At 36.6% G+C, this 57,488-nt stretch carries 59 protein-coding genes and 1 other RNA gene (2 of these 60 running past the window's edge); 24 read left to right on the top strand and 36 right to left on the bottom strand.

All coding sequences use genetic code 11. The features are described from left to right. On the bottom strand, positions 1-391 hold the start of the coding sequence (locus ACZZZW_RS16650; RefSeq protein ID WP_463495081.1) for a transglycosylase domain-containing protein. Its footprint begins 2,060 nt before the window's first position; only the first 391 of its 2,451 coding nucleotides appear in the window; its start codon is at positions 389-391; its stop codon lies off the left edge, out of view. A gap of 143 nt (positions 392-534) precedes the next feature. On the opposite strand from ACZZZW_RS16650, the gene ACZZZW_RS16645 reads away from it, so the two are divergent. After that, positions 535-1,413, top strand: coding sequence for a polyphosphate kinase 2 family protein (locus tag ACZZZW_RS16645; protein ID WP_463495079.1), 879 nt, complete (start codon positions 535-537; stop codon positions 1,411-1,413). Here the strand turns inward: ACZZZW_RS16645 and rnpB are convergent. The 11 genes from rnpB to ACZZZW_RS16590 all read right to left on the bottom strand — a co-directional run bounded on the left by rnpB (position 1,413) and on the right by ACZZZW_RS16590 (position 8,006). Beyond that, positions 1,413-1,810: RNase P RNA component class A (gene rnpB / locus ACZZZW_RS16640), an RNA gene on the bottom strand. The two genes, ACZZZW_RS16645 and rnpB, sit on opposite strands and share 1 nt — an antisense overlap. 48 nt (positions 1,811-1,858) lie before the next feature. Continuing rightward, entirely contained in the window at positions 1,859-2,317 is a 459-nt protein-coding gene (locus ACZZZW_RS16635; RefSeq protein ID WP_463495077.1) for a PIN domain-containing protein, read from the bottom strand. After that, a complete protein-coding gene (locus ACZZZW_RS16630; protein ID WP_055913522.1) occupies positions 2,301-2,528 on the bottom strand; it encodes a UPF0175 family protein in 228 nt (75 codons plus the stop codon). Before ACZZZW_RS16630 ends, ACZZZW_RS16635 begins: the two co-directional genes overlap by 17 nt. Before the next feature lie 23 nt (positions 2,529-2,551). Next, positions 2,552-2,974: a c-type cytochrome gene (locus ACZZZW_RS16625; protein WP_463495075.1), complete on the bottom strand. Its 423-nt coding sequence runs from the start codon at positions 2,972-2,974 to the stop codon at positions 2,552-2,554. Positions 2,975-3,150: 176 nt separating this feature from the next. Further along, positions 3,151-3,801 (bottom strand): SCO family protein, encoded by a 651-nt coding sequence (locus ACZZZW_RS16620; RefSeq protein WP_463495073.1) that lies wholly within the window; start codon positions 3,799-3,801, stop codon positions 3,151-3,153. A 142-nt stretch (positions 3,802-3,943) separates the two neighbouring features. Continuing rightward, the gene (locus ACZZZW_RS16615; RefSeq protein ID WP_463495071.1) at positions 3,944-4,207 is read right to left on the bottom strand and encodes a YHS domain-containing protein; all 264 of its coding nucleotides are present in this window, start codon (positions 4,205-4,207) and stop codon (positions 3,944-3,946) included. Positions 4,208-4,320: 113 nt separating this feature from the next. After that, complete coding sequence (locus ACZZZW_RS16610) at positions 4,321-4,752, bottom strand: hypothetical protein (protein WP_463495069.1); 432 nt, start codon at positions 4,750-4,752, stop codon at positions 4,321-4,323. 10 nt (positions 4,753-4,762) lie between these two features. Further along, positions 4,763-5,740: a transporter gene (locus ACZZZW_RS16605; RefSeq protein WP_463495067.1), complete on the bottom strand. Its 978-nt coding sequence runs from the start codon at positions 5,738-5,740 to the stop codon at positions 4,763-4,765. Next, complete coding sequence (locus tag ACZZZW_RS16600) at positions 5,703-6,713, bottom strand: cytochrome-c peroxidase (protein ID WP_463495066.1); 1,011 nt, start codon at positions 6,711-6,713, stop codon at positions 5,703-5,705. The genes ACZZZW_RS16605 and ACZZZW_RS16600 overlap by 38 nt, the downstream gene beginning before the upstream one ends. A gap of 26 nt (positions 6,714-6,739) precedes the next feature. Next, positions 6,740-7,510 carry an MbnP family protein gene (locus ACZZZW_RS16595; RefSeq protein ID WP_463495064.1) on the bottom strand — a complete coding sequence of 257 codons (771 nt, stop codon included), beginning with the start codon at positions 7,508-7,510 and terminating at the stop codon, positions 6,740-6,742. Positions 7,511-7,721: 211 nt separating this feature from the next. After that, positions 7,722-8,006 (bottom strand): hypothetical protein, encoded by a 285-nt coding sequence (locus ACZZZW_RS16590; RefSeq protein WP_157255496.1) that lies wholly within the window; start codon positions 8,004-8,006, stop codon positions 7,722-7,724. Positions 8,007-8,298: 292 nt separating this feature from the next. Between ACZZZW_RS16590 and ACZZZW_RS16585 the strand changes: the two genes are divergently transcribed. Continuing rightward, positions 8,299-9,030 carry a hypothetical protein gene (locus ACZZZW_RS16585; protein WP_463495062.1) on the top strand — a complete coding sequence of 244 codons (732 nt, stop codon included), beginning with the start codon at positions 8,299-8,301 and terminating at the stop codon, positions 9,028-9,030. Positions 9,031-9,173: 143 nt separating this feature from the next. Here the strand turns inward: ACZZZW_RS16585 and ACZZZW_RS16580 are convergent, their stop codons facing one another. Beyond that, on the bottom strand, positions 9,174-10,910 hold the full coding sequence (locus ACZZZW_RS16580) for a phospho-sugar mutase (protein ID WP_463495060.1): 1,737 nt from the start codon (positions 10,908-10,910) through the stop codon (positions 9,174-9,176). 264 nt (positions 10,911-11,174) lie between these two features. Between ACZZZW_RS16580 and ACZZZW_RS16575 the strand changes: the two genes are divergently transcribed. Then, positions 11,175-12,488 carry an aspartate kinase gene (locus tag ACZZZW_RS16575; protein ID WP_463495058.1) on the top strand — a complete coding sequence of 438 codons (1,314 nt, stop codon included), beginning with the start codon at positions 11,175-11,177 and terminating at the stop codon, positions 12,486-12,488. 318 nt (positions 12,489-12,806) lie between these two features. After that, positions 12,807-13,976: a diaminopimelate decarboxylase gene (gene lysA, locus ACZZZW_RS16570; protein ID WP_463495056.1), complete on the top strand. Its 1,170-nt coding sequence runs from the start codon at positions 12,807-12,809 to the stop codon at positions 13,974-13,976. A gap of 705 nt (positions 13,977-14,681) precedes the next feature. Here lysA and ACZZZW_RS16565 read toward each other — a convergent pair. The 4 genes from ACZZZW_RS16565 to ACZZZW_RS16550 form a co-directional block, all read right to left on the bottom strand. Next, a complete protein-coding gene (locus ACZZZW_RS16565) occupies positions 14,682-15,497 on the bottom strand; it encodes a hypothetical protein (RefSeq protein WP_463495054.1) in 816 nt (271 codons plus the stop codon). 13 nt (positions 15,498-15,510) lie between these two features. After that, on the bottom strand, positions 15,511-15,888 hold the full coding sequence (locus tag ACZZZW_RS16560) for an SRPBCC domain-containing protein (protein WP_463495053.1): 378 nt from the start codon (positions 15,886-15,888) through the stop codon (positions 15,511-15,513). Positions 15,889-15,990: 102 nt separating this feature from the next. Next, positions 15,991-16,392 (bottom strand): GxxExxY protein, encoded by a 402-nt coding sequence (locus ACZZZW_RS16555; RefSeq protein ID WP_463495051.1) that lies wholly within the window; start codon positions 16,390-16,392, stop codon positions 15,991-15,993. Positions 16,393-16,520: 128 nt separating this feature from the next. Continuing rightward, complete coding sequence (locus ACZZZW_RS16550; RefSeq protein WP_463495049.1) at positions 16,521-17,711, bottom strand: acyl-CoA dehydrogenase family protein; 1,191 nt, start codon at positions 17,709-17,711, stop codon at positions 16,521-16,523. Between the two features lie 113 nt (positions 17,712-17,824). On the opposite strand from ACZZZW_RS16550, the gene folB reads away from it, so the two are divergent. Next, entirely contained in the window at positions 17,825-18,193 is a 369-nt protein-coding gene (folB, locus tag ACZZZW_RS16545) for a dihydroneopterin aldolase (RefSeq protein WP_463495047.1), read from the top strand. Between the two features lie 3 nt (positions 18,194-18,196). Continuing rightward, complete coding sequence (locus tag ACZZZW_RS16540; RefSeq protein ID WP_463495045.1) at positions 18,197-19,621, top strand: FAD-binding oxidoreductase; 1,425 nt, start codon at positions 18,197-18,199, stop codon at positions 19,619-19,621. A gap of 11 nt (positions 19,622-19,632) precedes the next feature. Here the strand turns inward: ACZZZW_RS16540 and ACZZZW_RS16535 are convergent, their stop codons facing one another. Then, on the bottom strand, positions 19,633-20,118 hold the full coding sequence (locus ACZZZW_RS16535) for an acyl-CoA thioesterase (protein ID WP_463495043.1): 486 nt from the start codon (positions 20,116-20,118) through the stop codon (positions 19,633-19,635). A 67-nt stretch (positions 20,119-20,185) separates the two neighbouring features. On the opposite strand from ACZZZW_RS16535, the gene ACZZZW_RS16530 reads away from it, so the two are divergent. After that, positions 20,186-20,620, top strand: a complete 435-nt coding sequence (locus tag ACZZZW_RS16530; protein ID WP_463495041.1) for an Hsp20/alpha crystallin family protein — start codon at positions 20,186-20,188, stop codon at positions 20,618-20,620. Positions 20,621-20,963: 343 nt separating this feature from the next. Continuing rightward, the gene (locus ACZZZW_RS16525) at positions 20,964-22,280 is read left to right on the top strand and encodes a hypothetical protein (protein WP_055913593.1); all 1,317 of its coding nucleotides are present in this window, start codon (positions 20,964-20,966) and stop codon (positions 22,278-22,280) included. Position 22,281: 1 nt separating this feature from the next. Here ACZZZW_RS16525 and ACZZZW_RS16520 read toward each other — a convergent pair whose 3' ends face one another. The 4 genes from ACZZZW_RS16520 to ACZZZW_RS16505 form a co-directional block, all read right to left on the bottom strand. Further along, positions 22,282-22,563, bottom strand: a complete 282-nt coding sequence (locus ACZZZW_RS16520; protein ID WP_463495039.1) for a Txe/YoeB family addiction module toxin — start codon at positions 22,561-22,563, stop codon at positions 22,282-22,284. Further along, positions 22,545-22,754, bottom strand: coding sequence for a DUF2683 family protein (locus ACZZZW_RS16515; protein ID WP_463495037.1), 210 nt, complete (start codon positions 22,752-22,754; stop codon positions 22,545-22,547). Before ACZZZW_RS16515 ends, ACZZZW_RS16520 begins: the two co-directional genes overlap by 19 nt. A gap of 133 nt (positions 22,755-22,887) precedes the next feature. Then, a complete protein-coding gene (locus ACZZZW_RS16510) occupies positions 22,888-23,910 on the bottom strand; it encodes a S66 peptidase family protein (protein WP_463495035.1) in 1,023 nt (340 codons plus the stop codon). 507 nt (positions 23,911-24,417) lie between these two features. Then, positions 24,418-24,579 carry a hypothetical protein gene (locus ACZZZW_RS16505; protein WP_157255497.1) on the bottom strand — a complete coding sequence of 54 codons (162 nt, stop codon included), beginning with the start codon at positions 24,577-24,579 and terminating at the stop codon, positions 24,418-24,420. 346 nt (positions 24,580-24,925) lie between these two features. On the opposite strand from ACZZZW_RS16505, the gene ACZZZW_RS16500 reads away from it, so the two are divergent. Next, positions 24,926-26,224, top strand: coding sequence for a DEAD/DEAH box helicase (locus ACZZZW_RS16500; protein ID WP_463495033.1), 1,299 nt, complete (start codon positions 24,926-24,928; stop codon positions 26,222-26,224). Positions 26,225-26,416: 192 nt separating this feature from the next. Here ACZZZW_RS16500 and ACZZZW_RS16495 read toward each other — a convergent pair whose 3' ends face one another. From ACZZZW_RS16495 to ACZZZW_RS16480, 4 genes are all read right to left on the bottom strand, one after another. After that, positions 26,417-27,700 (bottom strand): OmpA family protein, encoded by a 1,284-nt coding sequence (locus ACZZZW_RS16495; RefSeq protein ID WP_463495031.1) that lies wholly within the window; start codon positions 27,698-27,700, stop codon positions 26,417-26,419. Positions 27,701-27,935: 235 nt separating this feature from the next. Continuing rightward, positions 27,936-28,592, bottom strand: a complete 657-nt coding sequence (locus ACZZZW_RS16490; protein ID WP_463495029.1) for a YdeI/OmpD-associated family protein — start codon at positions 28,590-28,592, stop codon at positions 27,936-27,938. Positions 28,593-28,672: 80 nt separating this feature from the next. Beyond that, positions 28,673-29,203, bottom strand: coding sequence for an RNA methyltransferase (locus ACZZZW_RS16485; protein ID WP_463495027.1), 531 nt, complete (start codon positions 29,201-29,203; stop codon positions 28,673-28,675). Positions 29,204-29,269: 66 nt separating this feature from the next. Further along, entirely contained in the window at positions 29,270-30,436 is a 1,167-nt protein-coding gene (locus tag ACZZZW_RS16480) for a galactokinase (protein WP_463495025.1), read from the bottom strand. 76 nt (positions 30,437-30,512) lie between these two features. On the opposite strand from ACZZZW_RS16480, the gene ACZZZW_RS16475 reads away from it, so the two are divergent. Together ACZZZW_RS16475 and ACZZZW_RS16470 are read left to right on the top strand one after the other, a co-directional pair. After that, complete coding sequence (locus tag ACZZZW_RS16475) at positions 30,513-31,562, top strand: aldose epimerase family protein (RefSeq protein WP_463495023.1); 1,050 nt, start codon at positions 30,513-30,515, stop codon at positions 31,560-31,562. Positions 31,563-31,565: 3 nt separating this feature from the next. Continuing rightward, positions 31,566-31,961: a DUF1398 domain-containing protein gene (locus tag ACZZZW_RS16470; RefSeq protein WP_463495021.1), complete on the top strand. Its 396-nt coding sequence runs from the start codon at positions 31,566-31,568 to the stop codon at positions 31,959-31,961. Between the two features lie 156 nt (positions 31,962-32,117). Here ACZZZW_RS16470 and ACZZZW_RS16465 read toward each other — a convergent pair whose 3' ends face one another. The 4 genes from ACZZZW_RS16465 to ribD are packed head-to-tail and all read right to left on the bottom strand — an operon-like array spanning position 32,118 to position 35,539. Then, on the bottom strand, positions 32,118-32,978 hold the full coding sequence (locus tag ACZZZW_RS16465) for a nucleoside phosphorylase (protein ID WP_463495019.1): 861 nt from the start codon (positions 32,976-32,978) through the stop codon (positions 32,118-32,120). Between the two features lie 37 nt (positions 32,979-33,015). Then, positions 33,016-33,630: an IMPACT family protein gene (locus tag ACZZZW_RS16460; RefSeq protein WP_463495017.1), complete on the bottom strand. Its 615-nt coding sequence runs from the start codon at positions 33,628-33,630 to the stop codon at positions 33,016-33,018. Further along, positions 33,617-34,486: an EamA family transporter gene (locus tag ACZZZW_RS16455; protein ID WP_463495015.1), complete on the bottom strand. Its 870-nt coding sequence runs from the start codon at positions 34,484-34,486 to the stop codon at positions 33,617-33,619. The genes ACZZZW_RS16460 and ACZZZW_RS16455 overlap by 14 nt, the downstream gene beginning before the upstream one ends. Further along, on the bottom strand, positions 34,487-35,539 hold the full coding sequence (ribD, locus tag ACZZZW_RS16450; protein WP_463495013.1) for a bifunctional diaminohydroxyphosphoribosylaminopyrimidine deaminase/5-amino-6-(5-phosphoribosylamino)uracil reductase RibD: 1,053 nt from the start codon (positions 35,537-35,539) through the stop codon (positions 34,487-34,489). A gap of 80 nt (positions 35,540-35,619) precedes the next feature. Between ribD and prmC the strand changes: the two genes are divergently transcribed. Then, positions 35,620-36,507 carry a peptide chain release factor N(5)-glutamine methyltransferase gene (prmC, locus tag ACZZZW_RS16445; RefSeq protein WP_463495011.1) on the top strand — a complete coding sequence of 296 codons (888 nt, stop codon included), beginning with the start codon at positions 35,620-35,622 and terminating at the stop codon, positions 36,505-36,507. Between the two features lie 168 nt (positions 36,508-36,675). Here prmC and xerD read toward each other — a convergent pair whose 3' ends face one another. Next, positions 36,676-37,575, bottom strand: coding sequence for a site-specific tyrosine recombinase XerD (gene xerD / locus ACZZZW_RS16440; RefSeq protein WP_463495009.1), 900 nt, complete (start codon positions 37,573-37,575; stop codon positions 36,676-36,678). Positions 37,576-37,624: 49 nt separating this feature from the next. On the opposite strand from xerD, the gene aroQ reads away from it, so the two are divergent. Next, positions 37,625-38,041, top strand: a complete 417-nt coding sequence (aroQ, locus tag ACZZZW_RS16435) for a type II 3-dehydroquinate dehydratase (protein ID WP_200912341.1) — start codon at positions 37,625-37,627, stop codon at positions 38,039-38,041. A gap of 387 nt (positions 38,042-38,428) precedes the next feature. Here the strand turns inward: aroQ and ACZZZW_RS16430 are convergent, their stop codons facing one another. After that, positions 38,429-39,442, bottom strand: a complete 1,014-nt coding sequence (locus tag ACZZZW_RS16430) for a glycosyltransferase family 2 protein (RefSeq protein WP_463495007.1) — start codon at positions 39,440-39,442, stop codon at positions 38,429-38,431. A 6-nt stretch (positions 39,443-39,448) separates the two neighbouring features. Next, a complete protein-coding gene (locus ACZZZW_RS16425) occupies positions 39,449-40,321 on the bottom strand; it encodes a lysophospholipid acyltransferase family protein (protein ID WP_463495005.1) in 873 nt (290 codons plus the stop codon). 39 nt (positions 40,322-40,360) lie between these two features. Here ACZZZW_RS16425 and ACZZZW_RS16420 point away from each other — a divergent pair, with 39 nt between their 5' ends. The 6 genes from ACZZZW_RS16420 (at position 40,361) to bioB (ending at position 45,235) form a co-directional block, all read left to right on the top strand. Continuing rightward, on the top strand, positions 40,361-40,972 hold the full coding sequence (locus ACZZZW_RS16420) for a WbqC family protein (protein ID WP_055913652.1): 612 nt from the start codon (positions 40,361-40,363) through the stop codon (positions 40,970-40,972). Between the two features lie 3 nt (positions 40,973-40,975). Next, positions 40,976-42,097: a magnesium/cobalt transporter CorA gene (gene corA, locus ACZZZW_RS16415; RefSeq protein WP_463495002.1), complete on the top strand. Its 1,122-nt coding sequence runs from the start codon at positions 40,976-40,978 to the stop codon at positions 42,095-42,097. A gap of 58 nt (positions 42,098-42,155) precedes the next feature. After that, entirely contained in the window at positions 42,156-42,407 is a 252-nt protein-coding gene (locus ACZZZW_RS16410) for a type II toxin-antitoxin system ParD family antitoxin (RefSeq protein ID WP_463495000.1), read from the top strand. Next, a complete protein-coding gene (locus ACZZZW_RS16405; RefSeq protein ID WP_463494998.1) occupies positions 42,400-42,702 on the top strand; it encodes a type II toxin-antitoxin system RelE/ParE family toxin in 303 nt (100 codons plus the stop codon). Before ACZZZW_RS16410 ends, ACZZZW_RS16405 begins: the two co-directional genes overlap by 8 nt. Positions 42,703-42,776: 74 nt before the next feature. Then, positions 42,777-44,126 carry a magnesium transporter gene (gene mgtE / locus ACZZZW_RS16400; RefSeq protein ID WP_055913663.1) on the top strand — a complete coding sequence of 450 codons (1,350 nt, stop codon included), beginning with the start codon at positions 42,777-42,779 and terminating at the stop codon, positions 44,124-44,126. 107 nt (positions 44,127-44,233) lie between these two features. Then, positions 44,234-45,235, top strand: coding sequence for a biotin synthase BioB (bioB, locus tag ACZZZW_RS16395; protein WP_463494995.1), 1,002 nt, complete (start codon positions 44,234-44,236; stop codon positions 45,233-45,235). A 111-nt stretch (positions 45,236-45,346) separates the two neighbouring features. On the opposite strand, the gene ACZZZW_RS16390 is transcribed toward bioB, so the two are convergent. Both ACZZZW_RS16390 and ACZZZW_RS16385 read right to left on the bottom strand, forming a co-directional pair. Continuing rightward, positions 45,347-45,757 carry an organic hydroperoxide resistance protein gene (locus ACZZZW_RS16390; RefSeq protein WP_055913669.1) on the bottom strand — a complete coding sequence of 137 codons (411 nt, stop codon included), beginning with the start codon at positions 45,755-45,757 and terminating at the stop codon, positions 45,347-45,349. Between the two features lie 128 nt (positions 45,758-45,885). Then, complete coding sequence (locus tag ACZZZW_RS16385; protein WP_463494993.1) at positions 45,886-48,060, bottom strand: FUSC family protein; 2,175 nt, start codon at positions 48,058-48,060, stop codon at positions 45,886-45,888. A gap of 735 nt (positions 48,061-48,795) precedes the next feature. Here ACZZZW_RS16385 and ACZZZW_RS16380 point away from each other — a divergent pair. Continuing rightward, positions 48,796-50,148: a PhoH family protein gene (locus ACZZZW_RS16380; RefSeq protein WP_463494991.1), complete on the top strand. Its 1,353-nt coding sequence runs from the start codon at positions 48,796-48,798 to the stop codon at positions 50,146-50,148. Between the two features lie 107 nt (positions 50,149-50,255). Here ACZZZW_RS16380 and ACZZZW_RS16375 read toward each other — a convergent pair whose 3' ends face one another. Further along, the gene (locus ACZZZW_RS16375) at positions 50,256-51,467 is read right to left on the bottom strand and encodes a TCR/Tet family MFS transporter (RefSeq protein ID WP_463494989.1); all 1,212 of its coding nucleotides are present in this window, start codon (positions 51,465-51,467) and stop codon (positions 50,256-50,258) included. 448 nt (positions 51,468-51,915) lie between these two features. Between ACZZZW_RS16375 and gyrA the strand changes: the two genes are divergently transcribed. The 4 genes from gyrA to ACZZZW_RS16355 form a co-directional block, all read left to right on the top strand. Continuing rightward, on the top strand, positions 51,916-54,510 hold the full coding sequence (gyrA, locus tag ACZZZW_RS16370; RefSeq protein WP_055913681.1) for a DNA gyrase subunit A: 2,595 nt from the start codon (positions 51,916-51,918) through the stop codon (positions 54,508-54,510). A 26-nt stretch (positions 54,511-54,536) separates the two neighbouring features. After that, entirely contained in the window at positions 54,537-55,625 is a 1,089-nt protein-coding gene (locus tag ACZZZW_RS16365) for a tetratricopeptide repeat protein (RefSeq protein ID WP_055913684.1), read from the top strand. Between the two features lie 158 nt (positions 55,626-55,783). After that, positions 55,784-56,872 carry a tetratricopeptide repeat protein gene (locus ACZZZW_RS16360; RefSeq protein WP_463494986.1) on the top strand — a complete coding sequence of 363 codons (1,089 nt, stop codon included), beginning with the start codon at positions 55,784-55,786 and terminating at the stop codon, positions 56,870-56,872. A gap of 145 nt (positions 56,873-57,017) precedes the next feature. Next, positions 57,018-57,488: the 5' portion of a hypothetical protein gene (locus ACZZZW_RS16355; protein ID WP_463494984.1), read on the top strand. The gene runs 138 nt beyond the window's last position; 471 of the gene's 609 nt are visible here — the first part of the coding sequence; its start codon is at positions 57,018-57,020; its stop codon lies beyond the right edge, outside the window.

Genomic DNA, 57,488 nt, shown 5'->3' with positions numbered 1-57,488 from the left:
AAAGATTTTTTGCCAATTGTTGTGTAATGGTACTGGCCCCACCATCTTTTCCAAAACCTACAACTGCACGGCCTACAGCTTGTACATCAATACCCCAATGTTTATAAAAACGAACATCTTCTGTTGCTACCAAAGCCTGTATTACACTAGGCGCAATTTCTTCATAATTGATAGGTGTTCTGTTCTCTTTGAAGTACCTGCCGATCAGTTTTCCATCTGCAGTGTAGAGCTCAGAGCCAACGCGAAGGGTAGGGGCTTTAATATCATGAACACTTGGTGAGTAACCAAATAACCATAAAAAGTTTAATTGTAGTGCTGAAAAGAAAATTATTATAAAAAATAAAACAATTGTAGGATAACGTAAGTACTTGTTTTTTATCTCTTTAAACATATTGAATAAGATGATCTTTAGGTAAAAGCTGTGGCGTTAAATATAAAAAACTCTATATGCAAATTAACGTATTTAATTTACTTATTTTTTAGTTCTATATTTAAATTACAGATGCATCAATTTAGCCAATATAATATACGATTATGAAAAACGAATTTAAGGGACTAATTGTACAGGGCGAGAAGAAATTTTCATTAAAAAACCATAAAACAGATTTTACCGGAGGCTACAATAAGGAAAAAGCCAAGGATGCATTGGTAAATTCGAAAATAGAGCTTAACCACTTACAGGAAAGATTATACGCATCTGGCAAACATTCAGTTCTGATAATTTTTCAGGCGATGGATGCCGCAGGGAAAGATAGTGCAATAGAACACGTTATGAGTGGTTTAAATCCTCAAGGATGCCAGGTATATAGTTTTAAGGTGCCAACTTCCGAAGAATATGAACATGATTTTTTATGGAGACATTATAAGGCTTTGCCGGAGCGTGGGCGCATTGGAATTCATAACCGTTCTCATTATGAAAACGTGTTGGTTTGTAAAGTACACCCAGAATATATTTTAAGTGAAAATATCCCGGGTTTTGCAGACGTAAAAAAGATAAATAAAAATTTTTGGCAGCAACGTTACAAGAGCGTAAGGAACTTTGAAGAACATTTAACAGCAAATGGAACTGTAATTCTAAAGTTTTTTCTGAATGTAGGTAAAGATGAACAAAAGCAGCGTTTTCTAGACCGGATTGACGACCCCACTAAAAACTGGAAATTTTCATCAGGCGACATTAAAGAAAGGGCGCTATGGGATAAATACATGAACGCTTACGAAGATGCCATTAACGAAACCAGTACCGAAGATTCACCATGGCATATTATACCTGCTGATAAAAAATGGTTTGCAAGGTTGGCAATCAGTGAAATAATTGTAGATAAATTAAAAAGTTTAGACCTTAAGTTTCCCGTATTGGGCGAAGAAGAAGTTGCAAAGCTCAACGAAACAAAAACAATCTTATTGAACGAATAAAAAAATGCAGGTCTATAAGCCGGGTTCTGTTTCCTGATTGCTCAGGATTTCTATCATTTATCCACTATAAACGTTGCCGTTTATCTCTAACGACCTACCCACTAACATCGGACGGGCAGCCCTTTATCCCGACGTAAAGTCGGGATGTTAGCCTATTTGGTCTTTCAACTCCCGGGGTTTACAAACCACTACAGTCGCCTATAATGCTCGTGCGCTCTTACCGCACGTTTTCACCCTTACTCCGACAAAGTCGGGGCGGTATATTTTCTGTTGCACTAATCCGTAATTCAGGTTTTCATTCCTAAATCCCTTTCCGTTAGAAAGCGGGATGCCCTGCGTTGCCCGGACTTTCCTCTCCTCCGGTTTTATCCGGAACAGCGATAGAACAACCTGCATTTTGCGCAAAGATGGGTTTTTTATTCATATTATGCGAATTTGCATTGTACTATTCATTTGCCAGTAAATATATTTCATCAAGCACTTTTTTAGAAAATCTAAAATTTGTTTGTTGTATTTTTTGAAAAATAGGTTTAACTGAAGTGATAAGTCCGCAATTTTTTGCTTTCAGAATGATGCCTAAGGTGCCTGTATAAACAAGATTAAACCGCTCAGCTGCTTTTCTACCTTTGTTATCATCTAAAATAAGTAGTGTGTTTTCTGATTCCATAGCTAATGCAATAGCACTTGCTTCACCAGCATCAATATCGAGAGAATTTTGAAATGAAATGTTCTTTGGCGTTTTGATCTCAATCCACTCAGGTAAGGGAGACCCAAATTCAGAAGCAATGGTTGTTGTAGTAATAATTTTTGAGAAAAGTAATTTTAAAAGGCCGAGTTCTCCAACTTTTTCCAGAAGAATGAAGCAACTGGTATCAGCAATTACTAGCTCATATTTTTTCTGCATCACTTAACATTTCTGAAACCGGATAGTTAAGTATTGAAACACCATAATTAGAAAGCAAATCAGAAAAAGTACGTTTAGATAGGCCCACCATAGATGCTGCTTGACCTAAAGATAATTTTCCAGATTCATATAACTTTGCTGCGATAAACCGCACGGTATCATGCTCATGTTCGCCTAAGCTATCTGGAACTTGTAGGGTTATCGTTGTCATAGATTAAATATACGAAATTATATTTATTTACAATTCTGCAAATCTTGTGATACCTTTGAATAAGGAACAAAACCCTGATTATTTCCAAATGAATTGGTTATGAATACCATAACCTGTGCCACATCAATATCGGCAAGTTCGGAGAAAGCCGGCATTTTTTCCTTGTATTCTTTACCATGAATAATCAATGATTCGTTTGCACCATTTTTAATGAAACAGGCCAATCGGGATTTATTTGCCTTTAAAAATACCGAATCAGTGAGTGGGGGCGCTAGCTGGCCTAATCCTTCTCCATTTTCACCATGGCAGTTCTGACATTTGGCTTTATAAATATCTTTACCATTAGACATATAATTCTGAAGATCAATAGTTTCCTGGTTTTGGCAAGAAACAATAATGGCGATAAGTGAAAGTAAAAATAAAGCGTTGATGATGTACTTGCGCATAATGTTTTTTTATAATTAACCACTGATAAAGAAAGATAAACACAGATTTTGTTGCTTATCTGTGTTCATCCTATATAGCTGTGGTAAAAAGGAAATAGCTTATTTTGTCGTGAAGACACTTTTTTGCTTAATAAGGATTTTTATTCCTTAAATCGGTGTTTTCGTGGCTAATAATTTTACTTTTTATATTCAGCCAATAAAACAGGAATATCCTTTTTTAATTGTTCTACCTGTTCTTCTTTCGTGCCGTCGTAAGCACCACGGATACGTCTGTCTTTGTCGATCAAAACTAGATAACCCTGGTGGATGTAACCATCTTTAGCAGTACTATCTTCGCCCACAGCCACTAAATAATTTTTCTCAGCCAAAGTATATACACTGTCCTTACTTCCATAAAGAAATTGCCATTTTGGTCCATCTACACCTAGTTTTTGAGCATATTTTTTCAAAACGTGAGGTTTATCGTATTTAAAATCTATCGTATGTGAAACAAACATCACATCTGGATTTGCTTTAAATTCATTATAAACCGTCATTAAATTGCGGTGCATAGTAGGGCAGATGGTTGTGCAGGAAGTAAAGAAAAAATCTGCAACATATACTTTACCATCAGTAGATTTATTGGTGGTGATTATACTGTCTTGATTCAAGAACGACCAATCTGGAATGGTTTGATAAACCGTATCAACTTTTTCTACACCAGCTGCATCTTTGACCGTTTCTGCATGACGCTCACCATAAAAAGGGAGTTTTTTTTCTTGTTTACAAGCAGTAAATATAGAAATGGCTGATAGGTAGACAGCCAGGTAAGCAGTGATTTTATTCATGATTTTATTTTAAAATGTAAATATACAACGTATTTTGTTTGAGGTATCTTCGTGATGAATTTATTTCAGCATCCATCCGGCATTAAAATCCCTGAAATAAATCCGATAGCTATCGGATCAGGGTGACGAAAATAAGCTCCCACTAATTATTTTTTATATACTTTGCCGGCTCTGCCACAAACTTTTGCTTACAGCTTTCTGAACAGAAACTATAGCTAACTCGATTATAAACCGACGTTTTTGATGCATTGGCTTTTATTTTCATTTTGCAAACCGGATCTACTACATTCTTTTTTACAGAATCGGTTAAATTTGTTTTTGAAAAATCCTTTACGGAGTTTGCATTTGATTTTACCGCTATTATTGTTAATCCAATTAGGATTATTGCTAAGATTGATTTTTTCATTTTGAATTTATTTTAAGTTTAAAGCTGGTAGTTAAAAGACTAAAGTTGGGGTGTTTAACCGCTAATTCCCTATCCTTCGACTCCAGTCTTCTAACACCCGAATTGTTGACCATTTATTTTACCTGATACATCCTTATTAACGAATCCGATTCTCTGGTAACTTTAATGTAACCATCTTCCACAGCCCTGATTTTAATCATTTCAGATTTATAATAATCAAGATTTTCCTGTGCTGTTTTCCCTTTGAAATCATCTTTAAAAAAATGCATCCAATCCATCATTTTTTCATCTGCAGCATTTAGTTTAATTATTAAGGTATTAATCTCTTGCTTACGCATGGCTGAATCCGGAGTGTTTTTAATTTTGTCAGAAACCATCAAGGCGTCCAATTTCATTTTGTTTTTGATTACTTTTTCACCATCAATCATTAACTTATCATGGATATTTAATACTTCCTGCCGTACAGCTTTTGAATCGGGTTCAGTTTTGCACGAAATCACAAAAACGGTTATCAGGCATAACATTGCAACATTTAATCTGTTCATATTCCTAGATTTAAAAATTATAGGTAACTCCAACATAAGCTTTTCCAGCACTCATCGGGTGATCGGTTTCTGCTTCCCAAATGTTTTTTTGTACTCCAACATTTAAGGCCACATTTTTATAAAAAACATCAACACCAACGCCACCCATCAGGTTATTCATCACATGTTCTCCTGTTTTTTGGCCTTTATATTTTTCTCCGCCAGAATATTCATAAAAGAACTGTGCCGATGGCATAATTTTTACATCCTTACCAATACTTTGCGTATAAAAAATATTGAGAAAACTGGTTGTACTATTGGCAATGCCCTCATCTCTGCTATTGGTTCCATTAACCTTATAAGAGGTGTTTAAACTTGCTCCAAACTTGCCCAAACCAACCATGTAATTGAGATAAACAAAACCATCTGTACTTCCTGTTCCTGCCTGCATTAATGATGAATAACGGATACCTGCTGTATTTTTAAAATCATTTTTACCAGTAGGCAATTTTATTCCGGCCCCCGCAATTAGCTGTTGCTTAAAATTATCTTCCAGTTTCTGAACAAGGTGGTAGCCTGCATATAAATTGATATCACCAATAGCCGAAATTGAAGAGGTGTAGCCATTGTATCGCTCACTGTTGGAAACATAAGGTAAAATGGCATTGATTTCCAGTTTGCTGTTAATGAAGTATTTTCCCCTGACCTCCAAGGATCTGTAAAGTTCATAATCGGTAGGGTTGCCGGCATGATTGGTAATTGGAGCATCCTGACTTCTGGCTGGAATAAAGAAACTTCCCCCATTCGGAAATAGTGAGTGTGATTGTCCTTCGTATCCATTAAAAGAGCGGTAACGGTACAATAAGCTGATGCTGTTGCGGTTGTAGTAGGGGGTAATACCCATAAAACAGCCACAGATATCGCAGGCAAAAACCTGACTGCTCATGAGTACGAAAACTAATACCAAGAGTTTACGACTCGCTGTATAGTGTGTTTTTGATAAATTCATTGTCTGTTAATGTTTTTAAAAAAGCTTTAATCTGTTCTTTTTCAGTTGTATTTAAAGGGATACCATTTTTAAGTTGGGCATCGAGGTTAGTTGATGCTTTTACGCCTGAATTGTAATGTTCCAGAACTTCATCCAGGCTGTAAAATCGGCCATCGTGCATATATGGGCTGGTATATTCGATGTTTCGTAACGTAGGTACGCGGAACTTTCCAAAATCTGACGCAACTTCGGTAATATGCGAACGTCCTTCGTCTGCACTTACTAAATCCAACCCGTTACTCCGGTAAGAAAAATCTGTAAAAAATGGTTCCGCATGGCAGGAAGTACATTTTTCTTTAAACAGGTTGTAGCCTGCCAGTTCTGTAGATGTAAAAGAAATGCCGCCTTCTTTACGCATTACCTTATCATATTTGGAATTTCCTGAAACCAATACTGCTGTAAATTGTGTAATCGATTTTAAAATGAGCTGTGAGTTGATTTCCGTTGAACCAAAAGCCTGTTTAAATAAATCTGGATAAGGTGCCGTATTTTTAAGAAATGCAACAATGGTTTGTATATCTGTACCCATTTCGCAAGCGTCAGTAATGGCATTTAATGGTGAAGTTTCGATGTTTTTTACGCCACCATCCCAAAAGAACGCCTTTTGCCAGGCCAAATTAACAAGTGGAGGCGTGTTGCGCTTACCCTGGCAGTTATTTACCCCATGGCTTACCTTATGATCAAGCTGTGTAAAGCCGGCAAACTGTTGGTGGCAGCTTCCGCATGAAACACTTTTATCTGCTGATAGTCTTGCTTCATAAAACAGCTTTTTACCAAGCGCAAAACCTGCGTTGGTTAACTTATTGTCTTCGAAATTGTATGCAGGAGCAGGAAAGTTAGCCGGTATGGAAAAGGTTATCTTCTTTTCTTCCTGAGCAACCTCATCTTCATTCTTACTACAGGCATACATCAACGCAATGCTTAAAAATAGCATTGCGAAGACAGTTATTTTCCTTAACATTAGTTATGGATATGATCTAAACGGAATAAACCATTTGCATAATTATTGGCTACGATAACCGAATTTGTTCCACCCATTGTAAAATTCAAAGTAGCGAAACTCACATCGGTTTTACCGGTAAATAATGCAGCTGCATTTACAATAAAGTGCATATTCGGTTTGCCATCTGCTCTAACACGAAGTGGATTTGCTGAATTAATTTCTGTAGCAAACGTTCTGATCGTATTATTTGGATCGGTTACGCCGCCAATGTGAAACGTTAGCAAATTTTTGTCGGCTGTAGATTGCGGCGAAGTTCCTTCCAGTTTAACAAAAATATAGCCGCTGTTCCATGTCCAGAACATGCCGTTGATGGGATCTAAAGCACCGGTTTGTGCACCAGCAAAATTACGTGCGTAATCTACGCCAATTGTATATTCTATTTTTGTATAATCACCTGTTGGCACATCTTTTAAGGTGATATTGGTCGATTCTGATTTTGAAGCATCAATCAAGAAATAACTTTCCGGAATAAGGTAAGTTGTGCCATCTGCTTTGCTTAATTTAATATTGCTTACATAATATTTAAATACGTTAATCTTAAAATCTTCGCCTTTGGCATTTTTGTAAGATGTAGTATTTAAAACCAGCGGACTTCCGTTTACCTGATTTTCGAACTCGATAGAGAAAGTGGATTTAGTATTGGCGGTTACTTCTTCTGCATCTTTTTTGCAAGAAGATAAGAGTATAACAGGGCATAACAAGGCCAAAAAGTATGTTGAAATTTTCATTTTAAGTAAATTGAATAAGTAAAAAATGGATTAGCCAGTCGCTATGATTCGTGAGGGCACAAATCAAGGCGAATGAACATTAAAATATTTAAAGAAATTCTAATACAGTCGTCATGCTGAATTTATTTCAGCATCTAATTAATAGTATACATGAATACCTCCTGATGACCAATTATTTGGACAAGGTGATAACCACAAAAGAAAGACTGCCCTAAACCGTTTTCGGTGGATGAAAAATTGAGATTGAAAGATCTTTAACAGGTTTTTCGATATAAAGATTTTCAGAAGTGATAATAAAATAAGAAAGATGGTGATTTATGGCTAAAGTTTGAAATTGAGGCTCAGCTTCTGCAACTCTTTTCAGGTTTTCTTGAGCCTGCTTATTTTTACCATCAAGATCTTTTAATTTTTTTGCTAAAAAACACTGGCCATCACAATGTAGCTCCGGATGTTCTTTATTGATACAGAATACACTTGTAATGTATTCTTTATTCATCTTATAACCAGAATAGATAACCAATTGCATGAAACCGTTGCTCACGGTACACGTAATGATTAGATATATTAAGATTTTTTTGAACATGGTATTGCGATGCAAAAGTATTAAAGAAATTGATTGCAGCAAAGAAAAAATATAAAGGTGTGTAAATTTCTTAAAACCCTAGATCGGATTGAAATTCAATATAAAATATGATTAATTTATTAAAGAACGCTAAGCTTCCCTTTACCTGTATTTTTAGTTATATCATTTTTTTATTTATCTTGCATAACACAAAAAAATGAAACCTATGAAATTACTTAAAACTATTGCCGTAATGATGGTATTATCATCATGCGCTAAAAAAGAGGTACCGGATGTTCCGCCAACATTTAACGATCCAAACTGGACAAGGATTGAAATTGCAAATGGGAGAGAAGCCCATGCAGTTTATGGGGACATTGACGATACTTTAATGGTATCAACACTTACCGAAATTTATCAAACGACTGATAAAGGCAAAACCTGGCGAAAAACGAAAGTAAATCATCAGCCTATATATGGTTTTCTTTCGGTTAGGGACACCATCTTTGCTTTGGAAGCAAATAGCCTGAAAGATAAAGCAAATCAGCGATTAGCAACTTTTAGTCAATACTTTAGTTTGAATAAGGGATTTACCTGGGAACGGTGTTCTACGTATAATATTTCAGAACAAAGGTCTCAAGAGTATGCAAGTCTCCTCCTGGATAATCAGGTTAAAATAAAAATAAAAGAGAATTTAGAGCCAATTAACGGAAACCCCGATCATAATTATATTTTAAAAAGTGATATCGAGGTGGTGAAAAACGGATTTCCAGAAATATTGAAAGTTCCATTTGATAATCAGCTTACCAATATACATCTGGATAAATTAGGAAGGCTTTATGTTTCTGCAACCAGGGCTATTCATGATAAGAAAACAGGGAAGGCTTTATCTGCCGAAAAAAATGAACCCGCTATTATTTATATTTCTAAGAAAAATGTATCGCAACTGATTGATTAATCGTTAGCAGATTTCTCCGTGTCAATCTGTGTTTCCGTGGCTGAAAAGCGATGCTCCAGTCAAGACAATACTAAATAAAAAACACAGATGAATGACTTTCATCTGTGTTTATCCTTTTTATCTGTGGTATCTGTACTGAAAAACTATGCTTGTAAATCAGCCATTACTGCTTTAATTTTATCGCCCAATTCTGCATTTACTTTTTCAAAATCAGCTCTGTCTGCCAGCGGTGCATTTACACTGCAATAGAATTTAATTTTAGGTTCTGTACCACTCGGACGGGCCGAAACAATACTTCCATCTTCAGTAATGAATTGTAATACATCCGAAGTTGGATAATCCAGTTTGCTTACTTTTCCGGTTGCTAAATCCGTTTCCTGACTCAATTCGTAATCTTTCAGTATCGAAACTTTAGATCCGCCCAATGTTGCAGGAGGGTTTTCTCTAAATTTAACCATCATGGCTTTGATTTCTTCCGCACCCGATTTACCTTTTTTGGTTAAAGAAACCAAATCTTCTTTATACAAGCCATATTCTACATACATATCCAATAATGCGTTGTATAAACTTGCACCTTTATCTTTGTAATAAGCTGTCATTTCAGAAATAAAAGCAGCAGAAACCACTGCATCCTTATCACGTACTAAATCACCGATTAAGTAACCATAACTTTCTTCGCCACCGCCAATAAAGTATTTTTTACCTTCCAATTCAGTCATTAACTGACCAATGTATTTAAATCCGGTTAAGGTATTGTAATAGGTAACATCTTTCTTTTTTGCAATTTCTTCAATCAGGTTAGAAGTTACAATGGTTTTCACAATAAATTGATTGCCATCCAGTTTTCCGCTTTCTTCCCAGGCAGATAAAAGGTAGTTAATTAACAAACTTCCTGTTTGGTTACCATTAAGCAATACCCATTCGCCATTGTTATCTTTTACAGCGATACCAACACGGTCTGCATCAGGATCGGTAGCTAAAACCAAATCAGCATCAATTTCCTTTGCTTTATTCATCGCAAGGGTTAATGCATCTTTTTCTTCAGGGTTAGGATATACCACTGTAGGGAAATTACCGTCAGGTGTACTTTGCTCTTCAACCAAAGTAACGTTGGTAAAGCCGAATTGCGCCAAAGCTTTAGGTACCAAAGTAATTCCGGTTCCATGAATAGGCGAGTATACAATTTTTAAATCGTGTTGTCTTTTAATGGCTTCAGGGGAAATTGAAAGTGCTGTAATGCCATCTAAATATAATTTATCTACATCTTCGCCAATCAGTTCAACATTCGCCTCAACACGGTCGAATTTCACTTCATCAATACTTTTAATCTTGTTAACCTCATCAATTACCAATTTATCATCAGGAGAGGTAAACTGGCCACCATCGGCACCGTATGCTTTGTAACCATTGTACTCTTTAGGGTTGTGCGATGCAGTTAACATTACGCCGCTTTTGCAACCGAAATGGCGTACAGCAAAAGAAAGCTCAGGTGTTGGCCTTAACGCAGAAAAAAAGTAAACGTGTATGCCGTTTGCAGAGAAAACATCCGCAGTAATTTTGGCAAAGTAATCAGAATTGTTGCGGCTATCGTGCGCAATGGCAACTTTAATTTTCTCGTTAGGGTATTTGTTGTTCAGGTAGTTGGCTAATCCCTGTGTAGCCGTTCCAATGGTATATTTATTAATCCGGTTAGAACCAGCACCCATAATGCCGCGTAAACCGCCTGTTCCAAATTCTAAACTTCTGTAAAATGCATCTGTTAGTTCTGTAGTTGCATCTTTGTCTACAAGGGCCTGTATTTCTGCCTTGGTATTCTCATCGTAATTTCCACTTAACCACTGGTTGATTGTAGCTTGTGTTGATTGGTCAATTGCCTGCATTGAGCTGTTTTTTTAATTTAATATCTGGTGTTGAACAAATTTTAATGAATGATGTTTTGCTGAAACGTATTTATTTCAATCCATCCAAATTTTATTTTGTTGAGGGTGTTGCTTTTAAGCTGCTTTTGTTTAATTTCACGCCCCGATACAATAATAAAGAAAATCCATTATTAATATGATGTGATTGTAACTTTTTTAAAATAGTTGTAAAGCTTTTACAGTTACCGTCATATAATCAATGGGTAAAAAAACAATTACTAATAGATGAAGATATTAAAATTTGGGGGTACTTCTGTAGGTAGTCCTGAGCGCATGACGAAGTTGTTGGATATCGTTAATCCAAATGAAGAGCAGATTGTAGTGTTATCAGCAGTGTCTGGTACTACAAATAGTTTGGTAGAAATTGCAAATTATTTTTTAGCTGGAGATAAGAAGAAGGGTAGCGAGTGTGTTGAAAATCTATATCAAAAATATAAATCCTTTGTTGTTGAGTTATTGCCTGCTGCCGAATTTCAAGAGCAAGGAAATGAAGTGATCGATTACCATTTTGGCTTTTTAGCTGGCCTGGCAAACGATATTTTTACTTCAATAGAAGAAAAAGTGGTATTGGCACAAGGCGAATTATTGTCTACAACCCTATATCATATTTATTTAAAGTCGATCGGTGTACCTTCCGTATTGCTGCCCGCTTTGGATTTTATGAAAACTGATGAAGATAATGAACCTGATATTCCTTTTACTACAAAACATTTAATGCCGCTTTTAGAGCAGCATAAAGACAATAAATTATTTATTACGCAAGGTTATATCTGCCGCAACAGTTTCGGCGAGGTAGATAACCTGCGTCGTGGTGGAAGCGATTATACCGCATCATTACTAGGTGCAGCAATTTTGGCAGAAGAAGTTCAAATCTGGACGGATATTGACGGAATGCACAATAATGACCCCCGTGTTGTTAAAGGAACCAAACCGATTGCTCAATTATCTTTTGATGAAGCAGCAGAACTGGCTTATTTCGGCGCAAAGATTTTACACCCTCAATCTGTTTTTCCTGCACAGAAGTATAAAATTCCTGTTCGTTTATTAAACACAATGGAACCTTCTGCAGCGGGTACTTTAATTACACACGATAGCGAAAAAGGTAAAATTAAATCGATTGCGGCCAAAGATGGTATTACTGCTATCCGCATTCAGTCAAGCCGGATGCTACTTGCTTATGGCTTTTTGCGCAGGGTTTTTGAAGTTTTTGAGCGCTATAAAACGCCTATCGACATGATTACCACATCTGAAGTTGCGGTATCGTTAACCATTGATGAAACTGCGCATTTACCACAGATTATAGCAGAACTGGAAAGTTTTGGTACTGTAGAGGTAGATACCGATCACAGCATTGTATGCGTGGTTGGCGATTTCGGATCAGAGAAACATGGTTTCGCCAGCAGGGTTTTAGAAGGTTTAAAGCACATCCCAATCCGTATGATTTCTTACGGAGGTAGCAATTATAACGTATCGCTTTTAATTTTAAGTGAATATAAAACCGAAGCGTTAAGAAGTTTGCACAACAGGTTATTCGAATAAGAGGAAAAAGGCACCTGTTATTACTAGCAATCCGATGAGGAAGTGAAAAGCCAGAAAGCTTGAAGGTAATAATCCGTTTTTATATTTTTTGTATGAGTTATACAGTCCCGCAGAAAGAATAAGAACGATAAATATGGCAGCTGCTATCTTCATTTTTTGATAAATAAAAGGAACAGTACGATGAAAAGTAATACGATAAAAAATCGGATTTTTCCATTGTATTGTTTCTGGGTAATTCTTCCATGCTTTCAATCCAGGTAGTTACCCAAATAAATTAGCCCAAAGAATAAAATTAAAATTATAATAAGGAATTTGAACATGTTCGCCGATAAAGATATATCAAAGTTTAACAATATTGAAACGCCTTTTTACTACTATGATACCGATTTGTTGCAAAAAACCTTGCGCACCTGTGCAGATGCAGCGGCTCCGTATCAGTTTCATATCCATTATGCCCTAAAAGCAAATTTTAACAGTGTGCTGTTAAACCAGATCAAAGCGATCGGTTTCGGTGCTGATTGTGTGAGTGCCGGTGAGGTAAGGAGAGCAGTAGAAGTTGGTTTCGACCATAAAAAAATTGTTTTTGCCGGGGTGGGTAAATCTGATAAAGAAATTAACGAGGCCTTGGATCTTGATATCTTCTGCTTCAATGTAGAATCTATCCAGGAGTTGGAGGTGTTAAATGAACTTGCGGCCAATAAAGGCAAAACAGCTCAGGTGGCCATCAGGATCAATCCGAATGTAGATGCGCATACACACCACAACATCACCACAGGTTTAGATGAAAATAAATTCGGAATCAATTCATGGGATTTGCCAGAGTGTGCCGAAACGTTAAAAGCATCGCCAAACCTTAAGTTTATTGGCATTCACTTTCATATTGGTTCGCAGATTACCAACCTGGATGTATATAAAAACCTTTGTGTGCGTGTAAACGAATTTGCGGCCTGGTTTGAAGATAAAGGATTTAATCTTCAGGTATTAAATGTTGGCGGTGGTTTGGGTATTGATTACTATAACCCAGATCATCAAATTCCGGATTTTGAAGCTTACTTTAAAATTTTTAATGAATTTTTGGCCGTTAAACCTGGTCAGGAAGTACATTTTGAACTGGGAAGGGCTTTAGTCGGACAATCAGCTTCATTAATTACCAGGGCACTTTACATTAAAAAAGGGAAGAAGAAAAACTTCGTGGTTTTGGATGCAGGCATGACAGAATTGATGCGCCCGGCATTGTATCAGGCTTATCATAAGATCGAAAATCTTAGTCAGTCGGAACTTGGTAACCAGAAATCAGAAGTTGTTAAATATGATATCGTAGGTCCGATCTGCGAGAGTACTGATTGCTTTGGAAAAGAAGTAGAACAGCCAGAATCTTTCAGGGGAGACATTTTTGCCATCCGTAGTGCTGGGGCATATGGAGAGGTAATGGCTTCGAAATATAACCTAAGGGATGCAATAAGATCAGTTTATAGTTACGAGCTGTAATTTACAAAGAAAATATGCATAATTGAATCTGTTATTGATGCCTGGGTTAGGTATCAATAACAGATTTTTTATTTTTATGGCAAATCAAAGTATATATTGAGGCTTTTTTATAAATATTTAAAAGTTATGATCTTTAAAAGCCGGTTTATTTTCTAATTTGTGCTCCTGCAACATTTCTACTAACAATTACACGCGATTTTGGTCTCATGCAACCTTGCGGCTAACAATTACACGCGATTTTGGGCTCCCGCAGAAATGTAATGCCCAATATTACACGATTTTGGTCTCCTGCAACTTTGCGGCTAACAATTACACGCGATTTTGGGCTCCTGCAACTTTGCGGCTAATATCTGCACGTGATTTTAGTCTCCTGCAGAAATGTAATGCACAATGTTACCCGATTTTGGTCTCCTGCAACTTTGCGACTGGCAACTCCCTACTATAAAGGAGTGTTATTTTTTCTTAGCAGCCACAAAAACTATTACCCCGGCCACCAGAATAATTCCGCCAGCGAATGGGGGCCAATTAACGGATTTTTCCTTATCAGCAGATATTTGAATTGGGCCTGCATCTACAATTTTTTTTTTTTGTATAGCTAAATCCCGTCCAGATGAGCATAGCGATACCCACAACGATTAATATAAGTCCTACAGTTTTGTTCATGGTATTTAATTTATAGCAGAACAGCAATAGGTCAATTATGTTTTATCTGAATGAATATCCTAAACTTAGTTTTTCTGAATAGTTTACACTGTTGGCAAGCTCAAAACCGAGTGAAAACCGCTTTATGTAAAGGAAGTAGTTAAAAGCCCAGCCCAATGAATTTTTATCACGGATATCAATAGCGGCTTCACTTCCGGATCTAAAGCTCTTTACCAAATCAGGAGTACCACCGATAAAAAGCCTGAATGCATGTTTAATCTCGTGTTCCTTTCTTGCCCTCCAAATTATCTCGGTAGATAGCCCCGTTGTCCAGATTACTTTTCTATCGGTAACACCTACATGATCAGGAATTTTGCCGTTAAAAATTTGCTTCCTGAAAGCAGTATAACTGCCTCCTTCAAAACTTACTGCATTCTCAAAGTTGACGAACCTAAAGTCTGTATTTCCATTTGCAGAAGTGTGATGCAAACCTGTGGAAAGCCTAAACCCAATGCCGCCGATTGATTTTTTAAAGGATGGCAGGTAATTATCAGAATTGTCTACCACGGTAGCGTCGTTTCCACCTTTGGCAACGCCCGCGTAACCAAAAATTCCATATGAGATGTTTGCTTTTTCAAAAGTATGTGATCGGCTGATGTTCGCCATTCCAAATTCAAAGCCAACATTGGCATCCGGTGATATGGAAGCCGCATAACTTCCCGATAAGGTGGTTAACGTTTTAATAGAATCTGCACCCATTGCTTTGGGCATGTAGCCCATATTGTTGCCGAGGATGGCCGGGGTAAGAAATGTTGTGCAGGAGCTGAATGAGATGATAAAAAGTAAGCTGGAAAAGAGAGCGCTAATTTTAGTTTTCATATTGATGTTTTGTTTATTCGTCAAAAAAATCTACCAGTCCACCCAGAAAATATTCCTGAATGCCCGAGGTAAAATCTTCATAATCTTCATCAGGAATATTAGTTTGTTTAAACTCCAGTGAAGTGCCTTTTTTATCTTCGTGCAGTTTTATGGTTACAATAGAAGCTTCGTTATCTTCGCCAAAATACCATTGTTGAACAATCTGTTTACCGTAAGTAAATTCTATGTTTTTGCCGGTGATATCGCCATCCCAAAAAGAGAATTCAGTGCCGGGTACTTCTTCAAATTCAACATCGGCACCAGTCCACAATTTTATACTGGTTTCTTTGGTGAGTGCTAAATAAACTTCTTCGGGTGGGGCAGGGATGTAGGTGTATTTTTTAAAGTCCATTCTGTATCATGATTTTTAGGATTTAAAGATTTTCTTGATTATAGTTCGAGAAAAATCATATCCTGATGTTTTATTAGTTAGTATTAATCTTTGTCTCAATCCTTAACTCTTGTTTAACCCTGATTTATATTTATTTATTATCGGGTTATAAATCTTTTTAAACTGAAGGCTTGTGGCGCCAAAATTAATTAATAATCCGACATTGAAATTATAAGCGACAATATAATTTTTCGCTTGGGCTAAATGATGATTTTCCAGATTAATACAGGCCTTAAGCTCAACAGTTAATAAATCTTCAACAACAAAGTCTGCACGTCTTTTCCCAACAACCAGGCCGTCGTAATAAATCTCTTGTTCAACTTCCCGTTTAAATTTTATGCCAGCTTTTTCCAATTCAATTGCCAGGCAGCGTTGGTAAATAACCTCCTGGAAACCGTTTCCTAAAGTATTGTGCACCTTCATGGCACAACCATTTATGGTGTAAGTTATCTCCTCTATTTCCATCTTGTAAATCTTGTTAAGACTTGGTTTAGGTAATAGTTCGGGATAAAACTATTTATTTTGCCAACATCATTTATAATTTATGGTTTACAGTTTGATTTCAGTATCCTGAAAATCCTTTAATCCTGCTTTTATTTAAAAGCGTTTAATCCTGTAACATCCATTCCGGTAATCAGTAAGTGTATATCATGTGTGCCTTCGTAAGTTACTACAGATTCCAGGTTCATCATGTGGCGCATAATCGAATATTCACCTGTTATGCCCATTCCACCCAGCATTTGGCGTGCATTTCGGGCAATGTCCAATGCAATTTCAACACTGTTCCGTTTCGCCATCGATATCTGTTCTGCCGATGCCCTGTTTTCACTTTTTAATACCCCCAATCGCCAAACCAGTAACTGGCCCTTTGTAATTTCAGTCACCATTTCTGCAAGTTTCTTCTGTTGCAGCTGAAAACCACCAATAGGTTTGCCAAACTGAACCCTTTCTTTCGAGTAACGTAAAGCAGTATCGTAGCAATCCATTGCAGCCCCTAATGCGCCCCATGCAATACCATAACGGGCCTGGTTTAAACAACCCAACGGACCTTTTAATCCACTTATTTCAGGGAAAATATTTTCTTTTGGCACTTTAACGTTGTCAAAAACCAATTCACCCGTTGCCGAAGCACGCAAACTCCATTTATTGTGTGTTTCCGGGGTAGAAAATCCTTCCATCCCGCGCTCCACCACCATACCTCTTATTTTTCCAGCTTCATCTCTGGCCCAAACCACCGCAATATCTGCAAAAGGAGCATTACTGATCCACATTTTGGCACCGTTTAATATATAATGACTTCCAGCATCTTTAATATTGGTTACCATTCCGCCTGGGTTAGAACCATGATCAGGCTCTGTTAAACCAAAACAGCCCATCATTTCGCCACTGGCTAACTTAGGAAGGTATTTTTTACGTTGTTCTTCTGTGCCATAAGCATAAATCGGGTACATTACCAACGAGCCTTGTACTGATGCCGTAGAGCGGATTCCAGAATCGCCGCGTTCTATTTCCTGCATCAAAATTCCATAAGCAGTATAATCCAATCCTGCACCACCATATTCAACAGGGATTGTTGGTCCAAAAGCACCAATATCAGCAAGACCCTTAATCAGGTGTTTCGGAAATTCTGCCTTTTGCGCATAATCTTCAATAATCGGACTTACTTCTTTTTTTACCCAATCTCTGGCCGTAGCACGGATTAATTTGTGCTCATCGGTTAACAGTTCGTCCAATAAATAATAGTCTGGCGCTTCGTACAGGTCTTTTTTTGCTGATTTGCTCATTTAATTTCGTGTTATCTGGTTAAGAAATCGCGTTAATTTCAAAGGTAACAATTTACCGCAATGGGCATTATATTCATGAATAAAAATTTAATTTTGCAGCATACAAAACATACATGAGCCATTTTAAACAAACCGTAGCTTTAAAAGATGTAAAGTGTTTCGCTTTACACGGGTATTATCCCGAAGAACAACTTATTGGAAACCATTTTGTTGTTGATTTAGAAACCACGTTTGTACCAAAAGGCTTTAACGATGAACTTGCTCAAACCGTTAACTACGAAGATTTAAATGCAGTTATTCTCGAAGAAATGAAACACACCCAAAAACTTTTGGAAACCGTTTTAAAAAATATTATTTCGAAAGTGATTGAACTGTATCCCTTTTTGGAAACTGTTGATGTGAGCATTAAAAAATTAAACCCACCTATGCCAGGACAGATTGGCCACTCTTTTGTTAAATTAAACTATACATCAGCAAACTAAAAAATGAATTTTACCAAAATAAATCCTGAAATTTTAGCAGAAATCAAGGCTGCTATCGGATCAGATAAAGTATTTACTGATGCAGATAGTTTAGCAAATTACAGTCATGATGAAACGGAAGATTTGCGTTACCAACCAGAAGTTGTAGTAAAACCGACTACGCCCGAAGAAGTTTCTGCTTTATTGAAAATCTGTAACGCACACCACGTTCCGGTTACGCCCCGTGGAGGCGGTACCGGTTTAAGCGGTGCTGCTCTGCCTATATATGGTGGCATTTCCTTATCCATGGAGAAATTTAAAGCTGTTATTGATATTGATACAGAAAATTTGCAGGCCACAGTAGAGCCCGGCGTAATTACCGAAGAATTTATTAATGCCGTAGCCGAGAAAGGACTTTTATACCCGGTTGATCCGAGTAGTAAAGGATCCTGCTTTATAGGTGGTAATGTGGCTCATGGTTCTGGCGGGCCACGCGTTGTAAAATATGGAACAATACGTGAATATATTTTGAATCTTGAAGTGGTTTTGCCTAACGGAGAGATCATTTGGACTGGGGCGAATACTTTAAAATATGCTTCAGGATATAACTTAACCCAGTTAATGATCGGTTCAGAAGGTACTTTGGGTGTAGTAACGAAAATTGTAACCAAGCTCTTGCCAAAACCTACACAATCTGTATTAATGATGGGCTCTTTTAGTACCAATGAAGATGCCTGTGCTGCGGTTTCGGCAATATTTAGGGCAGGGGTAACGCCATCTGCCTTAGAATTTATGGAACGTAAAGGAGTGGAGTGGGTAATTAAATTCGATGATATTAAATTCGATTTAAAAGATGATGTAGCCGCGTTGCTTATGATAGAATTTGATGGCGATGATTTAGACGATATTTTTAAAAATTGCGAAAAAACAAATATCGTTTTAGAAGCGCATCAATGTACCGAGGTTTTATTTGCAGATACAGCTTCACAAAAAGAAGAATTATGGCGAATGCGTAGAACCATGGCCGAATCTGTTAAATCCAACTCCGTTTATAAAGAAGAAGATACTGTAGTACCACGCGCCGCTTTACCAAAGTTAATTAACGGAATAAAGGAAATCGGTGCCAAATATGGCTTTGAAAGTGTTTGTTATGGCCATGCAGGCGACGGGAACCTTCATGTAAACATTATTAAGGCGGGTATGAGCGATGATGACTGGAAGAATAAACTTAAATTCGGGATTGCGGAGATATTTGAGCTCACCACAAATTTAGGAGGAACACTATCTGGTGAACATGGTATCGGTTTGGTACAAAAGGAGTTTATGCCGATCAAATACTCCGAAATTCACCTTAATTTAATGAGGGGTATTAAGCATATTTTCGATCCAACAGGAATCTTAAATCCTGGTAAAATTATGCCTGATGAATTAAAGAAGTCAAGTTTTTAAAACTTGACTTCTTAACCCAGTTGCTCAAAACCGAGCATTTTTTGTTTTTCATCTTCAGGTATTGTGGTTGGTTTGCCTGTGGTGTAATCAACTGCAATGCATACCGTTTTTCCTTTGCTGCAAATAACCTCTTCGCTTCCTTTTAATTTAACGATCTGGTAATCAAGATCAAAACTTGTATTCCCAATACGCGATGTTTTTACATGAATTGCAATCTTATCATTCATAACGATGGGTGAAATGTAATCCAGTTCAGCATGGGCAATAACGATTCCGGTTTTTTTCCAATCCCATTTAATAATTTCTTCCCAGTATTTAGTCCGGGCAATTTCTAAGTAGGTAAAATAGATGGAATTATTCACGTGGCCCATCATATCGAAATCAATAAAGCGCAAATGAATATTGGTTTTGTAGTTGAATTTGTCTGAGAAATTCCTTATTTCTGCCAATTTGTCTTTTGATTTGGATTTATTTTGCCAAAATGTCTTAAAAATCATAAATTTTTGCTTTGGTATGTAAGTTGAATATGGTGTATTATCAATTTAAAAATAAATAATAAGCGATATGACAATAGTAAATTTTAACAACAGAACCCGTAACACAGCTCCATACTTTAACAATGTTTTCGATTCATTGTTTAGCGATGCCGTAACTAAAAACAAAATGGTTGATAAATCACCAAATGTGAATATTTACGAAAATGAAACTGCATATGTAATCGAATTGGCTGCTCCAGGTTTGAAAAAAGAAGATTTTCAAATCAATTTAAAAAAAGATAACCTTTCTGTTTGGGCAGAAGTTAAAAAAGACGAAATTCAGGTAGCAAAAGATTTTACACGCAAAGAATTTGATTACAGCTCATTTGCAAGATCATTCAATTTGCCTGATAGTGCTGATGGTGATAACATTACCGCCGAATATAAAGACGGTATCTTATTGATCAATATCAGTAAAAAAGACGATGCTAAATTACAGCATAAAGAAATTGTAGTATCGTAAATAAGATTTTCTCGAGAGAGGATTTTCATAATAGTTTAGTTTTTCAAAGGTTATGAAGCTTGCATTTAGTGGTTTTGAATGAGAGGTAAGGAATGGTGCAGGCTTCATAATAGTTTAAGTTTAGGTTTTATAAGGTTAATGCTGGATGGCATTAACCTTATTTTTTTTAAGAAACCTTTATCTCGACCCGAGTAAAAAAATCTAACTAGTTGAATAATGGTAACGGATGTTTTAAGTCTACTGAAAGTTAATTGATATGAAGAATTAAGGATTTCAGTATTTAGATTGATTTTAAGTTGCATTCTTAAAATCACCTTAATCTCATTTTTTGTATTTTTGCGGCATGGAGAGAGAAATTCTGGATACGAAACGCAAAGCACTTAAAATAAACCTTGACCCAAGAATCTACGGCACTTTTGCCGAAATTGGTGCGGGACAAGAAGTTTCCAGGAACTTTTTTAATGCTGGTGCAGCTTCTGGAACCGTTGCAAAAACAATGTCGGCTTACGATATGACTTTTAGTGATGCCATTTATGGCGCAGAAACTAATGGTCGGTATGTAAGTCAGAACAGACTTTTACAAATGCTCGATCATGAGTTTGGTTTGCTTAATGAGCGTTTATCAGGCGAGAAATATGAAAGCCGTACCTTTTTTGCTTTCGCAGATACAGTGACTACCCTCAATTATAAGCGTACCAATGAGCCTCATGGTTGGGTTGGTATCCGCTTCCAGAACGAACCAGGAGGTTTACCCAACGAAATATTTTTCCATGTCAGGTTGTTGGATACAGATGTAAACATGCAACAGCGTGTACTAGGTATTATTGGTGTAAACCTACTTTATGCAGCTTTTTACCATTATCAGGATCCCAAAATGATGGTAGAATCCTTGGCTGATAATTTAACTATCGGATCAGTGGAGATTGATTTGATTTCGGTTAAAGGACCAGCTTTTCCAGATGTGGATAATATTTTGCTTAATCTGTATATGATTATGAAAGATTTCTCTGCCGCGGCAATATTCGATGCAGATGCGCACCCACGCCAGGCTAAAGATCTTTTATATAAAAAGGATATTATGATTTTAAGAACCAAGTATGGTCAGAAATCATTGCCTAACTTTAACTTATTCAATAAAGCTACCGATCAGTTTAAACGCACAAATAAGGTAGAAGATGGGAATTTAGCCGTTATGATTGAGGTTTTATTAACCAATGTTTTAACTGATGCCCAGGAAACACCTGATGACATCGACCTCGAAACAGTAGCCAAACGGGCCCAGGAAATGTGCGATACAGGAAATATTGTGATCGTTTCTAACTTTACGCGCCATAACCGCCTTGCTAAATATTTGGCCCGGTGTAAGCCAAAAAGCGTTGGTTTAGCTACGAATATTAATAACTTAAAATTTGTGTTCAATTCCAAAAACTTCACCGGAGAAAATTATTCAGGTCAGTTATTGAGTTACGTAAATGATATGTTTAATACAAATGTTAGGTTGTTTGCCTATCCTTTCTTAGATAAAAAGACAAATGAAGTAATCACAACTGCAAATATGCCGGTTACTCCGGATGCAAAGCCATTGTTCGATTTTCTTTTAATTAATGGTTATATTACTGATATTAAGGATTATAACGAAGATGAAGTGAAAACGGTTTAATTTATTTATCTCCGTAATGGCCAAGGGCGGAGATGATGGTAACGATTACTAAATTATCTTCTATTCTGTAAATTAACCTGTCTTTTCTATTTATTTGTCTTGACCAGTAACCAGATAAATCAAACTTTAGTCTTTCCGGTTTACCAATTCCAACTTCCGGATGTTCCGAAAGTTCTACGAAGATTTGGTTTATTCTTTTAATCGAAGCTTTATCTCCAGATTTATATTGCGTTTCGAGATCTTTTTTTGCTAGTTTTTCAACTTCTATAAAATACTTTCCCATATATTTTTTGGATCCTTAATCCTGGTTACATTACCATTTTCAGCATTGGCCGATCTTTCTTTTATCTTTGCAACAAATTCAGGATTATAAGGGCTTTCCTCTTCTTTTTGAAAAGAAACATTTAAAGCTTTTAAAACAGCCTCCACTGCAGCCTCTTGTTTTTTGTTTTTAGGATGTGCGATTATAGTCATAACAATTATTTTATATCAAAAATACGAAATTATTCGATCAACTTTCCTGCCAGTCTGCTTTTAACTATCGCTATGAAAAAATTATCCTTTGAGTTGAAATCGTTTAACACTAAAACCCAAAAAGTTTACCAAGTTAAATTGTGCGTAATGTAGAGCCTGTTTCGTTTACGATTAAAGTATGGTTTACGCCGCATTTTAAAGCGAAGTTATTTCTCTGATGCCCTACAGGGAAATCAAAAGCAATTGGATAACTGTATTCCTTTACCTTTTCTATAACAATATCATAAATGGTTTTGCCAAATTCTTCACCAGCATCATCAGGTTTAACTTTAAAACCACCTATAATTAATCCTTTTAAGTATTTTAGTTTGCCACTTCGCTTCAGGTTCCATAACATTCTATCAATACTGTACAGGTATTCGCCGGTATCTTCAATAAAAAGTATTTTACCTTTAGTATCTAAATCAGAATCGCTACCAGATAAGGTTTCGATAATGCTGAGATTTCCACCAACTAAAATTCCATCAACTTTTCCAAGTCTGTTATTGCTATTGGTGGGAGCGGAGTAACCCATTTGCTCACCAATTAAAGCATTTTTTATGGATAGAATAGTTTCAATCTGAATGGGCTCGGCTTTACTCCAATCATCAGGAAAACTGTTGCACATTTTGGAATGGATAGAGGCAATATTATAATTTTTTGCCAAATGACAGTGCAAAACAGTGATGTCACTAAAACCAATAATCCATTTTGGATTCTTTTTGAAAGATGAGAAATCAAGTTTATCAATTATCCTTACAAAACCATAACCACCCCGGGCACACATAATGGCCTTAATGGTTAAATCATCAAGCATTTTTTGGAAATCAGCTAATCTTTCTTCGTCCGTTCCGCCATACGTAAAATCACGCTTACCGATTGTATCACCTATTTTTATGTTAAAACCCCAGCTTTGCATCTGTAAAATAGAAGGTTGAATCTGCTCTAATGTGATATAACCTGCAGGACTGGTAATTGCAATAGTATCTCCAGGTTTTAAATATGGAGGCATTTTAAATGATAGATTTTCACTTTCTACAGTATTGGCTAATGTTTTTAATGCAGGAAATGCAGTTGCTGCTGCGATAAATGAAGAAAGGAAGTGTTTTCTGTTCATCTAAAATGTGATGTAATGTTGATTTTGCTAAGATATGATTTAAAATTTTTGCATAAAAGAAAAGGGATTTATATCCATAAATCCCTTTTTTAAACCAAACAAATTAATCTGTAAAAGATTAGTATAATGTGAATTATATAAATAACCCAGAATGAAATAAAATGTTTTGGGATTTCTGAAAAAAAATGAATTCTATTTCATTCCTTATTAATAAAAATAATTTTCAATCATTGCCATTACTGAATAGCCCTTATGCGAGCAGAAATAATTTGGTAATGTTGTCATATTTAATAGATTTTAAAAATAATTTGCTTTAAAAGGAAAAGGCTATTCATCGCGAATAGCCTTTGCTAACAACAAAACAAATATAAGATAACCAAATCTTGCCTGATTGAGCAGAATCAGGATAAAGTGCTATGAGATACACTTTGCGGCCTAGTAATGGATTCGAACCATTGTAAAAAGTTTATGAAACTCCAACCTTCCAATCGGTCAACTGGCCAATTTTTATAACTGTTTTAACGATAAATAATCTCTTAACTCTAAAATCTGATCCTTAATTAAGCTATCTTCATCCCTTAATATCTGATGATCTTCTTTTTCGCTATTTAATGGAAAAATCTGGTTCGGATATTCGCTTATTGCAGGATATTGAAAATATATGGACATAATTTATTGGTTTAAATGATTGACATATTATTTCTTATTATTACCGTTGAGCAAATATATAAATAAGTATATAATATCTATAGATTTAGTAGTTATTAATTTAAATTATTTCTTAACTTATTCATTTTCAGTTTAATAATTTTTCATTGAACTTAAAATTTTGTTTTTATTTTTAGTATTTCGGCTCGAAAATTAAAAATAAACCTTCTCATTTTTATTATAGGTTTGAAGAAGAGCATAACAGAAATTCATTATAACCCTACATCTTTTCCGGAGCAGAAAATTCAATTTCAGAAAAGCTAATTATTTTAAGGATATTTGCAGTTCAAAAATTAAAATAGTAATTGTGTCTTTAGATAAATTAAAACTTAGCAAACCACTTGTTGCAGCCATGACTGACGCAGGATTTTTAACACCAAAAGAAATCCAGTCCAGAACAATGTCGCGCATTTTAGGTGGTCAAGATGTTATAGCGGTGGGACCAGAGGGTTCGGGAAAAACGACAACTTATGTTTTAGCTACTTTAATGAAATTGAAGTATGCTTTTGAAGAAGCACCAAGGGCTTTAATTTTAGTGCCAGATGCACAACATGTTGATCACGTTCTGGAACAGTTTAAATTATTAAACCGCAATAGCACTTTTAGGATTTTGGGTATTGATAGCCGCGGTGCAGTTGATACGCAGATGAACGAAATAACAGATGGCTGTGATATTATTGTTGCAGTACCTGATCGCGCACGTGCTTTATACTTAAAACTGGCACTTAATACCAATAAAATTCAATTGTTTATTGTAGATAATGCAGAGCTTATCGTTAAAAAAGGCTTGCAACTGCCCGTTGTAGAATTGGCCAATAGTGCTTATAAATCTCAGCATGTAGTATTTACTGAAGTATTGCATGAGAAATTAAACCATATGATTTCTCCTTTCATGAAAGATTCTACCACAACTATAGAGGTAGATGAAATTGGCGAAAAACAAGCTGAAGTATATCAGCAAATGCTTTATCAGGTACCAAATTTCAGAACAAAGCTTAACCTGTTAACCCTATTGTTAAATGATGCTGAGGTTTTTGATAAAGTTATAGTATTTGTGAACACCCGCTTAACTGCTCAAACAGTTTATAAAAATTTTAATCATACCAAAGAAAACGAGATTACTATTTACCGCTCATTATTTTTTGATGATAAAGGTTATGATGATATTGAAGACTTTAAAGATAATCCTGAGGCCAGGGTGCTAATTGTTGCCAATGAGAACCTGGAAGAATTAAATATTAAGGGAATTCCTTTTATTTTGCACCTAGAATTACCTGAGCAAAAAGAAACTTTAATTCAGCGTATTGTTAAACACGATGATGAGGATGTGGTAGCAATTACTTTTTCTACAGATATTGAATTAATCGAGGTTAAAAAGATTGAACAAGCCATTGGTCAGAAATTAGAGGTAATGGAATTACCAGAAGATTTAAAAGTTGTTGATGCAGCAGCCAAGCCTAAGAAAAAGAAAGGCGCCGATGAGGAAGAGGATACCGATCGGGGCGCGGCCTTTCATGAGAAGAAAGCCAGTAACTTAAAAAATTACAACTATAGTGCTGGTACAAAAGCCAAAATGACTTATAAGAATAAGAAGGGCTTGTCTTAACTAAATAATTCTTTTTATAAATCGCCATCCTGAACTGGTTTAAGGATCTTTTAACTTTAGCTCAATTTAACAAGTGTGGTGTTATACATGGAGTATATGGATCCTGATAAATTCAAATTGACGAAAAGTTAACATAAAAAAAGCTCCTCAGAAATTAATCTGAGGAGCTTTTTTGTTAGTCGTTATTTACGATTAGTATAAAGTAAACTCTACACGACGGTTTTGTTGACGACCAGCTGCAGTTTTGTTGGTTGCAATTGGTTGGTCAGGTCCGTAACCTGTAGCTTCAACTCTTGATGCATTAGCACCTTGAGATACTAAGTAAGCTTTAACCGATTCAGCTCTATCTTTAGATAAACGTAAGTTTAATTCTCTACCACCGGTATTATCAGTATGGCCAGCTAATTTTAAGCTAAAGTTTTTCTCAACTAATAAAGCAGCAACACGGTTTAAAGTAGCATAAGATTTAGAACGGATAGTTGATTTACCTAAATCGAATTCCAAATTAGAAATTGCATCTTTAACAACTTTACGATCTTCTTCAGTAATTACTCTTGTTTCTTTAATTACTTCACGTTGAACTTTAATTGGGCAACCAGAACCATCAACAACTGTTCCTGATGCAGTACCAGGACATTTATCGAATTTGTTTGCTACACCATCATTATCATCATCACCAAGATCTTTTGCATATTGCTCTCTATCACGTTGTGCATTTTGCTCAGCAGTAGATAATGCTCTTCTTAATTCTGAACTTTCTTCAGCACTTTCTTTACGTAAGTTTGCTAATGAACTGTAGTTTTGTAATTGAGGTTTTTCTTTGCTACCCAATGCAAATTCAACACCTGCATGTGCATAAGCGAATCTACTTTTAGGTAATGATTCTGGCGATTTGATGAAATTTACATCGTAACCTAAATCAATGTTGATACCTTTTGCAACACCTAATTTAACACCAGCACCAACCGGTATAAACCAACCTTCTCTATTGTTGCTTTCGCTTACAATTGCGCCACTTGTGCTATAATCAGACGACATGTAACCAGCACCACCTTTTAAATAAGGAATTAACACTGCATTTTCGTTATTGATGTTGATGTTAGCAACATTAAATACTGCTGTTAAAGCTCCAGACCATTCAACGCTTTGTTGAAAATCAGTTGCTCCGTTGGTAGATTTAATATCACCTCTTAAGAAATCAGCCTGGATACCTAAAGATGGTAAAATTTGTTTTCTAATGTTTGCACCGTAACCGATACTTTTAAATTCTTTTGCTCTTACACTTCCTGATCCGAAGATGGTGTTAGGAGAAAGTATTCCTCCGTGTACACCTACAGTCCATGTGCGGAAAGATTTTTCTCCAAATCTTGTTCCTGTTGTAGTACTGGTTGTAGTTGGCGTCTCCTGTGCAAATAATTGTGATGATAAACCTAATAAAGCAACCAACATTGTTGATTTTGTAATTCTCGTATTCATTTTCTTCTATTTTGTAATTAATAGTCTCTTAACAGTTTTTATATCGTACTGTTTTGCATCGACTAAGAAAAAATCTTGCCAAAGGAGATATTTTACATACAAATAGCATGTTATCAGAAGATTAGCATGTTAAAATAAATTCACAGAAATGTTACTTAGCATTAAGAAATACTCATTATTATGTATATTATTCTATACATTTTTACCATTGCGGCCTAAGGAAAGAATTGTTTATTTATTTTTCGGATGGATTTTTCTTTCCGTTTAAAAGCATTTCCAAGGTTTTTTCGAGCCTGTTTAGGCGGGTTTTTTCTTGTTTTGCTGATATAAGCCATAGCACATATTCTTTACGGTGTGAGTAAGCGAGTTGGTTAAAGTAAGCCAATGCTTTAGGTTGGTTTTCAAGAATACTTTTCAAATCCTCTGGAAGTTTAACCGTTTTGTTTACGGGATCGATGTATTCGCCAAAATCGTTTGTTTTGATATGATCATTCCGCATGCCTGATGGCTTTACTTCAGTGATCAGCTTTAAGCGTAAAGCCGTCCATGTTTCATTTACACCAGCTGAGGCACAAGGTGTTAAGTCGTAAACATTCAGTTCTTCCCAACTTTTCATCAAATCCAGATCAGATTTGATTTTTGATGTTTTTTTTGGATAGAAAATCCAGAAAATGGTTTTTGAATTTATCTTTTTAAGATGATTTTTAATCTGCTGATTGAGTTGATCTCTATTTATCGTAAATGTAATTAATACATTAAAGTCAGTTTCTTCGCTAAATGTGATGTAAGTAGGAACATCACCAAATATTGCAGCTGAATTTTCTGGCGCATCAACTACCTTAATTACATAACCTGGCTTTACCTGAAGCTTTTTTAGTAATAGATTTTCCATTTGTAGCTTAAAAATTCGACTTATTTAAGTAAGACTAATAGATGTTATCCTTTCGTTGCCTTATAGTTTAAAAAATGGCATTACAGCCTCAATTTAGCAAAGAAATCCCAAAAAACAATGCCCGCAGAAATCACAATGTTAAAAGAATGCTTGGTTCCAAATTGCGGAATTTCGATACACTCATCAATTTTAGCCATTACTTCATCACTTACACCATCTACTTCGTTTCCAAAAATTAATGCATATTTTTTATTGGGATCAGGGTTAAAAGTGTTTAACATGGTGCTGTTTTCAGCCTGCTCTATGGCCACAATCTCATAGCCCAGTTCTTTTAGCGTATCAACAGCCTGTAACGTATCTGCATAATGAATCCAATCAACCGATTGTGTTGCACCAAGGGCTGTTTTTTCAATTTCGCGGTGTGGTGGTTGTGCGGTAATGCCGCATAAAATTACTTTTTCTAAAGCAAATCCATCTGCGGTTCGGAAAATCGAACCTACATTGTGCATGCTGCGAACATTATCCAATACTACTACAACAGGCAATTTTTCCTGTGCTTTAAATTCTTCAATATCAGGACGGTTTAGTTCGTCTAATTTTAATTTTCTCATTATTTTTTAAAAAGGATTAAGCAGTTGAGGGTTTACATCGATTAAATGTAATTTATGAAACTGTGTTTATCCTTGTGCATTTGTTATTAAATATGGGCCATTGCCAATTTCGCTGATGTAAATCGCAGCTGGATAACCAATTTTATCTACATAATAATCTGTAAGGTGCTTCGCAAAATCTTCTTCATAACCTTTTTCCAATAATGCTATTGCGCAACCACCAAAGCCAGCACCCGTCATTCGTGCGCCGATAACATAATCGTAGCCGCTACAAAAATCAACAACTGCATCGAGTTCGTTTCCGCTTACTTCATATAAATTTCTAAGAGATTCGTGCGAGGCATACATCAATCTTCCAAATTCTTCCAGGTTTCCGTTGTTTAAAGCTTTTGCTGCCAAATGCACACGGTCGTTTTCTTTTACCACGTGGGTTGCGCGGTTTAAAATAGTTTCGTCGGTAATTAAGTGGCTATGGAGCGCAAGTTTCTCTGCAGTTAATTCACAAAGATAATGCAGTGTTATTTCCTGGTTCAATAATTTTAAAGCCTGCTGGCATTCTGCAACGCGCTCGTTGTATTTAGAATCGGCAAGTTCACGTGGTTTGTTGGTATTGATGATGGCAAGTACATAGTTGCCAAGCGTTACATCAACCATTTTATACTTTAAAGTTTCGCAATCCAATACTATTGCTTTGTCTTTTTCGCCAAAAGCAACAGCAAACTGATCCATTATGCCCGAATTTAAGCCAATAAAATCATTTTCAACACGCTTTGCAATTTTAACAAGATCTAATTTGTCATAACCAAGATTATAATAGCTGTTTAATGCAAAAGCGGTTGCAATTTCGATAGATGCTGAGGAGGAAAGTCCAGATCCGATTGGAATATTACCGTAAAATAAAAAATCGAGGCCGTTAATTTCTTTCCCGTCTCTAATAAATTCATTGATTACGCCTACGGGGTAATTGGCCCACGAACTCCCGTCTTTACCATTTAAAACATTGCTGTTTACTTCTACCTGATTTTCAAAATTCAGGCTTTTAAATCTGAATTTCTGATCATTGTTTGGGGCAATGGCAACCCAGGTACCTAAGGTGATGGCGCAGGGCATTACCAAACCGCCATTGTAATCGATGTGTTCGCCAATTAGGTTAACGCGCCCGGGAGTAAAATAAACCGCATCGGCTTTTTTATGGTATTCTGCTGCAAATTTTTCCTCAAGGTTAATGTTCATTTGGCTAAAATATATTTATAAAAAGCATTAATAATGTTATGTTTGCTTAGGAAACAAAAGCCCTAAGTTACAATTTATGAGCGTTCAGCAAATACCTACAGGAAAAATTATTGATGGCGAAGAAGTTATCGCAATCGAACTAACCAATAGTAAAGGCAGTTATGTTAAAATATTTAATTATGGTACCATTATAAATAAGTTTGTAGTAAAAAATGCCAGTGGTGAAATGCAGGATATTGTGCTGGGTTTTGATAGTTTTGAGCAATATCTTGATCCGGCTTATTTAGAAAACTACCCATATTTCGGTGCCATTATAGGCCGCTATGCCAACCGCATTAAAAACGGGAAATTTACTATCGGCGAAGAAACATACCAATTGGCACAAAATGCCGGCACCGATACGCTGCACGGTGGCGTGGTGGGGTTCGATAGAAAAGTTTGGGATATTGTGGATATCAGCGAAGGGCCGCAATCATCGGTAACCTTTCAATACGAAAGTGTGGATGGTGAGGAGAATTTTCCGGGAAACCTGATTGTTGATTTAACCTTCGAGCTTACTGAAAATGATGAGTTGATTTTAAGCTATGAAGCAGAAACGGATAAAGCTACAGCCATTAACTTAACGCACCATAGTTATTTTAACTTATCGCCAAAAGGTGGCAATGTTAAAGATCATAAACAGCAGATTTTTGCTTCGAATTATTTAGAGCAGGATGATAATTATTCAGTTACAGGTAAATTAATCCCTGTGGCGGGAACTGCATGGGATTTTACAAAATCAAAAGCAATTGGCGAAAACTGGAATGAAGAAGAGGGCTACGATCAAACCTTTGTGCTGGATAAAATTTACGGCGATTTATCTCTGGCCAGTAAAACAATTGAAGATGAAAGCGGTTTAGTTTTAAGTGTGTACACCACAGAGCCGGTAGCGCACTTGTATACTGCTAAGTATTTAGCTGTTAAAAATGGAAAAGGCGGTCAAGATTACGATAGTTACGGTGCTTTCTGTGTTGAGACCCAACACCATCCCAATGCTGTAAATATACCTGAGTTTCCGACTACCATTTTAAACCCTGATGATTTGTACACGCAAACTACAATATATAAAATTTCATTAAATAGATAACTTATGTTCACCATTGAAAACATCCAGGCGGCAGAATCAAAAATTAAAACTGGTGCAGATTTCCCTCAGTTTGTTAAAGAAATTAAGGAAATGGGTGTGATACGGAACGATGTCTATGTATCTAATGGCTTGTCGATTTATTTTGATAACGAAGATAATGCGCAACAGGGAAGTCCTGAAAATTATCCGGCTTTAATTATAAATGATGAAGCATCTGCCGATAAGTTAAAGCATGCATTAACTATCCATCAGCAAGGTGAAACAGATTATTTTACGTTTTGTAAGCAGGCTGCAGATGCAGGAGTAGAGAAATGGGTGGTTGATCTGGAAGAAATGACCTGTACATATCTGGATGCCGAAGGGAATGAACTTGTAAAGGAAACGATAGCAAAAAAATAATAGATCATTAAACAATAAAGGCCGAAATATCGGGCCTTTATTGTTTAAACCAAATGGTAATGTTTAAGGTTACCATCTACTTTGAATTTTTAATATAATGTTGCTGTTTTATTAGTTTAGGCTGATGTTACTACCTTACATCTAACAACTTTTACTTTAAACTCTTTCCAACACCATTTTAATGGCCTGCTCTACAATTTTGTTTGGCTCTTTGCTAAATTCAAAATTTACCCTGCTGGCCAGAATTGCATTAATGGAGAGTGCGTGGTGACCCAACACTTTCGCCAGTGCATAAATTCCTGCGGTTTCCATTTCTAAATTGGTAATCCGATGTTGGTTGCTCCTGAAGATATTAATTAGTTCGATAAAGTTTGGTACAGCATTTTTTGCACGCACTATTCGGCCTTGCGGTGCATAAAACCCAGGTGCGGTAATCGTGATACCTCTCGGCATATCCTTGCCAATGGTATTCAATAGTGTTTCGCTGCCTGCCGTTAAATAAGGATTAATGTTTTTAAGGTGGCCGAAATGGGTTTTAATATCATCCATTAAAAGTTGCTCATCTCCAGAAAGTTGCTGAAGATAATAATTCATTAAGGCATCCATACCTAAACCATGTGACGAAGCCAGTATAGTGCCCATCGGGATATCGGGTTGAACTGCCCCTGATGTGCCAATGCGGATAATATTTAAGGAAGTAAGCGATTTTTTAACTTCACGGGTTTCAAAATCGATATTCACCAGTGCATCCAACTCGTTAAACACGATATCGATATTATCGGTACCAATCCCTGTTGAAAGTACTGTAATGCGCTTTTTGCCCACATAACCGGTGTGGGTAATAAATTCACGTTTACCTTTCTTATACTCCACCGTATCGAAATGTTTACTTACTTCACCTACGCGGTCAGGATCACCAACAGTAATTACGGTGTCTGCAATGTCTCCGGGCAAAAGGTTCAAGTGATAGATACTGCCATCAGGATTGATGATTAAATCGCTTTCGGATATTTTCATATTTGGTTTGTTTTGCCTGCTGATTTCGGTTCACGCATTAGATAGTATGGAGGTATTTTAACTTTACGCCATCTATTTTATCAAATTTACTTAAAACCTGGTTCAGTTGTGCCTTTCTGATCTCAAATTTAAGGATACAGTTGCTATCAAATTGTTGATTTAGAATCTGCAGGTTTTCTTCCTTACATAATTTCATTACATCATTCATCTGTAGATATTCAAAATGTGCCTCGTAAACATCATTTACCGTTTTGCTAACAATGGTAGCGGCTTTAATGGCTTCAATACCAGCGGTTTTATATGCGTTGATTAAACCTGGCACACCAAGTAGTGTACCGCCAAAATAACGCACTACAACAATTAATACATTGGTGATATCTTCTGATAACAAACAGTTTAATATTGGCCTGCCTGCTGTACCCGATGGCTCACCATCATCGTTCACTCTATAAACAGATCGATCAGGAGTTAAGCGGTAAGCATAGCAAAAATGATTGGCCTTAACGTGTTCTGCCCGGAGTTTAGCAACTATCGGTTTTAATTCCGATTCGCTGCGCATAGGGTAGGCATATGCAAGAAACTTGCTTCCTTTATCACGAAAGATACTTTCTGAAGCACTTTCGATTGTTTTATAAGCATCATCGAACAGCATTTTGCGATAGTGTTATGAAGATGACGGCTGCAATAGCCAAAATGATACCTGCGTAATTTAATTTACTCAACTTCTCTTTAAAAGCAATGATTCCAATTAACGACGCCACAATGATTACCCCTAAATTCATAGCAGCAAAAACCGTTGAGGGATTTTCTGCCAGTGCTTTATGGGCTTTCATATAAAAAAGAATGTTTCCGAAATTGAATAAGCCTAAAATAAGTCCGCAAACCAGGTTGATGAGTTGTAATTTGATTTTTCTGGCAATTACCAAAGCAATTACTATCAGCAATGAAACCACAAATGCAAGCGCAAAAACCGTGAAAAGGGAAGTGGTGTAGGGCAGATCTTTATATAAGGCAATCTGTTTAAAAAGCACATCAATAACACCAAACCCAATAAAAACCACCACAGGGTAAAGCAAATTTCCTTTACTGTTTTCTACCTGATCGGGTTTGCGTATAAAAGTTAGAAAAATAGCTGCGAAGCCAATGCATAATCCGGCTATTTTGAAACTGTTGAAATCTTCCTTAAAAATGAAATAGGCAGCCAGTACAGGGATAAACAACGATAAACGCTGGGCAATATCAGTTTTAACAATGCCCAGGTTTTTAACGGATGCCGCTAAAAATAGAAATATAGCTGGCAATAAAACTGCCAGTGCAATATAAGCTGGCCATGGTGCGCCTGGGCTAAGCTGACTTACATCTGGCCTGAAAAACAGGAAACACAAAGTTAAAGCTGCCAGGTAGTTAACGGTAACCGCTTGAATGATGCTGATTTGATACCGTTTTGCCAATTTTAATAAAATAGCTACAGTAACACTACAGCAGATACTTAAAATAATGTAAATCATTTATTTAATGTCGTTAAGGTAGATAGAGAGTTTATCATTTCCAATTTGTACAGCTTCCTTTAAATTGCCATTAATGGTAGGTGAAGGTACACCATCGGTCCAACTGTTTGATGATGTGAAAATACGCGCCTCATCCCATAAGCCTGTGCTTAAAAACTGGTTTAATATGTTTGCACCGCCTTCAATAATTACGGATTGAATATCCATCAGGTAAAGCTGAAAAGCAATTTTTTGTGCTAAATAGAAGTGCATATCTTCCATTTGGATGTAATGCACATTATCAATTACATCGGTTTTAACTTCATTAAAGATGATGGTTTTGGCTTCAGTATTAAATATATGGTTGCTTAAAGGCACTTGCAGGTTTTTATCTATAACCAAACGTACAGGGTTTTTACCTGGCCACTCGCGGGCCGTTAACTGCGGGTTATCCATAATGGCGGTTTGTTTGCCAATCAGAATTGCATCTTCTTCGGTACGCCATTGGTGCGCCAAACGCTTGGCCAAAGCCCCGCTGATCCATTTTTGATGCCCATCTTTTGTGGCAAAATAACCATTAGCTGTTTCTGCCCATTTTAAAATAATATAAGGCCTTTGTTTTTGTATCCGTGTAAAAAACCTTCTATTAAGGTACCGGCATTCATCATCCAAAATTCCACTTACTACAACAATACCAGCATTTTCGAGCTTCTCAATGCCTTTTCCGTCCACACCCGAAAAGGGATCTCTATTACCTATTACAACTTTTTTTAGCTGATGTTTAACAAATAAATCCGCACAGGGTGGAGTTTTGCCAAGGTGGGCACAGGGTTCGAGACTAACATAGGCTGTAGCTTGTTTAAGCAGGCTTTCTGCCGCTGTTCCATATTGATCGAATACTGCCTTTACCGCATTGGGCTCTGCATGGGCCTTTCCATATTGCTGATGGTAACCTTCGCCTATAATTTTGCCATTTGCCACAATTACGCAACCAACCATTGGGTTTGGACTTACGTTCCCGATGCCTAAGGCTGCTAACTCCAAACAGCGTTTTATATAAAATTCATCGCTCATTGGGGCAAAAGTAGTAAAAAAAGAGTCACGGACTTATCAAAAGAGATCTGTTGTCATCTCAATTAAGTAATTTTGTGCGCATGAAGATCGGAGAATTAGCGGCACATTACCAGGTTGAACTAGCACCTTTGTACGAAAGCAATGAAGCTAAAGCACTATTCAATATTGCTGCTGAACATGTTTTAAGCCTTTCTCCAAATCAACAGGTTATGCAGAAGGAAACGGATATCCCTTTCATCAACATGCAAAAACTACTGAGTATCTTAAACGACCTTGAGATTGGTAAGCCTATACAGCATATTTTAGAAGAAGCTCATTTTTATGGTTCGGTATTTAAGGTTAACGAGCATGTGCTCATCCCAAGGCCTGAAACGGAAGAACTGGTGGATTGGATGATTTCAGTTTGCAATTCACAGCGCTCGGTTCAAAATGGTAAGATAGTTAGTGTACTTGATATCGGAACAGGATCTGGCTGTATACCTATAACGCTTAAAAAGCATTTGCAAAATGCCGAAGTTTCTTCTTTGGATGTATCTGCCGATGCAATTGTTGTAGCCAGGCAAAATGCTTTAAAAATGGGAGTTGAAATCAATTTCATCGAAGCAGATATTTTAACTTATAGTACTGAACAAAAATTTGACATCATTGTAAGTAACCCACCTTATATCAGAGATTTAGAAAAAGCCGATATGCATCACAATGTGCTATCACACGAGCCACATTTAGCCCTGTTTGTAAGCAATGAAAATCCGCTGATCTTTTACAAAGCGATAGCCGACTTTGCCAAAACGAACCTGAAACCTAAGGGATTATTGTTTTTTGAAATTAATGAATACCTGGGGAATGATACCGTTGACATGCTAAAGGAAAAGGGCTTTTTACATATTGAGTTGAGACAGGATATGCAGGGCAAAGACAGAATGATAAGGGCGGAAATTGGGATGGTAGCCGATAGAAGATTGGAGTAACTGAACAATGATATAAATTTGCTCCATTCGTCCTTCTGAACTTGTTTCAAGATATATTCTCACTTAATTCGCCTGCAGTAAGTTGTTTAAGGATCTATCCTCACCTCATTCGTCCTCCTGAACTTGTTTCAGGATCTATAATCAAAGCATTTGCTATTCTACATTTCTCTATGCTCTCGGATGAAACTGCGTAATTACCTCTCTTAGGTAATCTCTGTCCATATGCGTATAAATTTCAGTAGTGGTAATACTCGAATGGCCCAGCATTTCCTGTACAGCACGTAAATCGGCACCACCTTCAATTAAATGCGTTGCAAATGAATGCCTTAAGGTATGCGGACTGATTGTTTTCTTTAAACCTGTGGTTATTGCCAGGCTTTTGATCAGGTTAAATATCGAAATCCGTGATAATTTAGCACCAAAGCGGTTTAAAAAAATAAAATCTTCATTCCCTTTTTTGATGCTGGCATGTACCCGTACTTCATTTATATAAATATCAAGCAGTTTTAAAGCCACACCACCAATGGGTACCAAACGCTCTTTATTGCCTTTTCCAATTACTTTTATAAATTCAATTTGTGGGAATAGGTTAGAGATTTTTAGTTCGGTAAGTTCTGTCACCCTTAAACCACAACCATAAAGTACCTCCATAATGGCTTTGTTGCGCATTCCTTCAGGCTTGGAAGCATCTATTGCGGCAATGAGTTCGTTTATCTCATAAATGTTCAGCGTATCGGGGAGTTTCCTGCTTAGCTTCGGTGTTTCAATCAGGGCTGTTGGGTCGTTTGTAATCACCTCCTCGAGCATCAAATAAGAAAAAAAAGCCTTTAAACCCGAAATTACCCGCGCTTGTGTACTGGCTTGCATCCCCAATTCGTTTAGCCACGTAATGAATGATTTTAATTGTGCAATGCTAATATCTGTTAGTTTTGGTTCTTGATTTATAGATTCGAAGTATTGAATCAGCTTATCTATATCACTAAGGTAGGCCTCAACAGAATTGCCAGACAATGAACGTTCGAGCTTTAAATATGATTTAAATCCTTTAATATATGATTGCCAAAGCATGCTTTTATTTGAGATTTTTTATAACATTGCAACGTTACAACATTATATTATGAAAATACAAATTATTAACGGCCCAAACTTAAACTTATTAGGCGTGCGCGAACCATCTATTTATGGTAGCACGAGTATAGAGGATTATATTAAAGAATTAAAAACCGTTTACCCAGCTATCGAAATAAGCTATTACCAAAGTAATGTAGAGGGTGAAATTATTAATAAGCTGCACGAAGTTGGTTTTAGCTGCGATGGCATAATACTTAATGCCGGCGGCTATACGCACACCTCTGTAGCCATTGCAGATGCTATTGCCGCAATTGTTACGCCTGTTGTTGAGGTGCACATTTCTAATATTTATGCCCGCGAAGAATACCGTCATGTTTCTTTAACAGGTAAAAACTGCCAGGGTGTTTTAACAGGCTTTGGTATGAAGGGTTACCGTTTGGCTATTGAAAGTTTGCTGATCTGATTTTGAGCAGCTGATTAAAGACCTGATTGTAATAGTGCTCATTTTTAGTGGAGTGTAAGGCCCCCGCTTAAGATAATAGCTAAATTTTAAGGTGCTCACATTTGTGCAGGAGACCAAAATCGCGTGTAATTATTAGCCGCAGGGTTGCAGGAGACCAAAATCGCATAAAATTAGCCTTTACATTTGTGCAGGAGACCAAAATCGCATAAAATTAGCCTTTACATTTGTGCAGGAGACCAAAATCGCGTGTAATTATTAACCGCAAGTTTTCAGGAGACCAAAATCGCATAAAATTAGCCTTTACATTTGTGCAGGAGACCAAAATCGCTTGTAGTTGTTAGCCGCATGGTTGCAGGAGACCAAAATCGCACATAATTGGTGTCGATTTTACTTTAACTGAGTGAAATACTTAATTTTTTTGATAAAAAAAGCCCAAACAATGCTGTTATTGTACACACCGGTATGTTGGGGGTATGCTTTTTGAAATGCTTTACGCTTTTTGTTTGTTTTGAATAATGATTTAACAAAATGCCAATGCCCTTTGCTTACCGCCAGGGTAAATTTAGGTTTCCCGCTCAGCAAAAAGTGCCACCAGGCAATAAAATCAATAAACATTCTGATTGTTATCCTGAAAACAGCATCACCAGCAGGCAGGTTTTTTTGCATAATAATCAGGTTGTTCCTAAAGTTGAGGTATGTTTTAAAAGGATTTTCTGTTTGTAAAGTTCCACCGCCAACATGGTAAACTTCGGCATCCGGACAGTACATTATCTTATAGTTCAGGTTTTTTAAACGCCAGCAGAGATCTATTTCCTCCATGTGTGCAAACAAATCTGCATCCAAACCGCCTGCTTCTGTCCAGCATTTACTTTTAATAAAGAAAGCCGCACCACTTGCCCAAAAAACCTCTTGTTCAACATTGTACTGGTCGCTATCTAACTCATAAACATTAAAAATTCTTCCCCGGCAAAAAGGGTAAGCATAAATATCCAGGTAGCCACCGGCCGCACCTGCATATTCGAACTGATTTTTGTTAAGCTGCCATTTTATTTTTGGTTGCGCGGCTGCAATCTGTGCATCGCTTTCCATCAAGTCAATAACTGGTTGTATCCAATTCGGGATCACCTCAACATCCGAATTGAGTAGAATGAAATAATCGGCTTCAACACGTTCTAAAACCTTATTGTAGCCTCCTGCAAAACCATAATTCTGGTCGTTAAGAATAATTTTAACCGTTGGAAAGTTTTCTTGTAAGTATGCCACAGAATCATCTGTTGAGGCATTATCACCCACAATTATTTGCAGGTTATCATATTCGGAAAGTAATATTCCGGGCAAAAACTGTTTTAAATATGCTTTTCCATTCCAGTTTAAAATTACAATGGCTACTGATGGCTTCATTCTTTGTTATTCGGGTTTAAATTTCCAGCGTTTATGGCTCCAAAGCCAGTATTGAGGCTGTTCTTTAATAATATCTTCTAAAAACTTAAAGTGTAAGTCGGTAATTTCGAAATCCTGCATCAGCTCTGGCTCAAGGCACATCGGCAGCACATCAATATGGTAATAACCCTTTTTAATTACTTTAACCTTAAAGTAGTAGATGGGCCTTTTGGTCGATTTTGCAATTTTTTCTACCCCCAGTAAAGCAGCGGTTGGCTGATTTAGAAAATCTACAAAATATTTTGTTTCCTCTCTTGTTGGCGATTGATCACTTGCAAAACACAATAGGGTAGGTTCATTTTTATAGGCTGCCAAACCACGAAGCGTTTGCCGCATTGCGATAAAAATGTTGCCATATTTTGTTCGTGCATAATCGAACCACTTGCCAAATACTTTATTCGATATCGGTTTAAAAATAACCATTGTTTTGGCAGAAATGTTAAGTCCTAAAGCTAAGGTACCCAACTCCCAGTTGCCATAATGGCCCGTACAGGCCAAAACGCTTTCGCCCGCTTTAAAATGTTTTTCCAGTTGCTCCAGGCCCGTAAACTTTATGCGCTTTAAAGTTTCTGCTTTGGAGATGCTCGTCATTTTAATGATTTCAAAAATGAGCTCGGCGAGGTACAGAAAGAATTTCTTTTCAATTACCCTGATTTCTGAAGGTGATTTTTCAGGAAAAGAACAGGTTAAATTCTGCCTGACAACTTTTTTTCTATAGCCTATTACGTAATAAAGCAGATAATATAGTAATCTTGCAAAAAAAAACAGCAAAGGCAAAGGGAGCAGCGACAACAGGTATAAAAAAAATACGCCAACGTGCGCAATCCCTCTTTTAATCATTATTTTTAAAACGTTTCAGCTACAAACATAAATTTTCAAATGCAGAATACAGCTATACTTCCATTATTTTATCTTCCACCGGTGGGTTATTTTAGTTTATTGCAAAAACTGGGAACAGATTTTTTAATCGAAAAACATGAACATTTAGCCAAGCAGACCTACCGCAACAGGGCCAGTATTTATTCGCCCAACGGAAAATTGGATATCACTGTTCCGGTTGTTAAAGGCTCTAAAACACATACGAAAATGAAAGATGTGAGGATTAGCTACGATTTTAAGTGGCAGCGTTTGCATTGGTTAAGTTTGGAAAGCTGTTATAGAAGTTCGGCCTATTTTGAATTTTACGAAGATGAGTTGTCGCGTTTTTACAATAACAAATTCGAATTTTTATTCGATTACAACCTCGAACTGGTAGAATGGTTAAGTAAAAAGTTAAAACTGAACAAAGCTTTTGAGGTTACGCCCGAGTATTATGATGATATTGCTCCTGAGCTGGATTTCCGCACGATTATGAATCCTAAAAAAGAAGATGATATTGTAAACAATAAGCCATATTATCAGGTTTTTGAAGATAGACATCAGTTTCTGCCCAACTTAAGCGTGGTTGATCTGTTGTTTAACCAGGGCCCGCAGGCCAAACTATATTTGTAGCAGATGGGAAAAAACAAACCTCGTAATCGACACAAACACTATAAAGTTCCAGCTCCGGGTACCAGTCCGGGCCTGTACGCTATAGATGAAGATGCACTAAAGCCAATAATTGTACTGCATACTTATAACGATAAAAGTTACAAAAAAACGGAGCTTGAGAATATCAACAATATTGATAAGCTGACTGAAAATACTGATTTTTATTATTGGTTCGATATTAAAGGTTTTGCCGATCCCAATATTTTTGAAACGCTGTATACCAAGTTGGATATCAGCAGGCTTGTTTTGGAAGATATTACAAGCTCTTACCAACGACCGAAGTTGGATGAGTACGATAATGATAAGTACATCTTTTCGGTAAGCAGACATCTTTTTTTAAATGATGAAAATGTGCTCAGTAACGACCAGATTTCTTTCATTTTATCTGAACGAACGCTTATTACCTTTCAGGAAACGTATGCCGATTGTTTTGAGCCGGTAAGAAAGCGACTGGAAATAGGGAAGGGCAATATCCGGATTGGTGGCAGCAGCTATTTAATGTATGCCATCATGGATGTGATTGTAGATAATTATTTTACACTACTGAATTTTTGGGGCGAAGAGCTGGATGCGATTGAAGACCGTTTATACGATCATCCTGATAAACGGATTATGTATGATACACAAGCCATCAAAAGATCGTTGATTACCATTAGAAAAGTAACCTGGCCCGAGCGCGATAAACTGAATGATATTATCCGCACCGATAGTCCGCTAATTTCCGATCTCACAAAAACCTATATGAAGGATGCTTACGATCATTGTATCCAGATTATTGATTTCATAGAATCACTCAAAGAGATTGCTTCGGCAAATATCGACATGAATTTATCCATCATCAGCAATCGGATGAATGAAATTATGAAGGTATTAACCATTATATCATCCATATTTATCCCTTTAACATTTATTGCCGGTATTTATGGAATGAATTTTAGCAGGGAAGACCCCGCAACCGGAAAAATATTGAAAGATAACATGCCGGAACTATATGCCGAACATGGTTATTTATACACCTGGATTGTGATGGCTGTGATAGCTGTTATACAGGTAATTTACTTTTGGCGTAAAGGTTGGTTTAAATAATTTTTAATTTTATAATGTACCAATTTTTGGTAACTTTAATTGAATTAATATTACAACGATGGCACGAAATACATCTATGGCTTTAGGAGATCATTTTGAAAAGTTTGTTGATGAAAGGATTTCTGAAGGAAGATTTAAAAATGCAAGCGAAGTTGTTCGCGCAGGATTAAGGTTATTGGAAGAAGAAGAGAATAAGATTAAAATTTTAAGAGAAGCCCTTCAGGTTGGAATTGATAGTGGAATAGTGAAGGATTTTGATCAGAAAAAACACCTTGAAATGTTGAAAGCCAAAAAAAGGAAAGATGGGTAGCTTTTCTTTTAGTAACAAAGCGCTTGAAGATTTAAGTGAAATTTGGGATTATACTTATGATGTTTGGTCTGAAAATCAAGCAGACAAATACTATAAACTACTAATTGGATTTTGTACTCAAATTGCTAAAAAACCAGGGGTAGGTAGGAATTATAAGGAAACAAATCAAAATGTATTAGGATTCAAATCAGGTGAACATATCATTTTTTATCGGATAATTGAGAGTGGAGAAATTGAAATAGCTAGGATTTTACATGCTAAGATGGATTTAAGGGCTAAAATGTCAGAACTTTAATTGGACAAAGGTCAAATTTTTATAAAATCAATTTTTAATATTTGTAGCTTTAGGGCATTTTGGTAAGGTTATAGATGCAGTCATTCGAAATAGATAAAAGCGACGTTCTCAAAGTTAAAAATGCAATTTTAGCTGGTGATGAGACATTAAAAATAGTTTTAGAGGAATACCATGCGTCAGAAATTGCGATTCTTTTCGAACGTCTGGATAAATCCGAACAGCGGCATATCATAAACCTGCTTCCTGCGGAAATAGCCTCGGAGATCATTTCGGAGATGGATGAAGAATCCCATCCGGAAGATTTACTTTTTGAGCTCCATCCCGATAAACGAACCGAAATTGTTGAAGAACTGGATTACGACGATGCAACCGACATCATTTCTCAGTTGGAGGATCATGAACAGAAGGAAATTTTACAAGATCTTACCGAAGATCATGCCTCCGAAATCCGCAACCTTTTAACTTACGACGAAAAAACTGCCGGTGGTTTGATGAATACAGAGTTGATCTGTGTAAACATCAACCTAACAAAAAAAGATGCCATCGACGAGATTATCCGCCAGAGCGAAGAAATGGAGGAGTTTTATACCATTTACGTAGTGGATGATGAGGAGATATTTAAAGGTATAGTTTCGTTAAAAGATATTATCAAAGCAAAACACAATGCTAAAATAACCGAACTGGTTAAGATAGATGCTGTGTATGTGCATCCCGATACCGACCAGGAAGAGGTGGCCAACCTCATTTCTCAATACAATTTAACCAGTATCCCGGTTATTGATGATCATCAAAAATTGCTCGGCAGGGTAACATTTGATGATGTGATTGATGTGATGGAGGCTGAAAGTACTGAAGATATATTGAAAATATCAGGGGTATCAGAAGATGAGGAATTAAGCGGGAACTGGGTAGAAGCTGTAAAATCGCGTTTGCCATGGTTAATTATTAACCTCGGAACTGCCTTTTTAGCATCATCCGTGGTGCGTTACTTCGATCCAACAATTAAGTTAATCCCTTCTTTAGCAGCATATATGACTATTATTGCAGGGATGGGCGGTAATGCCGCTACGCAAGCGCTTGCTGTAACGGTTAGGCGTATTTCTCTTTACGATTTAACGGATAAACAAGCTTATAGAACGGTTTTGAAAGAATTTACGGTAGGCTTGATCAATGGTGCTTCCAATGGATTAATCGTATTTATTTTTGCTTACTTTTTCGACGGAAATCCACTGCTTGGATTGGTTATCTTCCTGGCTATGACGGGTAATCTGGTTATTGCAGGCATTACCGGTGCCGGAATTCCGCTTATTTTAAAACGTGTGGGTATCGATCCTGCCATTGCATCATCTATAATTATTACTACTTTTACCGACGTTTTTGGTTTCCTATTGATTTTAGGGCTGGCCAGCAAACTTTTACTATAATTAGGGTTTACTTAATTTAGGTGCAAGAATTAACGCTTGCAAACTGAATGGAGCCCTTGTAAATTTAACTAAGACTACATAAATTAAATCTGTAAAATCTGATCCCGATGCAAACAACAAGACACGATTGGACAAAAGAAGAAATATACGAAATTTATAATAGACCATTTTTAGATCTGGTTTATGAAGCTGCCAGCATCCATAGAGAAAATAAAGATTACAATGAAGTTCAGGTAAGTTCATTAATCTCTATTAAAACCGGTGGCTGTGCAGAAGATTGCTCATATTGCCCACAAGCGGCGCGTTACCATACCGAACTGGAGGTACAGCCATTAATGCAGGTTAGCCAGGTGGTTAGTGCTGCGGTTAAGGCAAAAGAAGGTGGTGCATCTCGTTTATGTATGGGTGCTGCCTGGCGCGAAGTACGCGATAACCGCGATTTTGACCGTGTTATTGAAATGGTTAAAGCCGTAAACGATATGGATATGGAGGTTTGCTGTACTTTAGGTATGCTTACCGAAAATCAGGCGCAACGTTTGGCTGATGCAGGTTTATATGCATATAACCACAACATTGATACCTCAGAAGATGATTATAAAAGGATTATTTCTACCAGAACTTACGATGATCGCTTAAATACCATTAAGAACGTACGTAAAGCTAAATTAACGGTTTGCAGCGGTGGTATTATTGGCCTAGGTGAAACGGTAGAAGACAGGGTTTCGATGTTGCAGACACTTTCCAACATGGAAAAACACCCTGAATCCGTACCAGTTAATGCTTTGGTTCCGGTAAAAGGAACACCTTTGGAAAATCAACCTCGTGTTCCAATCTGGGATATGGTGCGAATGATCGCTACAGCGCGTATTGTAATGCCAAATTCAGTAGTGCGTTTATCCGCAGGCCGAAACGAAATGAGCACATTGGAACAAGCTTTTTGCTTTATGGCAGGTGCAAGCTCTATTTTTGCAGGAGATAAATTGTTAACGACACCAAATCCTGCTTTTGTAGATGATATGGCAATGTTCGAATTGTTAGGATTAAAAACCCGCGACGCTTTTAAAAATGGCAGACCAGCCAATACAAGGGTTGCTGAAGAAGCTGTTTAATAAAGAAATAAATTAATTTTGGTGTGCAATGATGATTCAATGCCACGTATAATATAAATGGTGTCAGATGTTACCATCTGACACCATGTTAAAAAGTAAATCAGTATCTTTTTAAACTGCTGTTACTCTTACCTCAATATTTCCTTTTGTTGCTTTAGAATATGGGCAAGCCCTGTGTGCTTTATCAGCCAATGCTTGTGCTTCTTCATGAGAAATACCCGGAATATGCACATCCAGATCTGCAGATAATACGAATGAGTTTCCGTCTTTATTAAATGAAACCAATACTTTCACATTTGCTTCACTAACATCAACACCTTCACGTTCTGCAACAGAGCCTAATGCACCTAAATAACATGGTCCCCAGGCTGCTGCAAATAGTTCTTCAGGGTTAGTTGCCCCGCCCTGGCCACCAAGCTCTTTAGGTTTGCGTAATTCAAAATCTAAAATTCCATCACTTGATTTGATGTGTCCGTCTCTTCCTCCAGTAGCTGTAACTTCAGCTGTATATAGCTTTTCCATAATGATATATTAATGTGAAGAGTTAACAAATCACAAAGGCCTTTGTTTGATGCGGGTTTTGTTACCACAAAATTTCATCCTGGCTAAATCGATTTGAAAATGGTTAATGGAAGTAATGAAATGGTAAATTAAATTTTAATTTTTACCGATAGTTTATAGATATCGTACGCTACCTTTTGAATCAGGTCGAACTGTTCAGGTACTAAATCTTCACATTTTTTTATGGCTAAGCCAGTATCATTTAACCTGATGAGTGGAACATTATCTATTGTACTGGTGCCTTGTATCAAATTATCAATAGCAGTATCCAGCAGGTAATTTGTGTTATTGGCAATTGGCTTTAAAGCGTCGAAACTTTCAAAAATGAACTGATGTTCTTTATTATATAAAGAAAGTGTTGCCACATATGATGACAGCAGGTGGCTTAATGCAGTAAATTGATGCACCTCCTTAATAAATAATTGTTTGCTTTTTGGTTCTGAAAACATTCTTTGAAATAGAGAAGCCAGGTTTGCGGTGCTAACATAAACTTCTTTGCGGGCAAGCTTGTATTCGGTTCTGTTATAATTCTTTTCGAAATAAAGTTTAATTACCTGCGCATAATATGCTTTATTGGCCCTTAAAATATTCAGCATGGCTTCTTTTAGTTTTTCATGCTCCCAGGTTGGGAACAAAGAATAACTGGCTATTAGCGCAATTCCTGAACCTATAAAAGTATCGTAGATTCTCTCGCGGGCAAGCGCAATTGATCCCATACCCAAAAAATCGAAAAGGATTAAGATATAAGGTGTCATAAACAGCACACTTACTACATAATTTTTCCTTTGGAAACTGTAGCACCCCACCATGCAGATCAGCAAAATTACAAATAAGGTGTGTCTGTCATCAATATAAGTCAACACGCCCATCCCAATAAACGCACCTATTGTAGTACCAATTAAACGCTGATAATTGCGTTCTTTTGTTAAACTAAAGCCTGGTTTTGAGATAACCAGGATGGTAAGCAGAATCCAATAACTGTGTGAAAAATTGAGGATCAGCGAAACAATAAAGCCCAAAAGCATTACCACGGTAACCCTCAGCGAATGCCTGAATGTGGAAGAGCTATAGGTTAAATTCTCGGTAAATAGTTTAAAATCAAATTTCTGCCGTGTAATAAATTTCTCTGTATCTACCTCTGCCTGCCTGATATCTTTGCTGTTTCTGATCTTAAAATAACTGAAGATGGTTTTAACCCTGGCCAGTATATTTTCAATATTTACTTCTATGTTTTTAAGTGCAATAATGCCAAGAGTGTTGTACTCCTGGTTTTGATTGTTTTTCTCCAGGTCATTGATCTTGATTTTCAAACGTTCAATCTCAATTAATAAACGCTTTGATACAACAGGCGTGCCACCGCTTTTTAATGCGAAAGCAATATCATCAAGCGCATAAGAAATCCTTTTAATGGCCATTTCATAATCAGAAAGTATCCCGGCCTTATCAAACTGATCATGCAATTGCTGGTAATTATAATAGGTAGACATAACCTGCTCGAAAAGATCAACCATATCTACAAAAACAAGGAGCAAAAATCTACCTTCGGGAGTAGAATCCCTTACAATTTCGCGTGTTCTAAACAATAATTCCCGTACTGCATCCTGTTTTTCGTGTACAGAAACCTGGAGTTGTAAAAGATCGGAATACGTTTTATCGTAATTGTTGTTCTGATGGTAAAACTTCGCCTTCTCCCGCAGAAATTCTGCCACCTCCAATATTGAATCGCTCAGCGATTGCTGTACCAAACGGAAAGGGCGGAGGCGGTATACAAAATAACTCAAACCGGTATACCAAAGGCTTCCGGCAAGCACCATAACGGCATGTAGTAGCACATCCTGCCAGGGGCGTACATCATCGATACCTAAAACCATAATCAGCAGCACCGCAGTGCCAACCGATGCAGCCCTGAGCCCGTAGATATAAAACATTGAAAATACGAAACTCGATACCACGAGTAAAAACCCGATGAAGTAATGGTTTTTATTGGTTAGGCCTGTAATAATCGAAAAGATGAAAATTAGCGCGGTAGTAACCAGCATTGCATTTCTCCTGTGTACCATAGGGCCGGGGCTATCAACCACACTTACACATAATGCACCAAGCGATAAAGTCATGCCGTACTTAAGCAAACCGAACTGGGCCAGTATTAAAGAGGGGAGCAGTACACCAATGGTTATTCGGAGCCCGTCGGCAAAATACGTACTCAATAAAAAGTCTTGTACATTTCTAATGGGTTGCCTAATCTGCATGTACAAAAATAACATAATAGCGAAGTTTTTTGTTGCGATTAAAATTAAGTTTTATGCTTTTTTTTAACTTTTAAGCAGAAATACTTTAATGCGTTGACTGCTAGAATGATAAGAAATGTTTGTAATTACATTTTTAATAATTGTTAATAAGATGAAACAATATGCCATTAGATTAAATAAATAGCTATTTTAAATATTTAACATGTTGATAAACAGTGTTTTTAGGTGGATAACTTTGTGAATAAAAACGTTCATTTTTCTCTTGACAAAAGAACGTTTTCATGCTAAATTAGATCATATCAAATACGAAGTACTTTGAATTCTGATAAAACAATCGAAAAGAGATAAAGAACCGAAAGGGAAATTGTTTCGGATAGTTTACAGGGAAAACGATTAATTTCAGAAAGGGTTAAACCGAGTAAGAATATATATAACCATCGAAAGATTGGACGATAAGAAAATCGCACAGGCCCAAACAGAGCTTATTGAAAACTTAGAAGTTTACGGACGGAAGAGTTGGAAATAAATTTTCACGGATCGCAAAAGTTGCAAAACCTAACGATAACGGAAAAATCAAAGTAACAAGAATTAGATGCTTTAAAATACGACTAAGGTTGTTTTTAAAGTTAAAACGGGGAACTGAATCGAAAGAAGAAGGTCCCCGTTTTTATTTTGGTAAAAACTTTCCAGCAATCAAAAAAGAAGCACTCATTTTTCTGCTTATTATTCCTAAAGTATTAAATTTACCAAATGGCCAAAAAAGGTAAATCAATCTCCGCTCCATCAAAAAAGATCTTCGTTTTAGATACCTCTGTCATTTTATACGATCACGATGCAATAAATAATTTCCACGAGCACGACGTAGCTATTCCTATCCAGGTTTTAGAAGAACTTGATAATTTTAAAAGTGGTAATGACACCAGGAATTTTGAAGCCAGAAGTTTTATACGCCTAATTGATGAAACATCTAAACAAAAACTCATTAGCGATTGGATTGCACTTAAAAGTGCCGATGCAGGTAAGTTTAAAGTAGTTTTAAATGAAAAACCGCTTATTGTTGATGCTGAGGAAGTGTATGGGAAAGGAAAAACCGACCATAAGATTTTAAATGCAGCGCTAAGTTTAAAAGAGGAGCATCCTGATAAAAAAGTGGTTTTGGTATCGAAGGATATATGCCTGAGATTAAAAGCCAAAGCACTCGATTTAAATGCTGAAGATTACGAAACTGGTAAAATTAAAAACGTTGATGAACTTTATGCCGGGAAAACTGAGATAACGGATTTTCCTGTTGAAGTTATAGAGGAGATAAAAAAACACCCCTTTATCGATGCCAGCGAAATTGAGTTGCCTCCAAAAAATGCCAACCATTTTTACGTTTTAAAAAATAAAAGGAAAACAGCGAATGTATTCTATAACAATAATTTAAAAACGATTTCTGCTGTTTCTACCGACCCTATATTTAAAATTAAACCAAAAAATATAGAACAGGCCTTTGCAATTCACGCGCTTTTGGATCCGGAAATTAAGCTCGTAAGTATTCAGGGGAATGCCGGTACAGGCAAAACTCTTTTGGCTCTGGCCAGTGCGTTAGAACAGCGCAAAAACTTCAGGCAGATATATGTTACGCGGCCAATCGTTTCATTGAGTAATAAAGATATCGGGTTTTTGCCAGGGGATGCAAAATCTAAAACCGATCCCTTTATGGCACCTATATGGGATAACCTGCGTTTTATTAAAGAGCAGTTTATTGGCGATGATAAAATGACTGAAAAGATTGATGAGCTGATTGCAACCGAAAAAATAGCCATTGCTCCTTTGGCTTTCATCCGTGGAAGAACCCTTACCAAAATTTTCTTCATTATTGATGAAGCCCAAAATTTAACACCCCATGAGGTAAAAACAATTATATCGAGGGCAGGTGAACATACCAAAGTTGTTTTTACTGGCGATATTTATCAAATCGATACACCATATCTCGATTCGGAAAGTAACGGGCTTTCATACTTGATAGAAAATGCTAAAAACCACCCGCTTTATGCACACATTACCTTACATAAAGGCGAAAGGAGTGAGTTGGCAAATTTGGCAAATGAGTTGTTGTAAAGGATACTTTATTACGTAAAAACTAAGTTGATCGTCATTCCTAATTTGTTTGGGAATCCTAATGCTTTAAGATTCCCGCCTGCGAGGGAATGACGCTTGTTTTCAATTTAATGGTATTTCTTCAAGCTTCTTAAACAGATAAACAAACCGATTAAAGTTAAAACCGCACTCAGTATAAATGGTGCGCCCGGAAAGTAAACTGGTGCTTTCCCTTCAATAAAATAAGCGAAAATATGTGTCATTACCCAAGGGGCAAATATGGCTGCTAAACTTTGTAATCCTGTTAAAACGCCCTGCATTTCACCTTGAGCATTTGACGGAATTTGATTGGAGATTAACCCCTGCATCGCTGGCCCACCGATACCCGCCAAGCCATAAGGAACCATAAAAGCAAACATCATCCAGCCTTTACTGGCAAACGCAAATGCAACAAAACCGATTACATATAAAATCAATCCGAAATAAACAGCTTTCTTTTCTCCAATTTTTGGAAGAATAATCCGGATTAACCCACCCTGAACAATACCGATTACCAAACCCACAAAGCCTAACGAATAACCAACCCATGCAGCATCCCATTTAAATTTTTCCATCGTGTAAAATGTCCAGTTGGATTGAACAGAGTGGCTAGAGAAATACAATAAGAATAATGTTACCATTAAGCCTAATAATGCAGGATATTTACCAATACTCAACAATGAACCAATCGGGTTTGCTCTTTTCCAGTCGAAAGCCCTTCGTTTATCCACAGGTAAAGATTCTGGTAATATAAAATAACCATAAAGCCAGTTGATTAATGATAAACCAGCAGCAATCATGAAAGGAACCCGAGTGCCGAAATGACTAAAAACACCTCCTAATACCGGACCAAGGATAAACCCAACGCCAAATGCTGCTCCAACTAAACCAAAATTCTGCGCTCTCTTTTCAGGCGGCGAAACATCAGCAATGTAAGCTTGCGCTGTAGTAAAACTGGCACCGGTAATGCCAGCTATAATTCTGCCTACAAATAACCAGATGATAGAAGGGGCGAAGGCTAAAAAGATATAATCGATACCGAGGCCGAATAAAGAGCTTAATAATACAGGTCTGCGTCCATACCGGTCGCTCATTGCTCCGATAATTGGCGAAAATATAAATTGAACCGATGCATAAGCCAATGTAAGCCAACCGCCATACTCTGCAGCCAGGCCGAAACCGCCTCCGGTAAAATCCTGTATAAGTTTTGGTAAAACAGGAATAATCAACCCAAAACCTGTAAAATCAATCAGGAGGGTAACCATAATAAAACTCATTGCAGATTTCTTCGTATTTGCCATCGTAGATCAGGTTGAAAAGCAAAAGTATCAGAATTAGTTAACAATGTAAATTTTAGTTCTCTACAAACTCAATTACAAACCTAGTAGGTTTTTGAAACCTGCGAGGTTTAGATCTAAATATGAAACTGTCCACTGTTTATAAACCTGATATAGCGGAAAGCCCGCAATGAGGTACGAGTGAGGACTTGCAGCGATAGCAGGACTGCAGACCGCCACAGAAAATAGAACCTCACATTTAAAAAAAAACTTATAAACCATTTTTTTTTGTAAATGCTGTAAACTCGTTAAACTGGCCTTCAATAAATTAAAATCTCACCGGGAATAAAAAACCTATAACAAAGGTCAAAACTTTTCCACAATGCCTTAATTCGGCTAAATTTTGTTAAATTCGCAAGGTTATAGTAATACCCTTTTTTAATATCGTTTTAAGTAACGAGAATAATAATTTATGGCAGAAGATTTAGAAAATCAGCAGAACGACAAAATCATTCAAATTAATATAGAGGAGCAGATGAAATCGGCCTACATTGATTATTCAATGTCGGTAATCGTATCGAGGGCTTTACCTGATGTACGCGATGGATTAAAACCGGTACACCGCCGTGTTTTATATGGTATGCTCGATCTTGGTGTAACCAGTAATAAACCCCATAAAAAATCTGCCCGTATTGTAGGGGAGGTTTTGGGTAAATACCACCCGCATGGTGATGCATCTGTTTATTTTACCATGGTTCGTATGGCTCAGGATTGGAGCTTGCGTTATCCGATGGTAGATGGACAGGGAAACTTTGGTCACATTGATGGCGACTCTCCGGCTGCAATGCGTTATACTGAGGCACGTTTTTCTAAAATTGCTGAAGAAATGCTTGCCGATATCAATAAAGATACTGTAGATTTTCAGTTAAACTTTGATGATACCTTACAGGAGCCAACTGTTTTACCTGCAAAAATTCCTAACTTATTGGTTAACGGATCATCAGGTATTGCTGTAGGTATGGCCACCAACATGGCACCACACAATTTAACCGAAGTAATTGATGGTGTTGTAAATTATATCGATAATAGAGATATCACTATCGAGGAACTGATGAAGTTTGTAAAAGCTCCTGATTTTCCTACTGGTGGTATTATTTACGGTTATACAGGTGTTAAAGAAGCTTTTGAAACCGGGCGTGGCCGTATTGTAATGCGTGCAAAAGCCGAAATCGAAAGCATTAAGGAACGCGAAGTAATTATTGTTACTGAAATTCCTTACCAGGTTAACAAAGCACAAATGATTGAGCGTACTGCTGAGTTGGTTGGCGAGAAAAAACTGGAAGGGATTTCTAACATTAAAGATGAATCCAATAAAGATGGTATCCGCATTGTTTACGAAATTAAACGCGATGCAAATGCCTCTATCGTTTTAAACAACTTATATAAGTATACTGCTTTACAAACATCTTTCAGTGTAAATAATATTGCATTGGTAAAAGGCCGTCCGCAAATGCTAAATCTAAAAGATTTAATTGTGCATTTTGTAGATCACCGCCATGATGTTATTGTTCGCCGTACCCGTTACGAATTATCAGAAGCCGAAAAACGTGCACACATTTTAGAAGGTTATTTAATTGCTTTAGATCATTTAGATGAAGTTATTAAATTAATCCGTGCTTCCGAAACACCAGAAGATGCCCGTTTAGGCTTAATGGAAAAATTCGGATTGAGCGATATTCAGGCCCGTGCAATTCTGGATATGACGCTTCGTCGTTTAACAGGACTAGAGCGTGATAAGATTAAAGAAGAGTATGCTGAGTTAATGAAAACCATCGAACATTTAAAATCTATCTTGGCTGATGAAGGTTTGCGTATGCAGATCATCAAAGATGAGTTGGCAGAAATCCGCCAGAAGTTTGGAGATGAGCGTAGAACAACTATCGTTCACTCGGCTGAGGATATGAGCATGGAAGATTTCATCGATGATGAAGAGGTGGTAATCACGATTTCTCACGAAGGTTATGTTAAACGTACACCGGCAACCGAATTCAGGGCACAGGGTAGAGGTGGTAAAGGATCAAAAGGCAGTACTTCAAGAAATGAAGATTTTATTGAGCACATGCTCGTGGCTACCAACCATAACTATATGTTGTTCTTTACTGAGGCAGGAAGATGTTTCTGGTTGAGGGTTTACGAAATTCCGGAAGGTTCAAGAACCAGTAAAGGAAGAGCGATCCAGAACATCATCAACATTCCGAAAGAAGAGAAAATCAAAGCGTATATTAAAGTTAAAAACTTAAAAGACCAGGAGTATTTAGAGAACAATTTCATCATTATGTGTACTAAAAAAGGTACCATTAAGAAAACTTCTCTTGAGGCTTATTCACGTCCGCGGGTAAACGGTATTAACGCCATTAACATTAATGATGGCGATGTATTATTGGAAGCATGCTTAACCAATGGCGAAAGTGAGATTGTAATGGCTTTAAGATCAGGTAGGGCAATCCGTTTCAATGAAAAAACCGTTCGTCCTATGGGAAGAACTGCAACGGGAGTGCGTGGTGTAAGGCTTGCACACGATCAGGATGAAGTTGTTGGCATGATTGCTGTAAACAATCCTGAAGTTACGGTGTTAGTAGTATCAGAAAAAGGTTATGGTAAACGTACCGATATTGAAGATTACCGTGTAACCAACCGTGGAGGTAAAGGGGTAAAAACAATTAATGTTACTGAAAAAACCGGACAATTAGTTTCGATTAAAGACGTTACTGATAGCGAAGATTTGATGATCATTAACCGTTCGGGCATTGTAATCCGGATTCCTGTTTCAGCTTTAAGGGTAATGGGCCGCGCCACACAAGGTGTTCGCCTGATATCATTAAAAGGTGATGATGAAATTGCTTCGGTAACGAAGATTGATCATGAAGAGGATGAGGAAGAAACAGTGGATTTAGCAGATGTTGTGGTTACGGACGGAGAAGAAATTGAAGCCGATACAACTCCTGAAGCCGAAGATGCTGACGAAGAAGAAGGTGATTCAGATAACGAAACGGAAGAAGAAAATTAATTAAAATTAAGATTAGAATAAAAATTATGAAAAGAGTATTTCTAAGTATAGTTCTAGCAGGTGCGGTGAGCTCTGCATTTGCTCAGAAAAGTGAAGTAACCGCGGCGAAAAACGACTGGGGTTTATTCCAGCTAACTTCTTCAAGTGCATCAACACCGTTGGCAAAAAAGCTTGAATCTTTAGCAAAAGGATTGGCACATACAGATAAAGCCATTGCTGATGAAAAATCTAAAGTAATGCCTGAGGCATGGAGTTATCGTGCTTTATTTGCTTCTTCTACTGCTATTTTAGATTCAACAAGTACAGCAAATGCTGATAAAAACTTAAAAATTGCTCAGGAAGCAGTTGTTGAAGCTAAAAAATTAGATACAAAAGGTGGTGAAAAAGAAAACATCACTTTAGCTGAAACCAATATTAGCAATGCTGTTAGAAATGGTGGTGTAATTGCTTATAACAAAAAGGATTACAAAACTGCTTACGAAAAATTTGTTGCAGCAACGTTAATCAATCCTAATGATACAGCAATGTATTTAAATGCAGGTATCGCAGCTAGAAACATTGAAGATTATCCTAACATGATTACTCAATTTAAAAAAGTAATCTCGTTAAATTCACCTCAATCTAAAGATCTTTACTCTGAAATTATTAATGCTAATTTGAGCAAACAGAAAGATACAACTGCAGCATTGGCAACGATTAAAGAAGCAACCGCTAAATTTCCTGACAATGCTGAGTGGATTAAAACTGAAACCCAGATTTATATTAATAGGGGTGATGCGGCAAAATCAGAGCAGATGTTAAATGCTTTAGCAGCAAAAGAGCCAAATAACCCAAATTATCAGGTTTTATTGGGAAATATATATTTTACGCAAGCTTTGAAATTACAAGCAGACCGTAATAAAATCGATCCTAAAAAAGTAAAAGAATTTAATGAAGTTACCGGTAAAATGAATGCTTTATTAGATAAATCTCTTCCTTTTTATAAAAAAGCCTTAGAGGTTGACGCTAAAAACCAAGGTGCATTGGAAACGTTAAAAACGATCTATGCATTTAGAAATGATACTAAAAATTATGATGACATTAAAAAACGTTTAGACGCTTTACCTAAGCAATAATTATTCATCATCGATTTAAAAAAAGAGCCCTGAAATTTCGGGGCTCTTTTTTTTATGTTTATTTTTATCAATTATTACGGTTTTACAACATTGTTCAAATTATGCAAAATTGCCTTAAAATATCATTGACCGCTTTAATTTTCGTCTCTTTTAATGCTATGGCTCAAAAAAGCCAGATTCTTATTGCCAGGAATTCAGTTGGTAAGCTTCAGGCATCAATCGCGAATAAAGAAGATGAAAAAAAGCAGTTGTCGATTATTACAGAAGGCTTAAAAGCAATAGAATCAGCAGAAAAAGATAATAAAACCAAAAATTGGGGCGAAACCTGGTCTATAAAATCTTATTTAACATCTTTTGCTTCTTTAATAGATACTGATCCGAATAATGCGAACAAATTTTATGATGCGGCTATTGAAGCGGTAACAAAAGCAAAATCTTTAGACCGCTATGATGACAATGGAGGCCTAATTAAAGCATCAGATCATAATATTCTGATAAAAAAACAGGATAAAGGCAATGAAGCTTACTTCAATAATGATTTTAAAGAAGCTTATGCGGATTTAAAAGAAGTTTGTGATAATTTCCCAGCAGATACCACATTAGCTTTAAATACCGCAATTTGCGCGCTGAATATTCAGGCTTATGATGAATCTTTAACGTATTTTAAAAGGGCAAAAGAAAATGGCATCAGAAATCCATCTGTTTTCCAAAAGATGGCACAGATGTATGTCGTAAAATCTGAAAACGAAACTGCAATTAAAACTTTAGAAGATGGTTTAGTGCTAAATCCTTTCAACCGTTTTTTAACCAATGATTACATTAATTTATTATTGGATACCGAAAACTATAACAAAGCCCAAGGTTTAATTGAAAATAACCTGAAAGTTGAGAAGGGAAGCAAATTGCTTTATTTTCTATATGGTTACCTGCAACAAATTGGAGGAAACAATTCTACAGCAATTTTAGCTTACGACAAAGCATTATCTACCGATCAGAACTATTTTGATGCCTTGTATCAGTTGAGTTTAGCTTATATCAATACAGCGAACGAAACTTTGAGTAAAAACGATGCCGATAAAAATGAAAAATATAAAGGCCTGATTGATCGTGCACAATTTGCTTTACAGCGTGCAAATGAAATTAATCCTAATGATAAAAAAACCGTACAGTTGCTAATCGATATTTACGCCAAAAAAGGAGCAACAAACAAGGTACAGGAACTTAACCGCAGGCTTCAAGGACTATAATTTATCGTATGATTTGTTGGAAAGGAGTGGTAAAAGAAATATCAACTTAACATAATATTAATTATAAGACATAAAATTATATATTTTTGAATATGCCTTTTGTATATTTACTTCCGTAAGCATTTCAATTACTACTTTGAACGATATGGATATTAATGATAATGATTTTTCAAAAATAACTTCTATAAAATCAAATAACATAACTTTGATACTGAAAGCTTTAGGGGCATTTATTTTCGTAAGTATAGTCTTAGGAATAATTAATTTCAGTATAATAATTATTAAGTCTGTGGAATTATCTGATGAATATAAAATTTCTACTTTCGTTTTATCAGTAATTCTGTTATCTCTTTTAATATTTCTTGCATTAAAAGGCATAAATACGCTAAGTAAAAACAAAATAAATAAGGTTACGGTCGATAAGTACGGTATACATCATTATATAGATGAAATAATTATTGAATCCATTACATTTGAGTCATTGTCTCCTAATCCAGATACTAAGAATTACGATGTAGTTTTATCCAATGGTGATGATGTAAGCTTCGATATTTGTGTGCATTATTTTGATAATGATAGTCAGAAAATACTTTATAAAGCAATGATATTCAATACA

It is taken from the genome of Pedobacter sp. AC379, assembly GCF_979258145.1.
The sequence above is the reverse complement of the archived record's forward strand: the minus strand, read 5'-3'. Positions and strand labels throughout refer to the sequence as shown.

What these genes read in the sequence shown, in the direction of transcription:
- ACZZZW_RS16645 (WP_463495079.1), top strand. Translation starts at nt 535, where the DNA reads ATGAAAAACGAATTTAAGGGACTAATTGTACAGGGCGAGAAGAAATTT.
- ACZZZW_RS16635 (WP_463495077.1), bottom strand. Translation starts at nt 2,317, where the DNA reads ATGCAGAAAAAATATGAGCTAGTAATTGCTGATACCAGTTGCTTCATT.
- ACZZZW_RS16630 (WP_055913522.1), bottom strand. Translation starts at nt 2,528, where the DNA reads ATGACAACGATAACCCTACAAGTTCCAGATAGCTTAGGCGAACATGAG.
- ACZZZW_RS16625 (WP_463495075.1), bottom strand. Translation starts at nt 2,974, where the DNA reads ATGCGCAAGTACATCATCAACGCTTTATTTTTACTTTCACTTATCGCC.
- ACZZZW_RS16620 (WP_463495073.1), bottom strand. Translation starts at nt 3,801, where the DNA reads ATGAATAAAATCACTGCTTACCTGGCTGTCTACCTATCAGCCATTTCT.
- ACZZZW_RS16615 (WP_463495071.1), bottom strand. Translation starts at nt 4,207, where the DNA reads ATGAAAAAATCAATCTTAGCAATAATCCTAATTGGATTAACAATAATA.
- ACZZZW_RS16610 (WP_463495069.1), bottom strand. Translation starts at nt 4,752, where the DNA reads ATGAACAGATTAAATGTTGCAATGTTATGCCTGATAACCGTTTTTGTG.
- ACZZZW_RS16605 (WP_463495067.1), bottom strand. Translation starts at nt 5,740, where the DNA reads ATGAATTTATCAAAAACACACTATACAGCGAGTCGTAAACTCTTGGTA.
- ACZZZW_RS16600 (WP_463495066.1), bottom strand. Translation starts at nt 6,713, where the DNA reads ATGCTATTTTTAAGCATTGCGTTGATGTATGCCTGTAGTAAGAATGAA.
- ACZZZW_RS16595 (WP_463495064.1), bottom strand. Translation starts at nt 7,510, where the DNA reads ATGAAAATTTCAACATACTTTTTGGCCTTGTTATGCCCTGTTATACTC.
- ACZZZW_RS16590 (WP_157255496.1), bottom strand. Translation starts at nt 8,006, where the DNA reads ATGAATAAAGAATACATTACAAGTGTATTCTGTATCAATAAAGAACAT.
- ACZZZW_RS16585 (WP_463495062.1), top strand. Translation starts at nt 8,299, where the DNA reads ATGAAATTACTTAAAACTATTGCCGTAATGATGGTATTATCATCATGC.
- ACZZZW_RS16580 (WP_463495060.1), bottom strand. Translation starts at nt 10,910, where the DNA reads ATGCAGGCAATTGACCAATCAACACAAGCTACAATCAACCAGTGGTTA.
- ACZZZW_RS16575 (WP_463495058.1), top strand. Translation starts at nt 11,175, where the DNA reads ATGAAGATATTAAAATTTGGGGGTACTTCTGTAGGTAGTCCTGAGCGC.
- lysA (WP_463495056.1), top strand. Translation starts at nt 12,807, where the DNA reads ATGTTCGCCGATAAAGATATATCAAAGTTTAACAATATTGAAACGCCT.
- ACZZZW_RS16565 (WP_463495054.1), bottom strand. Translation starts at nt 15,497, where the DNA reads ATGAAAACTAAAATTAGCGCTCTCTTTTCCAGCTTACTTTTTATCATC.
- ACZZZW_RS16560 (WP_463495053.1), bottom strand. Translation starts at nt 15,888, where the DNA reads ATGGACTTTAAAAAATACACCTACATCCCTGCCCCACCCGAAGAAGTT.
- ACZZZW_RS16555 (WP_463495051.1), bottom strand. Translation starts at nt 16,392, where the DNA reads ATGGAAATAGAGGAGATAACTTACACCATAAATGGTTGTGCCATGAAG.
- ACZZZW_RS16550 (WP_463495049.1), bottom strand. Translation starts at nt 17,711, where the DNA reads ATGAGCAAATCAGCAAAAAAAGACCTGTACGAAGCGCCAGACTATTAT.
- folB (WP_463495047.1), top strand. Translation starts at nt 17,825, where the DNA reads ATGAGCCATTTTAAACAAACCGTAGCTTTAAAAGATGTAAAGTGTTTC.
- ACZZZW_RS16540 (WP_463495045.1), top strand. Translation starts at nt 18,197, where the DNA reads ATGAATTTTACCAAAATAAATCCTGAAATTTTAGCAGAAATCAAGGCT.
- ACZZZW_RS16535 (WP_463495043.1), bottom strand. Translation starts at nt 20,118, where the DNA reads ATGATTTTTAAGACATTTTGGCAAAATAAATCCAAATCAAAAGACAAA.
- ACZZZW_RS16530 (WP_463495041.1), top strand. Translation starts at nt 20,186, where the DNA reads ATGACAATAGTAAATTTTAACAACAGAACCCGTAACACAGCTCCATAC.
- ACZZZW_RS16525 (WP_055913593.1), top strand. Translation starts at nt 20,964, where the DNA reads ATGGAGAGAGAAATTCTGGATACGAAACGCAAAGCACTTAAAATAAAC.
- ACZZZW_RS16520 (WP_463495039.1), bottom strand. Translation starts at nt 22,563, where the DNA reads ATGGGAAAGTATTTTATAGAAGTTGAAAAACTAGCAAAAAAAGATCTC.
- ACZZZW_RS16515 (WP_463495037.1), bottom strand. Translation starts at nt 22,754, where the DNA reads ATGACTATAATCGCACATCCTAAAAACAAAAAACAAGAGGCTGCAGTG.
- ACZZZW_RS16510 (WP_463495035.1), bottom strand. Translation starts at nt 23,910, where the DNA reads ATGAACAGAAAACACTTCCTTTCTTCATTTATCGCAGCAGCAACTGCA.
- ACZZZW_RS16505 (WP_157255497.1), bottom strand. Translation starts at nt 24,579, where the DNA reads ATGTCCATATATTTTCAATATCCTGCAATAAGCGAATATCCGAACCAG.
- ACZZZW_RS16495 (WP_463495031.1), bottom strand. Translation starts at nt 27,700, where the DNA reads ATGAATACGAGAATTACAAAATCAACAATGTTGGTTGCTTTATTAGGT.
- ACZZZW_RS16490 (WP_463495029.1), bottom strand. Translation starts at nt 28,592, where the DNA reads ATGGAAAATCTATTACTAAAAAAGCTTCAGGTAAAGCCAGGTTATGTA.
- ACZZZW_RS16485 (WP_463495027.1), bottom strand. Translation starts at nt 29,203, where the DNA reads ATGAGAAAATTAAAATTAGACGAACTAAACCGTCCTGATATTGAAGAA.
- ACZZZW_RS16480 (WP_463495025.1), bottom strand. Translation starts at nt 30,436, where the DNA reads ATGAACATTAACCTTGAGGAAAAATTTGCAGCAGAATACCATAAAAAA.
- ACZZZW_RS16475 (WP_463495023.1), top strand. Translation starts at nt 30,513, where the DNA reads ATGAGCGTTCAGCAAATACCTACAGGAAAAATTATTGATGGCGAAGAA.
- ACZZZW_RS16470 (WP_463495021.1), top strand. Translation starts at nt 31,566, where the DNA reads ATGTTCACCATTGAAAACATCCAGGCGGCAGAATCAAAAATTAAAACT.
- ACZZZW_RS16465 (WP_463495019.1), bottom strand. Translation starts at nt 32,978, where the DNA reads ATGAAAATATCCGAAAGCGATTTAATCATCAATCCTGATGGCAGTATC.
- ACZZZW_RS16460 (WP_463495017.1), bottom strand. Translation starts at nt 33,630, where the DNA reads ATGCTGTTCGATGATGCTTATAAAACAATCGAAAGTGCTTCAGAAAGT.
- ACZZZW_RS16455 (WP_463495015.1), bottom strand. Translation starts at nt 34,486, where the DNA reads ATGATTTACATTATTTTAAGTATCTGCTGTAGTGTTACTGTAGCTATT.
- ribD (WP_463495013.1), bottom strand. Translation starts at nt 35,539, where the DNA reads ATGAGCGATGAATTTTATATAAAACGCTGTTTGGAGTTAGCAGCCTTA.
- prmC (WP_463495011.1), top strand. Translation starts at nt 35,620, where the DNA reads ATGAAGATCGGAGAATTAGCGGCACATTACCAGGTTGAACTAGCACCT.
- xerD (WP_463495009.1), bottom strand. Translation starts at nt 37,575, where the DNA reads ATGCTTTGGCAATCATATATTAAAGGATTTAAATCATATTTAAAGCTC.
- aroQ (WP_200912341.1), top strand. Translation starts at nt 37,625, where the DNA reads ATGAAAATACAAATTATTAACGGCCCAAACTTAAACTTATTAGGCGTG.
- ACZZZW_RS16430 (WP_463495007.1), bottom strand. Translation starts at nt 39,442, where the DNA reads ATGAAGCCATCAGTAGCCATTGTAATTTTAAACTGGAATGGAAAAGCA.
- ACZZZW_RS16425 (WP_463495005.1), bottom strand. Translation starts at nt 40,321, where the DNA reads ATGATTAAAAGAGGGATTGCGCACGTTGGCGTATTTTTTTTATACCTG.
- ACZZZW_RS16420 (WP_055913652.1), top strand. Translation starts at nt 40,361, where the DNA reads ATGCAGAATACAGCTATACTTCCATTATTTTATCTTCCACCGGTGGGT.
- corA (WP_463495002.1), top strand. Translation starts at nt 40,976, where the DNA reads ATGGGAAAAAACAAACCTCGTAATCGACACAAACACTATAAAGTTCCA.
- ACZZZW_RS16410 (WP_463495000.1), top strand. Translation starts at nt 42,156, where the DNA reads ATGGCACGAAATACATCTATGGCTTTAGGAGATCATTTTGAAAAGTTT.
- ACZZZW_RS16405 (WP_463494998.1), top strand. Translation starts at nt 42,400, where the DNA reads ATGGGTAGCTTTTCTTTTAGTAACAAAGCGCTTGAAGATTTAAGTGAA.
- mgtE (WP_055913663.1), top strand. Translation starts at nt 42,777, where the DNA reads ATGCAGTCATTCGAAATAGATAAAAGCGACGTTCTCAAAGTTAAAAAT.
- bioB (WP_463494995.1), top strand. Translation starts at nt 44,234, where the DNA reads ATGCAAACAACAAGACACGATTGGACAAAAGAAGAAATATACGAAATT.
- ACZZZW_RS16390 (WP_055913669.1), bottom strand. Translation starts at nt 45,757, where the DNA reads ATGGAAAAGCTATATACAGCTGAAGTTACAGCTACTGGAGGAAGAGAC.
- ACZZZW_RS16385 (WP_463494993.1), bottom strand. Translation starts at nt 48,060, where the DNA reads ATGTTATTTTTGTACATGCAGATTAGGCAACCCATTAGAAATGTACAA.
- ACZZZW_RS16380 (WP_463494991.1), top strand. Translation starts at nt 48,796, where the DNA reads ATGGCCAAAAAAGGTAAATCAATCTCCGCTCCATCAAAAAAGATCTTC.
- ACZZZW_RS16375 (WP_463494989.1), bottom strand. Translation starts at nt 51,467, where the DNA reads ATGGCAAATACGAAGAAATCTGCAATGAGTTTTATTATGGTTACCCTC.
- gyrA (WP_055913681.1), top strand. Translation starts at nt 51,916, where the DNA reads ATGGCAGAAGATTTAGAAAATCAGCAGAACGACAAAATCATTCAAATT.
- ACZZZW_RS16365 (WP_055913684.1), top strand. Translation starts at nt 54,537, where the DNA reads ATGAAAAGAGTATTTCTAAGTATAGTTCTAGCAGGTGCGGTGAGCTCT.
- ACZZZW_RS16360 (WP_463494986.1), top strand. Translation starts at nt 55,784, where the DNA reads ATGGCTCAAAAAAGCCAGATTCTTATTGCCAGGAATTCAGTTGGTAAG.